The sequence below is a fragment of the Acidovorax sp. sic0104 genome (assembly GCF_019219095.1).
Classification (GTDB): Bacteria; Pseudomonadota; Gammaproteobacteria; order Burkholderiales; family Burkholderiaceae_C; genus Acidovorax.
The window spans coordinates 341,523-397,669 of sequence record NZ_JAHUWH010000002.1 but is presented as its reverse complement, the minus strand read 5'-3'; the positions used below and the strand labels follow the sequence as shown (position 1 = coordinate 397,669).

Genomic DNA, 56,147 nt, shown 5'->3' with positions numbered 1-56,147 from the left:
CGGCGGCGAGTGGATCAGCTCCATCGACATCGAGAACATCGCGATGGCGCACCCTGCGATCGCCATGGCTGCGTGCGTGGGCATGCCGCACCCCAAGTGGGACGAGCGCCCCATTGTTGCCGTGGTCAAGCGCCCCGGCACCGAGGTCACTCGCGAGGAGCTGCTGGCTTTCTACGAAGGCAAGACCGCCAAGTGGCAGATCCCCGATGACGTCGTGTTCGTCGATGCCATTCCGCTGGGCGCCACCGGCAAGATGCTCAAGACCAGATTGCGCGAGCAATTGAAGGATTACAAGCTTCCGGGTTTGTGATGAAGACGGGCCCCGCGCTCGGGGGAGCGCGGGGCCAGTCGCGTGTGCGACGCTGGTAGGGGCAATCCCTGAGCATCGCTTTGTTGCAACGCGGTACGCTGCGATTTACTAATTTACAAGGAGACAAGACCATGAAGTTCGCTATTAAGGCTGTAGCAGCCTCGGTAATCCTGGCAAGTGCTGGCGGGGCGTTCGCTCAAAAAGGCGAGACCGTCAAGATTGCGTGGCTCGACCCGCTGTCCGGCCTGATGGCGGCCGTGGGAACCAACCAGCTCAAGAGCTTCCAGTTCATTGCTGAAGAGTTCAACAAGAAGAACGCCGCAGGGGTCAAATACGAGATCATCGGCATTGACAACAAGCTCAGCCCGCAAGAGACCACCAGCGCGCTGCGCTCGGCCATGGACCAGGGCGCGCGCTACGTGGTGCAAGGCAACGGCTCGGGCCCGGCCCTGGCCATCATGGACGCGCTGGAAAAGCACAACGCCCGCAACCCCGGCAAGGAAGTGCTCTTCCTGAACTACGCGGCCGTGGACCCTGACCTCACCAACAGCAAGTGCAGCTACTGGCACTTCCGCCTGGACGCGGACACCTCCATGAAAATGGAAGCCCTGACCACGTACATGAAGGACATGCCCGAGGTCAAGAAGGTCTACCTGATCAACCAGAACTACGCGCACGGCCACCAGGTCGCGAAGTACGCCAAGGAAATGATGGGCCGCAAGCGTCCTGACGTGCAGTTCGTGGGCGACGACCTGCACCCGCTGGCCCAGGTGCGTGACTTCGCGCCCTATATCGCCAAGATCAAGCAGTCGGGCGCCGACAGCGTGATCACCGGCAACTGGGGCTCCGACCTGGCGCTGCTGATCAAGGCGGCCAACGATGCAGGCCTGAACAACGTCAATTTCTATACCTACTACGGCTCGGTCACCGGCAGCCCCACGGCCATGGGCTCGGCCGCCGCCGGCCGCGTGTACATGGTGGCCTACGCCCACATGAACCTGCCGGGCGAGATCAACAAGATCGTGGTGGACTACAAGAAGAAGTTCAACGACGACATGTACACCGGCGCGGTCTATCACGCCTTCACGATGCTCTCCGAAGGCTTTGCCAAGGCCAAGTCGACCGACCCCGTCAAGGTGGCGGCGGTGTTCGAAGGCATGAAGTTCAAGAGCTTCAACGGCGAGGTCGAGATGCGCAAGACGGACCATCAGCTGCAGCAAGGCCTGTTCATCTCCAAGTGGGAGAAGGCTGGCGGCAAGTACCCGCTCGATTCGGAAAACACCGGCTACACCTTCGTGCCTGTGAAGTACTACGAGCCCTATGTGGCCAGCACACCCTCATCGTGCCAGATGAAGCGTCCATAAACCCTGCGCAACCGCTTCGAGGCCCGAGCCACTCGGGCCTTTTTTTTACCCCTGCAGTGAAAAATTCCAATGAATACTGAGTTTTTCGTGATCTCGCTGCTGAACGGCGTGAGCTACGGGCTCCTGCTGTTCATGCTCAGCTCGGGCCTCACGCTGATCTTCAGCATGATGGGTGTGCTCAACTTTGCGCACACCAGCTTTTACATGCTGGGAGCCTATTTCGCTTTCACCATCTCCGGACTGGTGGGCTTTTGGCCGGCGCTCGTGATTGCGCCGCTGGTGGTGTTTGCACTGGGTGCCGCGTTCGAGCGCTATTGCCTGCGCCGCGTGCACAAGTTCGGCCATGTGCCGGAGCTGCTCGTCACGTTCGGGCTCTCGTACCTCATTCTGGAAGTGGTGCAGCTCGTGTGGGGCCGCTCCACCGTGCCTTATGGGCTGCCCGAGCAACTGCAGGGCCCGCTGTTCTCGCTGTACGGCACGCAGTTTCCAAAGTCGCGCTCGTTCGTGATGCTGGTCGCGCTGCTGATGTTGGTGTCGGTGTGGCTGCTGCTCACGCGCACCCGCATTGGACTGGTGATCCAGGCCGCTCTCAAGTACCCCCACATGGTCGAGGCGCTGGGTCACAACGTGCCGCGCGTGTTCATGCTGGTGTTCGGCGGCGGCGCGGCCCTGGCCGGCCTGGCTGGCGTGATCGGCGGCAACACCTACGTCACCGAGCCCGCCATGGCGGCCTCGGTGGGCTCCATCATCTTCGTGGTGGTGGTGGTGGGTGGCATGGGCTCGCTGGCGGGGGCATTCCTCGCATCGCTGCTGATCGGCCTGGTGCAGACCTTTGCCGTGGCGCTCGACTACTCGCTCATCCATGTGTTCAAGGCCGTGGGGGTCGCCGTGACCGACCAGACCTTCGGCTACCCGCTGCTCAAGCTCACGATCTCGCAGGTGGCACCCATCCTGCCCTACCTGTTCCTCGTGCTGATCCTGATCTTCCGCCCCAAGGGCCTGCTGGGTACGCGGGAGGACTGATGCCATGAATTCGACCACCACCACCATCACCCCCCCCAACGCTACCGCTGGCGGCAGCGCTGCGGCCAGCTCGTACTACCGGTTCAAGCCCTGGAATGTGGGCCGCTTCGTCGTCTGGACGCTGTTTGCCGTTGCGCTCATCGTCGCGCCCATGCTGTTTCGCAGCAGCCTGGCGCTGACCATGCTCTCCCAGATCGGCTACCTGATCATCATCTGCCTGTCATACAACATCCTGCTGGGGCAGGGCGGCATGCTGAGCTTTGGGCATGCGGTGTACACGGGCCTGGGTTCGTTCATCGCCATCCATGCGATGAACATGGCGACCAAGGGCTCGGTCAACATCCCGCTGGTGCTCATACCGCTGGTGGGGGGGCTGGCCGGGGCGTTCTTCGCGATCATCCTGGGCTTCGTCACCACCAAGAAGTCGGGCACCACTTTCGCCATGATCACGCTCGGTATCGGCGAACTGGTGGCGTCCATGGCGCTGATGTTCCCCGAGTTCTTCGGCGGCGAAGGCGGCATCACCACCGATCGTACCTACGGCAAAGCCTTCTTCGGCTTGAATTTCGGCTCGGGCATGCAGGTGTACTACCTGATCGCGGCGTACTGCTTCGTGTGCACTGCGGCGATGTTCGCCTTCACCGGCACGCCGCTCGGCCGCATCCTGAACGCCGTGCGCGACAACCCCGAGCGCGTGGAGTTCATCGGCTACAACACGCAGCGCGTGCGCTACTTTGCCTTCATCATCGCCGGCTTCTTTGCCGGCATCGGCGGGGGACTGGCCACCATCAACTTCGAGATCATCACGGGCGCCGACAGCCTGAGCGTGATCCGTTCGGGCGGCTACCTGCTGTTCACCTTCCTGGGCGGAGCCACGTTCTTCTTCGGCCCCATCATCGGCGCGGTGCTGCTGGTGCTGGCCTCGGTGCTGCTGTCCGAGCTGTCCAAGGCCTGGCTGCTGTACCTGGGCCTGGTGTTCCTGTTCATGGTGATGTATGCACCTGGCGGCATCGCCAGCCTGATCATGATGAACCTGCGCCTGGCCAAGTACGGCAAGCTGCGCCAGCTCGGCAGTTCTTACCTGGGCCTGGCCGGCACCGCCCTGGTGGGCGTGATGGGGGCGGCCTGCATGATCGAGATGACCTACCACCTGCAACTCAATGCCGCACTCGGGCCGGAGCTGACCTTCCTGGGCGCCACGCTCAACGCCAAGGGGTTTGCCAGCTGGTTCGGCGCCGTCTTCGTGATGGTCACGGGCTTCGGGCTGTTCGAGCTGTGCCGACGCCAGTTCCTGCGCCAGTGGGGCACGATCCAGGAGGAAATCGAACATGAAATCAAGCGTACGGAGGCGCTGTGAACATGGCTGCTGACAACGCTACCCCCACGACCCACGCCCTGGAGTTGCGCGACCTGCGCAAGAGCTTTGGCAAGACCGAGATCATCCGCGGCGCCAACCTGGCCGTGGCACCCGGCGAGCGCGTGGCCATCATCGGTCCCAACGGCGCAGGCAAGTCCACGCTGTTCAACTTGATCAGCGGGCGCTTCGCGCCCACCAGCGGCGACGTGATCCTGAACGGCCAGCGCATCAACGGCCTGGCTCCGTACGAGATCAACCGCAAGGGCCTGTCGCGCAGCTTTCAGATCACCAATATCTTCCCCAAGCTGTCGGTGTTCGAGAACCTGCGATGCGGCGTGCTGTGGAGCATGGGCTACAAGTACACCTTCCTGCGCTTCCTGTCGAACCTGCACGACGCCAACCAGCGCGCCAAGGAGCTCATGGAGATGATCAAGCTCGACAAGAAGCGCGACACGCTGGCCATGAACCTCACCTATGCCGAGCAGCGGGCGCTGGAGATCGGCATCACCATCGCGGGCGGCGCCAACGTGATCCTGCTGGACGAGCCCACGGCCGGCATGAGCAAGAGCGAAACCACGCGTTTCATTCACCTCATCAAGGAAGTGACCGAAGGCCGCACCCTGCTGACCGTGGAGCACGACATGGGGGTGGTTTTCGGCCTGGCCGACAAGATCGCCGTGGTGGTCTATGGCGAGGTGATCGCTTTCGACACGCCCGACAAGGTGCGCGCCAACGCGCGCGTTCAGGAGGCGTACCTCGGCTCCGTCGTGGCCGATGAGCAAGGCGCGGGACACTGATCATTGACTATGCTGAAAATTGACAACCTCCACGCCTATTACGGCAAGAGCCATGTGCTGCATGGCGTGAGCTTCGAAGTCCAGCCCGGCGAGATCGTGGCGCTGCTCGGGCGCAACGGCTCGGGCCGCTCCACCACCGCCAAGGCCATCATGGGCCTGGTGGACTGGGAGGGCACGCTCGAATGGAAGGGCCAGGCCTTGAACGGCAAGAAGGCCTACGAGATCGCCCATCTGGGTTTGGGCTACGTCCCCGAGAGCCGCGACGTGTTCCCCAACCTCACCGTGCACCAAAACCTGCTGCTGGGCCAGAAGGGCAGCGGCAAGGGCAGCCGCTGGTCGTTCGACGACATGTACGAGATGTTCCCGCGCCTCAAGGAGCGCCAGCACACCGAGGCAGGCGTCATGTCGGGTGGCGAGCAGCAAATGCTCACGCTGTGCCGCACGCTGATGGGTGACCCGGACCTCATCATCATCGACGAGCCCACCGAAGGCCTGGCGCCCAAGATCGTCGAGCTGGTGGGGCAGTACCTGCAGACCATCAAGGCGCGGGGGATTTCGGTGCTGCTCATCGAGCAGAAGCTCACCATCGCGATGAAGATCTCGGACCGCGCGCTGGTGATGGGGCACGGCTCCATCGTGTTCCAGGGCACGCCGGACAGCCTGAGGGCAGACAACTACATCCGCAAAGAGTGGCTTGAAGTCTGAGGGTGACGGCCAACGCATTCTCAAGAGGCGCGTGACAACTCATGGCGCCTCTCTTTTGCCAAAGTACAGGTATTCGATTAAAGGCTCGTTTCAAGCGACACGAGATACGCCATGTGGCCATATGGGTTCTTCCCCCCAGAACCGTTCGGGCTGAGCTTGTCGAAGCCATGCGCAGCGCTTCGACAAGCTCAGCGTGAACGGATGGGGGTTTTCAAGTTCATCGACATGTAGCGCTTTGTGGTCGCATCGGTTCGCGTGCTACCACCAGATACCGTTCGGGCTGAGCCCTTCGACAGGCTCAGTACAGGCTCGTCGAAGCCTCGCGCAACGCTTCGACGAGCTCAGCGTGAACGGTTTCGGGGGTTTCAAGGTCACCGCCTCGAAAACGACCTCGCAGTCAACCCCTTGTCCCGCCCGGGACAAATTGACACGCCAAACTGGTTTGAAGCCCCTACAATAAAAACGCACGATCGTTCTTTTTCACTCTCCAAGGAACAACAGCACCATGACCGCTGAATACAAAGTCCACGGCTCCGTTGCCGTGATCACGCTGGCCAACCCTCCCGTCAACGGGCTGGGCCTGGCCACCCGCCAAGGTATCGTGGACGGCCTGGCCCGCGCCAATGCCGATGCAGCGGTCAAGTCCATCGTCATCACCGGGGCGGGCGGCGCCTTCTCCGGCGGTGCGGACATCAAGGAATTCGGCACCGACAAATCGCTGCAGGAGCCCAACCTGCTGTCGGTGATCCTCGCCGTCGAAAACTCGGCCAAGCCGGTCGTAGCCGCCATGCACACCGTCGCCATGGGCGGCGGCCTGGAGCTGGCGCTGGGTTGCCACTACCGCATTGCGGCGCCTGGCTGCTCGATCGCGCTGCCCGAGGTCAAGCTGGGCCTGATCCCTGGCGCGGGCGGCACGCAGCGCCTGCCGCGCGTGATCGGCGTCGAAGCCGCGCTCAACCTGATCGTGAGCGGCGAGCCCGTCAAGAGCGAACTGATCGCCGGCGTGCCCGGCCAGAAGCTGTTCGACAAGCTGGCTGCATCGCCCGAATCGCTGGCCGAAGAAGCGCTGGCGTTCGCCCAGAGCGTGGCCGATGCGCGTCCGCTGCCCCTGGTGCGCAACTTCCCCTGCAAGCACCCCGAAGGCGACGCGTACTTCCAGTTCGCACGCAACATGGTCAAGGGCATGGCCAAGAACTTCCCCGCTCCCGCCAAGTGCGTGGACGCGGTCGAAGCGGCCACCAAGAAGAAGTTCGCCGAAGGCATGCTGGTCGAGCGCGAGATCTTCATCAACCTGATGTGGACCCCCGAGTCCCGCGCGCTGCGCCATCTGTTCATGGCAGAGCGTGCCGCGAGCAAGATCCCCGACGTTCCGTCGGACACCCCCAAGCGCGACATCAAGCTGGTGGGCGTTATCGGTGCGGGCACCATGGGTGGCGGCATCGCCATGAACTTCCTGAACGCCGGCATTCCCGTCAAGATGCTGGAGATGAAGCAAGAGGCCCTGGACCGCGGCATCGGCACCATCAAAAAGAACTACGAAGCGCAGGTCAAGAAGGGCAAGCTCAAGGAAGACAAGTACGCCCAGCGCATGGCGCTGCTGTCCACCACGCTCAGCTATGACGACCTCAAGGACTGCGACCTGATCATCGAGGCCGTGTTCGAAGAGATGGGTGTGAAGGAAGCCGTGTTCAAGCAGCTGGATGCCGTGGCCAAGCCCGGTGCCATCCTGGCCTCCAACACTTCCACGCTGGACGTGGACCAGATCGCCAGCTTCACCCAGCGTCCGCAGGACGTGGTGGGCATGCACTTCTTCAGCCCCGCCAACGTGATGAAGCTGCTGGAAGTGGTGCGCGGCAAGGCCACTGCCAAGGACGTGCTGGCCACCGTGATGGCCGTGGCCAAGAAGATCAAGAAGACCGCCGTGGTCTCGGGCGTGTGCGACGGCTTCATCGGCAACCGCATGATCGAGCGCTACAGCCAGCAAGCCGGCTTCCTGCTGGACGAAGGCGCCACGCCCCAGCAGGTGGACAAGGCCATCGAGAAGTTCGGTTTTGCCATGGGCCCGTTCCGCATGGGTGATCTGGCCGGCAATGACATCGGCTGGGCGATCCGCAAGCGCCGCTACAGCGAAAAGCCCGACATGAAGTACAGCAAGACCGCAGACCTGCTGTGCGAGCTGGGCCGCTTTGGCCAGAAGACCGGCGCAGGCTGGTACGACTACCAGGCAGGCAAGCGCGACGCGATCCCGAGCGATGTCGTCAACAAGATGATCGAAGAGCACCGCAAGACGCTGGGCACGGCGCCCCGCAAGATCTCCGACGAGGAAATCGTGCAGCGACTGGTGTTCGCCCTGGTGAACGAAGGCGCGCACATCCTGGAAGAGGGCATTGCCAGCAAGTCCGGCGACATCGACATGGTGTACCTGACCGGCTACGGCTTCCCCATCCACCGCGGCGGCCCCATGCACTACGCCAGCGAAGTGGGCCTGTTCAACGTGGTGCAGGCCATGAACCGCTTTGCCCAGAACCCCATGGACGACGCCAACGCCTGGAAGCCCGCTCCGCTGCTGGCCAAGCTGGCCGCCGAAGGCAAGGCCTTCCAATAAGCCCGCGCCACCGTTCATCGATTAAAGGATTTCCCATGACCTCCGCAGTGATTGTCTCCACCGCCCGCACGCCGCTCGCCAAGAGCTGGAAGGGCTCCTTCAACATGACCCACGGCGCGACGCTGGGCGGCCATGCCGTGCAGCACGCCGTGCAGCGCGCCGGCATCGACGGCGCCGATGTCGACGACGTCATCATGGGCTGCGCCACGCCGGAAGGCGCCACGGGCAGCAACATCGCGCGCCAGATCGCGCTCAAGGCCGGCCTGCCCATCACGGCGTCCGGCATGACGATCAACCGCTTTTGCTCCTCGGGCCTGCAGACCATCGCCACCGCGGCCCAGCGCATCATCGCCGGCGAGGCCGACGTGTACGTGGCGGGCGGTGTGGAAAGCATCTCCTGCGTGCAGCAGGAGATGAACCTGCACATGATCCAGGACCTGGCCCTGGCCAAGCAAAAGCCCGAGATCTACTGGAGCATGCTGCAGACCGCCGAGCAGGTGGCCAAGCGCTACAACATCAGCCGCGACGCTATGGACGAGTACGGCGCCGCCAGCCAGCAAAAGGCCTGCGCGGCCCAGGCCGCCGGCCTGTTCGATGCCGAGATCGCCCCCATCACCGTCACCGCCGGCATCGCCGACAAGACACTGGGCCTGATCACCAGGCAGGTCACCGTGAGCAAGGACGAAGGCACGCGCGAAGGCACGACCAAGGAAGGCATCAGCGGCATCCGCCCCGCGCTGCCCGGCGGCGTGATCTCGGCGGGCAATGCCAGCCAGTTCTCCGACGGCGCAGGCGCCTGCGTGGTGACCAGTGAAGAGTACGCCAGCAAGAAGGGCCTCAAGCCCCTGGGCCGCTTCCTCGGCTTTGCCGTGGCCGGTTGCGAACCCGATGAAATGGGCATCGGTCCCGTGTTCGCGGTGCCCAAGGTGCTCAAGAAGTTGGGCCTCAAGGTCGAGGATATCGACCTGTGGGAGCTGAACGAAGCCTTCGCCGTGCAGGTGCTGTACTGCCGTGACAAGCTGGGCATCCCGGCAGACCGCCTGAACGTGAACGGCGGCGCCATCGCCGTGGGCCACCCCTACGGTGTGTCCGGCCAGCGCCTCACGGGCCACGCGCTCATCGAAGGCAAGCGCCGTGGTGCCAAGAAGGTGTGCGTGACCATGTGCATCGGCGGCGGCATGGGTGCTGCCGGCATTTTCGAGGTGTTCTGACCCATGGCCTCTGGGCGCCCCACCGACATGCGAAGTGAAGGCACGGTCTCGCCTGAGGCCTTTCTGGAACTCGGCCGGCAGGTGCTGGCCAACCAGCCCTTCAGCGTGCTGCTGGGGGCCGAGCTGCTGTCGCTGTCGCCGGGGCGTTGCGAGCTGGGCCTGGCGCTCACGCCGCAGTTGCGCCAGCAGCATGGGTTTGCGCACGGCGGGGTGGTGAGCTACCTGGCCGACAACGCGCTCACCTATGCCGGTGGCACGGCCATGCAGGTGCCGGTGGTCACGTCCGAGTTCAAGGTCAACTACCTGCGCCCGGCTGTGGGTGAGCGGCTGGTGGCCCGTGCCGAGGCCGTGCACCATGGCAAGAGCCAAGCGGTGTGCCGCTGTGACGTGTACGCGGTGCAGGCAGACGGACAGGAAAAGCTCTGCGCCGTGGCGCAGGGCACGATCGCCGCGCTGCCTGCCAGTACATCGCAGGCCGGCTGAGCATCTTGCGCAGACACCAACACCGTGAATGATGCAGCGACAGGAGGGTGAAGGAAGGGCTACAAATTGTTGCCTTGTGGAAGCGGGTGGCGCGAGCCGGCGGCGGCTTGGCGGGCAGAATCCGCGCGGCACCCAGGCCAGCCTGGTGCCGTGGCACTCCTTTTTCCTACCTTTCCCTTCACCGGACCATTCCATGCGCCGCATTTCATTCCTCCGCTTTTTCACCGCACTCTCGGCGCTGGCCGTGGCCTGCGGAGCCCATGCACAGAGCTTCAAGCTGCTGCAGCCGCTGGAGACGGATGCCGACGTGGTGCTGCAGGAGATCGTGCTCGATGCCCAGCAGACCCGTGTCACGCTGCTCCTGAAGAACACCACCAGCGAAACCTTTGAAGCCTGCGCCCAGCCCACGGGTTCGACCGAGGCCTTCACGCTCAAGGACCTGGACAGCGGCACCGTGCTGCCCCAGCGCACCATCGGCGGCCTTTCGCTGTGCGGCGGCAAGATGGACATCATCAAGCCCGGCCGCACCAAGTTTCTGAAGATCACTTTCCCGCCACTCCCTGCCGGTGCCAAGCGCCTGCAGCTCGGAGAGGCCAGCTGCCAGCCCCGGCCCGATTCGGACCTGGACTACTGGTGTTTCAAGAACATCGCGCTGCCCGCACGCTGACCTGCGCCTGGCGCAGGAGGCCGGGGCAGGCCGCACTCAAGGAGACCTCATGACCCTGCGTTCCACCCTCGACTTCCTGCTCTACGACTGGCTCTCCGCAGAGAGCCTCTCGGCCCGCGAGCGCTTCGCCGACCATTCGCGCGAGACCTTCGACGCGGTGCTGGACACCTGCGAGCGCATCGCGCGCGAGAAGTACGCGCCGTTCAACCGCACGGTCGATACCGAAGAGCCGCACTTCGATGGCGAGAAGGTCATCTTGCCCCAGGCCACCTACGAGGCCCGCAAGGCCTACGCGGAATCGGGCCTGCTGTCGGCCGCGCAGGACTATGAGATCGGCGGCATGCAGCTGCCCTATGCCGTGGAGGCCGCGGCCAACAGCTTCTTCGCGGTGGCGTCGATCAGCATCGGCTCCAACCTGCTCACCTCGGGCAATGCAAACCTGCTGATGGCGCACGGCACGGCGCTGCAGAAAGAGGTGTTCGCGCTCAATGAATTCAACGGCCGCTGGTCGGGCACCATGTGTTTGTCCGAGCCGCAGGCGGGCTCGTCCCTGTCGGACGTGGCCACGCGCGCCGTGCCCGATGGTGCCGACTTCGAATCCGACCCGCTGGGCCCGCGCTACCGCCTGACGGGCAACAAGATGTGGATCAGCTCGGGCGACCATGAGCTGACCGAGAATATCGTGCACCTGGTGCTGGCCAAGATCCCGGGGCCGGACGGCAAGCTGGTGCCGGGCACGCGCGGCATCTCGCTGTTCATCGTGCCCAAGAAAATGGTCGATGCACAGGGCCAACTGACCGGCGAGCGCAACGACGTGGCGCTGGCGGGCCTGAACCACAAGCTCGGCTGGCGCGGCACCACGAACACGCTGCTCAATTTTGGCGAAGGCAAGTTCCCGGTGGGCGGGCAGGCCGGTGCCGTGGGCTACCTGGTGGGCCAGCCGGGCAAGGGCCTGGCCTGCATGTTCCACATGATGAACGAGGCCCGCATCGGCATTGGCATGGCCGCCACCATGCTCGGCCTGGCGGGTTACTACGCCAGCCTGGACTACGCGAAGAACCGGCCTCAGGGCCGCCCGGTGCAAGGCCCGAAGGATGGCGCCGCAGCGGTGGTCAAGGATGCAGCCCAGCCTCAGGTGCGCATCATCGAGCACGCCGACGTCAAGCGCATGCTGCTGGCCCAGAAGTCGTACGGAGAAGGGGCGCTGGCGCTCAACCTGTTCTGCGCGAAGCTGGTGGACGAGCAGCACACCGGTGACACGGCCTCGGCCGACGAAGCGCGGTTGCTGCTCGAAGTGCTCACGCCCATCGCCAAGAGCTGGCCCAGCGAGTTCTGCCTGGAAGCCAACTCGCTGGCCATCCAGATCCACGGCGGCTACGGCTACACGCGCGACTTTCCGGTGGAGCAGTACTGGCGCGACAACCGCCTGAACATGATCCATGAAGGCACCCACGGCATCCAGGCCATGGACCTGCTGGGCCGCAAGGTGCTGATGGAAGGCGGGCGTGGCCTCACACTGCTGGCCGGGCGCATCAACGCCACCATCGAGCGCGCGATCCAGGTGCCCGCGCTGGCCGCGCATGCCAATGCGCTGGGTGCCGCCCTGCAGCAGGTGGGCGCCGCCACCAAGGCTGCCTGGGCCACGGGCCAGCCGGCCGACGCGCTGGCCAATGCCGTGCCCTACATGCAGGCCTTTGGCCACACGGTGCTGGCCTGGATGTGGCTGGACCTGGCCCTGGCCACGCTGGCCCAGGATGCCGACCTCACGCGCCCCGCGAGCGTGGGCCGCATGGGCGCCATGCGCTACTTCTTCCATTACGAGCTGCCGAAAATCGGCGCCTGGCTGCAGGTGGTGAGCACGCGCGATGCGACCTGCGCGAGCTTTCCGGAAGACGCGTTCTGACCATGGCCGCGCCACGCACTCTGCAGCGCCTGCACCAACTCATCTGGGCGCTGATCTATGGCGGCCTGCTCACGCTCACCGTGGGCATTGCGACGGCCCGCACCGACGACGCGCTGGGCTGGAGCCTCGCTGCCGTGGGTGGGCTGGCAGCGGTGGCGGGGCTGGTGCTGATCGGCGTGCGCTCGCGTTTGCGGGCGGACTCCGCGCCGTGAACGCCCTGCCGGGCGCGCGACACCAGCGCGACACCCTGTGGTACGCAATAGTCGCGTTGCGTCGCACAATCATCGCGTTGCCCCTGTTCGCTGCCGACGGTTGCGCGCCCTGCGCGGCAGCCTCTACGGCCCCTCACCGCTGATCACTGATCGATAACCCAAGGAGACACAACCCATGACCCGCACCATCCAGCAACTGTTTGACCTGACCGGCAAGACGGCCCTCGTGACTGGCGGCTCGCGCGGCCTGGGCCTGCAACTGGCCCACTCGCTGGGCGAGGCGGGCGCCAAGATCGTGCTCAGCTCGCGCAAGGCGTCCGACCTGGAAGAAGCCGCCGCCGACCTGCAGGCCGCCGGCATCGACGCCCGCTGGATCGCCGCCGACTGCGCCAACGAGGCCGACATCCGCCGCCTGGCCGATGAAACCCTGGAGCGCCTGGGCCACGTGGACATCCTGGTGAACAACGCTGGCGCCGCCTGGGGCGCCCCCGCCGAAGACCACCCCGTGGACGCGTGGGACAAGGTGATGAACCTGAACGTGCGCGGCTATTTCATCCTGAGCCAGCACATCGCCAAGCACAGCATGATCGCGCGCCGCAGCGGCAGCATCATCAACGTGGCGTCCATCGCGGGCCTGGGCGGCAACCCCAAGGGCATGAACACCATCGCCTACAACACATCCAAGGGCGCGGTGATCAACTTCACCCGCGCGTTGGCCGCTGAATGGGGCAAGTACAACATCCGCGTCAATGCCATCTGCCCGGGCTTCTTCCCGAGCAAGATGACGGTGGGTACCCTGAAGGCCATGGGCGAGGAAGCCCTGGCCGCGCACGCGCCGCTGGGCCGCCTGGGCGACGACGAGGACCTGAAAGGCCTTTGCGCGCTGTATGCGTCGGACGCGGGCAAGCACATCACCGGCCAGTGGCTGGCGGTGGACGGCGGCGTGAGCATCGTCACCGGGGGCTGATGGCCCCCGGCTGCACGCCTGCGCGGCGTGCAGGCTGGTGCTGGCGGTGGACTTGATGTCCTCGCCATGCCCGGGGTTGTGCCGCTGTGGCAGGCGAAGGCGTATGCTTTTGCCTCCCTACAAAACCTGGAGTTGCCCGTGCTGAAATTTGGTGTCGAGATCCCCTTTGTCAGCCACCTTGGCTTTACCCTGCACCGCATGGAGAAGGGTGAATCCGAGTTGCGCTACGAAGCCAGGCCCGAGCACCTGAATTCGTTCGACGTGACCCACGGCGGCGCGTCGATGACGCTGCTGGATGTGACCATGGCCACGGCCGCGCGCAGCGAGACGCCTGACATGGGTGTTGTCACCATCGAGATGAAGACCAGCTTCATGCAGCCCGCCCGTGGCCCGCTGGTGGCCAAGGGGCGGCTCATCCACCGCACCGCCACCATGGCCTTCACCGAAGGCACGGTGTACGACGCGCAAGGCAAGGTCTGCAGCCATGCCACCGGCACCTTCAAGTACGTCAAGCGCCTGCCGGTGGACGGCCGCAGCACCCACGGGCTCAAGGTGATCTCCACCGATTGAGATTGCCGGAAATTTGAATAAAAATGGCTGCTATCGCTTGATGGGTAAGCGATGAAAGCTATGAATAATGTAGCAAATAGTTCAAGGAGTTTTCCATGCCACGCAATCAGCAAATCGTTCTCGACAACCGTCCCCAGGGCGAGGCCGTGGCCAGCAACTTCAAGCTGGTCGCCACCGATACGCCTGCGCTGCAGGACGGCCAGGTGCTGGTGCGCCACCACTACCTGAGCCTGGACCCGTACATGCGTGGCCGCATGAACGAGAGCAAGAGCTACGCGGCGTCGCAAGGCCTGGGCGAGGTCATGATCGGCGGCACCGTGGGTGAGGTGGCCGAGAGCCGCCACCCCAAGTACGCCGTGGGCGACAAGGTGGTGGGCATGGGCGGCTGGCAGGAGTACAGCGTGGTCGACGCCAATGCCCCCGGCGCGCTGCGCAAGGTGGACACGGCCCATGTGCCGCTGTCGCACTACCTGGGCGCTGTCGGCATGCCCGGTGTGACGGCCTGGTACGGCCTGGTGAAGATCATTGCGCCGAAGGAGGGCGACACCGTGGTGGTGAGCGCCGCCACCGGCGCCGTGGGCAGCGCGTTTGCCGCGCTGGCCAAGGCGCGCGGCTGCCGCACGGTGGGCATTGCCGGTGGTGCTGAAAAATGCAAGTACGCCATGGAGGAACTGGGCTTTGACGCCTGCATCGACTACAAGCAGCACGGCGACGTCAAGGCCATGTCCAAGGCGCTGAAGGAAGCCTGCCCGAACGGCATCGATGGCTACTTCGAGAACGTGGGCGGCTGGATCATGGACGCCGTGATGCTGCGCATGAACGCCTTCAGCCGCATCGCCCTGTGCGGAATGATCGCCGGCTACGACGGTGCACCGCTGCCCATGGCCAACCCCGCGCTCATGCTCATCAACCGTATGAAGGTCGAAGGCTTCATCGTGAGCGAGCACATGGAAGTCTGGCCCGAGGCCCTCAAAGAGCTGGGCACGCTGGTCGGCACCGGCAAGCTGCGCCCGCGTGAGACCGTGGCGGATGGCATTGCCGCCGCACCCGAAGCGTTCCTCGGCCTGCTCAAGGGCAAGAACTTCGGCAAGCAACTGGTCAAGCTGGTCTGATGTCGCTCCGTTGGGTCTGGGCCCGCTTCGACGACCTGGGCGTGCACGCGCTGCATGACGCCCTGGCCCTGCGCTGCAAGGTGTTCATCCTGGAGCAGGGCCCCTATCAGGACCCGGATGGCGCTGACAAGAAGTCGCACCACCTGCTGGGCTACGACGACGCTGGCGTGCTGCAAGCCTGCCTGCGCGTGGCAGACCCGGGCGTGAACTACGCCGAGCCGTCCATTGGCCGCGTGGTCACCGCCAAGGAGGCGCGCGGCAATGGCACGGGCCGCGTGCTCATGCAGGAGGGCATCGCGCGCTGCACCGAGGCGTGGCCCGGCCACGCGATTCGCATCAGCGCGCAGGCGCATCTGCAGCGCTTCTACGGCAGCCTGGGTTTTGTCACGGTGTCGGACGAATATCTCGAAGACGACATCCCCCACGTCCAAATGCTGCGGAGCCCGTCATGACGACTGCACCTGTTGCGAGCCTGGCCCGCACCCACGACGTGTTCAACCAGAGCACGCCCTGGGCGGATGTGAACCTGTTCACCACCAACCAGCCGCTGCAGGATGCGCTGCGGCTGCACAGCCCCGCGCTGCCCTTGGCCCGCCTCACGGCCCTGGGCGCGGAGATGGGCTCGGCCGAGATGCAGACCCACGCGCGCCTGGCCAACACCCACAAGCCGCAGCTGCGCACGCACGACCGTTTCGGCCACCGCACCGACGTGGTGGAGTTCCACCCCAGCTACCACGCGCTCATCGGCGCCGCGCTGCGCCATGGGCTGCATGCCACGCCCTGGTCGCGTACCGGCGACGCCGCGGCGCACGCCCACACCGAGCGCGCAGCCGGTTTCATGCTCTTCACCGAGGCCGAGCCGTCGGTGCTGTGCCCGGTCTCCATGAGCTATGCGGTCACGCCAGCACTGCGCGGCAACACCGCCGTGTGGGCCGACTGGAGCGCGGGCCTGGCCAGCACGCAATACGACCCGCGCCTGGCGTTGTTCTCGCAGAAATCCGCGCTCACCATGGGCATGGGCATGACCGAAAAGCAGGGCGGCTCCGACGTGCGTGCCAACACCACGCAGGCCGTGCCTGACGGCGAGGACGCCTGGGGCCCGCGCTACCGCCTGACGGGCCACAAGTGGTTCTTCTCGGCGCCCATGTGCGATGCCTTCCTGGTTCTGGCGCAGGCCCCGGGCGGGCTGACCTGCTTCTTCCTGCCGCGCGTGCTGCCCGGCGGGAAGGAGGGCACGCTCAACACCATCCGCATCCAGCGCCTGAAGGACAAGCTGGGCAACCACGCCAACGCGAGCTCCGAGGTGGAGTTCATCGACGCGACCGCCTGGCGCGTGGGCGACGAAGGCCGGGGCGTGGCGCAGATCCTGGAGATGGGCACCATGACGCGGCTGGACTGTGCCCTGGGCACCAGCGGCCTCATGCGCCAGGCGCTGACCATCGCGCTGCACCACACGCGCCAGCGGTCGGCCTTTGGCAAGAAGCTGATCGAGCAACCCCTCATGCGCAATGTGCTGGCCGACCTGGCGCTGGAAAGCGAAGCGGCCACCGCGCTGTCCATCCGCCTGGCCAGTGCCTTCGACAAGAAGGCCCATAGCGAGCACGACGCCGTCATGGCACGCCTGCTCACGCCCGTGGCCAAGTTCTGGGTGTGCAAGCGCGGCAGCGTGTTCGCGCAGGAGGCCATGGAATGCCTGGGCGGCAACGGCTATGTGGAAGAGGGCGGTGAAGGCGCCATGGCCCGCATCTACCGCGAGATGCCGCTCAACTCCATCTGGGAAGGCGCCGGCAACATCATGGCGCTGGACCTGCTGCGCGCCGTGCGCCGCGCCGACACCGCCGCAGCCCTGGCCGACGAACTCGCGCCCGCACGCGGCGCCCACCCGGCGCTCGACCGCCTGGCCAGCGCGCTGCCCCTGCGTGTGGACGCCATGACCACCGAGGCCGAGGCCCGACGCCTGGCGCAGGACGTGGCCCTGGCCGTGCAGGCCGCGCTGCTGTACCAGAGCGCACCCGCCGGCGTGTTCGCGGCGTTCTGCGATTCGCGCCTTGCCGGCGACTGGGGCTACAGCTTCGGCACCCTGGGTGCGAACGTCGACTTCGATTTGCTGTTGAGCCGGGCACTGCCTGCCTGACCCCCCTTTTTTGCGGAGATCCCGATGTCCCATCTCATCCTGCACCACTACCCCTCTTCGCCGTTTTCCGAAAAGATCCGCCTGGTGCTGGGCTTCAAGAAGCTGGCCTGGAAGTCCGTGATCATCCCCAGCATCGCGCCCAAGCCCGATGTGGTCGCGCTCACGGGCGGCTACCGCAAGACGCCGTTCCTGCAGATCGGTGCCGACATCTACTGCGACTCCGCCCTGATCTGCGACGTGCTGGAGCACGAGCAGCCCGAGCCCGTTCTGTACCCGCCGCACCTGAAGGGTGTGGCCCGGGTGTTCGCGCAGTGGGCCGACAGCAGCCTGTTCTGGGCGGCCATGGCCTACAACCTGCAGCCCAAGGGGGCATCGGCGATGTTTGCCAACCTGCCGCCCGCCGTGGCCCAGGCCTTCAGCGAAGACAGGCGCGAAATGAGCGCCGGCATGCAGCGCCTGCGCCCCGCAGACGCCACTGCCGCCTACCGCTCGTACCTGCGCCGCATCGCACACATGGCCGAGGAGCACGACTTCCTGTTCGGCGCCGAGCCGTGCCTCGCGGACTTCGCCGCCTACCACCCTCTGTGGTTCACGCGCCAGTGCGTGCCGGTGATGGCCGACATCTTCGCAGCCACGCCCGCGGTGCCCGAATGGATGGACCGCATCGCAGCCCTGGGCCATGGGCGCATGGAGAAGTTCGCTGCTGAGGACGCCATTACCGTGGCGGCGGGCGCTGAGCCGCTGCCGCTGATGGACGACATGTTCCAGGACGAGCACGGCATTCCGCTGGGGTCGCAGGTCGCCATCGCCGCCGAGAGCTTTGGCACCGAGCCGACCGAGGGCGAGCTGATCGCTGCCACCCGCACCCGCTACACCCTGCGCCGCACCGACCCGCGCGCAGGCACGGTGCATGTGCACTTTCCGCGCATCGGGTATGTGCTGCGGGCCGTGAATGCCTGACGGCGGCGCCGCGCCGCCTCATAACCACACCTACACCCGTTCGGGCTGAGCCTGTCGAAGCCAGGGCAACCCTCGCGGACACCCTTCGACAAGCTCAGGGCGAACGGGTGGGGTGATGGATGACCCGGTGACCGCACAGATGCATCGGCCCATGCCCTGTCACCGACCCACCACAAAACCACACACCACTTCAAGGAGACACCACCATGATCGACAACTTTGCCGGCAAGACCGCCGTCCTCACTGGCGCAGGCTCGGGCTTCGGCCTCGAATGCGCGCGCATCGGCGCCCGCCTGGGCATGAACCTGGTGCTGGCGGATGTTCAGCAGGACGCGCTCGACGCAGCCACTGCGGAGATGCAGGCTGCGGGTGCGCAGGTGCTGGCGCGCAAGGTCGACGTCTCCAACGCCGCGCAGATGGAGCAACTGGCGGCCGACGTGCAGCAGCGCTTCGGCGCGCCGCACCTGGTGTTCAACAACGCCGGCGTGGGCGCGGGCGGCCTGGTGTGGGAGAACTCGGTCAAGGACTGGGAATGGGTACTGGGCGTCAACCTCTGGGGCGTGGTGCACGGCGTGCGCCTGTTCACGCCGATGATGCTGGCCGCCGCCAAGGCAGACCCCGCCTGGCGCGGCCACATCGTCAACACCGCCAGCATGGCAGGCCTGGTGGACGCGCCCAACATGGGCATCTACAACGTGAGCAAGCACGCGGTGGTCAGCCTGTCGGAGACGCTGTACCAGGATCTGTCGCTGGTGACGGACCAGATCAAGGCCAGCGTGCTGTGCCCCTTCTTCGTGCCTACCGGTATCGCCCAGAGCCATCGCAACCGGCCTGGCGACATGCCCGCCGACAAGCCCACCAGGAGCCAGCTCATCGGCCAGGCCATGAGCGACAAGGCCGTGGGCAGCGGCAAGGTGACCGCGGCCGAAGTGGCGCAGAAAGTGTTCGACGCAGCGGCCCAGGGCCAGTTCTACATCTACAGCCACCCCAAGGCCATCGCCTCGGTGCAGACCCGCATGGAAGACATCATGCTGGGCCGCAACCCCACCGACCCGTTTGCCGGCAAGCCCGAAGTGGGTGAGCAGTTGCGCGCGGCGCTCAGGGCAGAGGGCTGAAGTTCAAGCGCTGAAAGGCATTTTTCGCTTGCTGTATAAGCGCTGATAGCTATTGAATTTATAGCAATGACAGCAGAGCACAACGCCACTGCCGCACCGCAGGGCGGCGCTTGCAGCGCCTGCGGCTATGCGCTGTTTGCCACCACCATCGGCCACTGCGGCATCGCATGGCAGGGCGCGCTGCTGGTGGGTGTGCAACTGCCCGAGGATGCGGGCGAAGCCGCGACACGCGCCCGCATGCAGCGCCGGTTTCCGCAATTGTCCGAATGCGCCATGCCGTCCGCCGTGGGCGGCTGGGCCGCGCGCGTGGCGGCCACGCTGGAAGGCGTGCACGACGATCTGCTGGATGTACCGTTGGCCACCGAAGGCGTGCCGCCGTTCAACGCCCGCGTGTACGCACTGGCCCGTCGCATCCCTCCGGGCAAGACCATGACCTATGGCGAAATGGCCGCCGCGCTGGGCGAGCCCGGCGCGGCCCGGGCCGTGGGCCAGGCGCTGGGCCACAACCCGTTTGCGCCGGTGGTGCCGTGCCACCGCATCCTGGCCGCGAATGGGCGCACGGGCGGCTTCTCGGCCGGGGGCGGGGCCGCCACGAAGATGCGCATGCTCGACATCGAGGGTGCTTTCGCGCACCACACGCTGGCGCTGTTCGCGCCACGCTCTTGAGCGGCCCAGGCTCTTGCTGACACCCAAACACTTTCCGAAATTTCGAACCGTTCACGCTGAGCCCCTCGAAGCGCCGCGCGAGGCTTCGACGGGCCTGTCCTGAGCTTGTCGAAGGGCGCAGCCCGGACGGCCTTGCGCATTGAATGCCTGAGCGCGAACCCCGCGTGAGGCCCGCTGCAACCGCCGGGGCCTCACCCGTGCCTACCCGCGTTTTCTGAGCATCGCCGATCCGCTGCTGGCCATCGCCAGCTCTTCGGTGGTGGCCAGCAGGGCGGGGCCCAGCGCCAGCATGCGCTCCTCGGTCAGGCGCACCAGCGGCCCTGCGATGGTGACCACGCCGATCACCGCACCGTCGTGGCTGCTGCGGATGGGGGCGGCCATGGCTGTCATGGCGGGCGCGAACACCTCCACGATCATGCTGAAGCCGCGCTCGCGCGCTGCCTTCAGGTAGGCCAGCAGGGCCTTCACGGTGGTGGGCGCGTTCGGGCCGTAGTCCTCGGGCTTGCCGAAACCCTGCTGGGACACCAGCGCCAGCGCTTCCTCATCGCTCAGGGTGGACAGCCACGCATGGCCGGCCGAGCTGCACGACAGGTTCACCGACAAACCCATGTCCGGGTCGTAGCGCAGACCGCGCACGGCCCCTTGCGCCTTGGCGACGAAGGTCAGTTCGCTGCCGTCCACCACGGCCAGGCGCACCAGCTCGCCTGACTCGGCGGCCAGCCGGTCCAGCAGCGGCTGGGCGATGTCCACGATGCCGCTGGCACTCAGGAACCCCAGGCCCAGCGACACCAGCTTGATCGTCAGCATGTAGTTGCCCTGGCTGTGGTCCTGGCGCACATAGCCGCAGCGGACCAGCTCGGCCAGCAGCCGGTGCGTGGCGCTCAGCGGCATGTCCAGCTCGGACGCGAGGCTGGACAGCGCCTTGCCTTCGGGATGGGGCGCGAGGTGCTCCAGGACTTTGAAGCTGCGCTCGAGGATGCTGCTCATGACAAGGACTTTCGAGGGTGGTGCAGGCGCCTGCAAGCGCTGCATCGGTTCGGCAGCAATGTACCAAAAATTGTTAAAGGGTTTCTACCATGGAAACACTTTCCACTTTTTTCTACGATTCGCTCCCAAGAGCTGCGGATACCGGTCTGGTGATTCGCGGCGAGCCCTGCCTCTTTTTTTGATGGAGATGCCTTGTGAGAAACACTGCCCGCCTTCTGGCAACCGCCGGCCTGTCCTTGTTGCTCGTCCTGCCTGCCGCAGCCCAGCAGGAGCGCGTGATCCGCTTCGGCCACCTGAACAACGCGGACCACCCCGTGAGCTTCGGCGTCAAGCGCTTCGCCGAACTGCTGGCGGCCAAGAGTGGCGGCAAGCTCAAGGTGCAGGAATACCCGGCCTCGCAACTGGGCAACGAGCTGCAGCAGCAGTCGGCCCTGCAGGGCGGCGTGCAGCAGATGTCGGCCCCGGCCACCACCTCGCTGGCAGGCATCGTCAAGGAGTTCGGGCTGGTGGACTTCCCGTTCGCGGTGACCAGCTTCGAGCAGGCTGATGCGCTGCTGGACGGCCCGCTGGGCCAGGCGCTCATCGCCCGGCTCCCCGAGAAGGGCCTGGTGGCCCTGGGCTACTGGGATCTGGGCTTTCGCAACGTGACCAACAGCAAGCGTCCCATCGCCAAACCGGAGGATTTCGACGGCCTGAAGCTGCGCGTGATCCCGAACCCGGTGTTCCTGGACACCTTCAAGGCCTTCAAGGCCAACCCGGTGCCGATGCCGTTTGCCGAACTGTATGGCGCGCTGGAGGCCAAGGCCGTGGACGGGCAGGAGAACCCCTTCGCGGTGATCCTGTCCAACAAGATGTTCGAGGTGCAGAAATACGTGAGCGCGACCAACCACGTGTACGCCGCCAACATCGTGCTGGTGAGCAAGAAGTTCTGGGACCAGCTGACCCCCGCCGAGCAAAAGATGATGCACGACGCCGCCAACGAGGCACGCGGCTACCAGCGGCAGGTAAGCCGCGCCGCCGCCCAAAGGTCCGTGGGCGACCTGCAGGCCAAGGGCATGGCCTACAACGAGATCGCGCCGGCCGAGCTGGCCCGCATGCAGCAGATCGCCAAGCCCGTGATCGAGAAGTTCGCCGCCACCTACGACCCGGCCATCGTCAAGCTCTACAACAGCGAACTCGCCCGCATCCGCAAGTAATCGAGCAGCCCCGAACCCCATGAAAATCCTCGTCCTCCACGGCCCGAACCTCAACCTGTTCGGGCGCCGCGAACCCCACATCTACGGCACCACCACGCTGGCGCAGATCAACGAGCGGCTTCAAAAGCTCGCAGCCGAACTGCAGGTAGAACTCGCCATCGTGCAGTCCAACCACGAAGGCGCGCTCATCGACTTCCTGCACGACCACATCGACGCCGCGCAGGGCGCGCTGGTAAACCCGGCGGGCCTTACGCAGCACGGCGTGCCGCTGCACGACGCGATCAAGGCCATGCCATTCCCGGTGATCGAAGTGCACATGTCCAACATCGCCGCCCGCGAGGCCTGGCGTGCGCACTCCATCATCTCGCCGGCCGTCAAGGCCACGGTGCAGGGCTTCGGGCCGCATTCCTACCTGGCGGCGCTGCGCTCGCTGGTGGAGAGCCTGCGCGAGGCTGCGCAGCCCGCCTGAGCGCTGTTCCGCCAGCACTTACTGTGCTGTGCCTTGCGCGCAACGTACAAAACTGACGCAGCCCAAGCCAGTGCCCCCGTGCAAGGGCCGCCCCGCCGCACTGGGGGCGTCCCCCTCCCGACTCGCGCAGCGAGACGAGAGAGGGGGAAGGCGCGAAGCGCCTCAGGGGGTGTTTTTTAGGACATACAACATGAATCGGTGGATGGACCGCGCCTGTCGCGGCCTGGAGGCGGTGATCGCCGCCATGCTTGCGTTGATGGTGGTGCTGGTGTTCGGCAACGTGGTGCTGCGCTATGGCTTCAACTCGGGCATCACCGTGTCGGAAGAAGTGTCGCGCTGGCTCTTCATCTGGATGACCTTCCTCGGGGCCATCGTCGCGCTGCGCGAGCATGGACACCTGGGGGTGGATATGGTGGTGCAGCGCCTGCCGGCCATGGGCAAGAAGATCTGCCTGGCCCTGGGCCATGTCGTGATGCTCTACATCGTGTGGCTGCTGTTCCAAGGCAGCCTGGCGCAGGCGCGCATCAACTGGGACGTGACCGCGCCGACCACGGGCGCGTCCATGGCCATCGTCTATGCGGCGGGCCTGGTGTTCGCCGTGTGCGCGGCGCTGATCCTGGCCATCGACCTGGTCCGGCTGCTGCGCGGCCAGATCGCCGATGAGGACCTGGTGATGGTGCAGGAGTCCGAAGAGGCCGTGCAGCTGCAGCAGATCCTGGGCTCGGCAGGCACCACCCATGCGTCCCCCGGCAAGGAGGGCGCGCGATGACCATCTTCGTCTTTGTCGGCGCGCTGCTGCTCGCCATGGCCATGGGTATCCCGATCGCGTTCTCGCTGCTGGCCAGCGGCGTGGCGCTGATGTGGCATCTGGATCTGTTCGACGCGCAGATCCTGGCGCAGAACCTGATCAGCGGGGCCGACAGCTTTCCGCTGCTGGCGGTGCCGTTCTTCATGCTCGCTGGCGAGATCATGAACGTGGGCGGCCTGTCGCGCCGCATCGTGAACTTTGCGCTGGCCCTGGTGGGCCATGTGAAGGGCGGCCTGGGCTATGTGACCATCATGGCCGGCTGCCTGCTGTCGGCGCTGTCGGGCTCGGCCGTGGCCGATGCGGCGGCGCTCACCGCGCTGCTGCTGCCCATGATGGTGAAGGCCGGGCACGACAAGTCGCGGGCGGGCGGGCTGATCGCGGCCACCGGCGTCATCGGCCCGGTGATTCCGCCGAGCATCGGCCTCGTGATCTTCGGGGTGGCTGCCAATGTGTCGATCTCCAAGCTGTTTCTCGCGGCCATCGTGCCGGGCATCCTGATCGGGGCAGCGCTGTGGCTGACCTGGGCCGTGCTGGTGCGCAGCGAAAAAATCGAGCCCCCGCCGCGCAAGTCCGCGGGCGAGATCCTCACGGCCCTGCGCAAGGCGCTGTGGGCGCTGATGCTGCCGGTGATCATCCTCGTGGGCCTGCGCATGGGCGTGTTCACGCCCACCGAGGCGGCCGTGGTGGCGGCGGTGTACGCGCTGTTTGTGTCGGCCGTCATCTACCGCGAGATCACCTGGCGCGACCTGTACGGCATCTTCGTCGCGGCGGCCAAGACCAGCGCCATCGTGATGTTCCTCATCGCCGCCGCCATGGTGAGCGCCTGGCTCATCACCGTGGCCGATCTGCCGTCCAAGGTGGTGGGCCTGCTGCAGCCCTTCATGGACAACAAGATCCTGCTGATGGCGGCCATCATGGTGCTGGTGATGCTGGTGGGCACCGCCATGGACATGACGCCAACCATCCTGATCCTCACGCCTGTGCTGATGCCGGTGATCACTGCGGCGGGGATCGATCCGGTCTACTTCGGCGTGATGTTCATCATCAACAACTCCATCGGCCTGGTCACGCCGCCCGTGGGCACGGTGCTCAACGTCGTGGCCGGGGTGGGCAGAATGTCGATGGACGACGTGACCCGGGGTGTGGTGCCTTTCATGGCTGCGGAGTTCGCCATCATGTTCCTGATGGTGGTCTTCCCCTGGCTGGTGACGGGGCCCGCGAAGTGGTTCCATGGCTGAAGGCCCGGATGGGCGCGCGGTGCTGACGGGGGGCGCAATAGTGCGGCTGGCAGGGTAAGCCGGGGGTAGTTGTGAGGGCAAGGCGGGTGTTACATTCAAAAGCACCTTGCAACGCACCTCTTGCCGATGCCAGTGCACTGCGGCCACTGGCGCGGTGCCCCTTCACCCCCAGACAAGGACCCGCTGCATGCCACCAGACCGCGAGCGCCTAGCCCGCATGCTCTTCGAGGAATACATCGAGATGTATGCCGCGCGCGATGGGCGGTTGCTGGCGCGCTTCAGCGACAACTTCAGCGGCTTTTCGGGCAGCAGCGACAAGCTGCTCAAGACCCGGGCGGAATGGATCGAGGTGACCCAGCAGGACTTCGCGCAGGTGCCCACGCGCATCGGCATCGACATGGTGGACCTGTTCGTGCAGGACCTGGGCCCCGACCTGCTGGCAGCCAACGCCTTCTTTCACATCCACCTGCCCATCCCTGACGCGCTGTTCGCCCGCGAGACGGCCCGCAAGGTGGTTCTGTTTCGGCGCGAGCCCGCAACCGAAGGGCTGGGCGCAGACAGGGGCGAGGGCGACTGGAAGATCGCCCACGTGAGCGTCTCCATCCCCTTCGGCAAAGCCCACGGCAGCGAGGTGTACCCCATCGAAGACCTGCGCCAGCGCAACCGCGAGCTGCAGGCGCTGGTGGATGAGCGCACCGAGGCCCTGGCGCAGGCCAACCGCCGCCTGGAGCTGTTGAGCAATACCGACGGCCTCACCGGCATTGCCAACCGCCGCCACTTTGACGAGGCCCTGGCGCGCGAGTGGGCGCGTGCGCAGCGGGCCCGCGCGCCGCTGGCGCTCATCATGCTGGACGTGGACGTGTTCAAGCATTTCAACGACCACTACGGCCACCTGGCGGGCGACGCCTGCCTGCAGGCCCTTGCCCTCACGCTGGCGCAGACGGGTGCGCGGCGCGAGGGCGACGTGGCCGCGCGTTTCGGCGGCGAGGAGTTCGTGGTGCTGCTGCCGGGATCGGACCTCGAGGCCGCTGCCGACGTAGCGCGCCACATCCAGCAGGCCATCGTCCAGCTGGCGTTGCCGCATGAAGGCTCGCCGCACGGCATCGTCACCGTGAGCTTCGGCGTGGCCAGCCTGCATCCGCAGCGCGACCAGCTGCCCGAAGAGCTGGTGCGCCAGGCCGACCGCGCCATGTACCGCGCCAAACAGGGTGGGCGCCACAGGATCGAACTGGCACAGGTGCAGGGCGAGGGGCGGGGGAGTGGCGGCATTGAACCGTAGGCGATGCCGTCAGTCGTTGCACTGGCGCGTTTGGGTGCGACTATGAATTTTCGCTACGTGCGCAGGGTAGATTTGTCTGCGGGAATTGTGCTCATCGCGCTCATTGCGCTTTTGAGGGAGCGTGAGTCTTGAGTTAATGGAAACGCCAGCGCTGGAACGATGACTGAAATCGACCAGAGCGGACAAAGGAGGCCTGGAACAGAGGCAACTCAAAGTCCCGTCAGGTGGTAAACGAGGCTTGCAAGAAGCTGCTTACTCAACTCTAGATCTTCTCCCATATTTCTTGATCGACATATGAGAAAGTTACGCCTGCGCGACCGCTTTTTGGTGAAGGTATGAATTGGTATTTCACAACCCTACCTGATGACCAGAAGGTCGAAAAGCTCAATCGATCCTGCTCCTGATTCCAGCGCATGTCAGACACTTCTGGAATCTCTCCGTCAAACTTGTCTGATACAGAAACATGCGGTTTTCCGTCAAGGAAATCGATCCGGATCTCGATATCCGAGAAGCCGTCACAGCACTTCCAAGTTCCGACCAACGGGTGCCGGGAGTTGATGTCAACAATTTTGGTCATGGTCTGTAGAAATGCTGTGCTGAATATGAAACTAGGCCTGCTTTCTGCTGTCGGCCAACAGCAGTTGGTGGCGTGGAGCCGAAGGCCGTCAGCCTGATGGATGGGTTACGCCACGCGGCAGCCTGATTGAAGGATTAGGTTTCACTAAGGTAGCCCCCCTCCACCTGCTGCTGCTGATTCTTAAAGATGGCCATAGCCGTTTTCATTCGCATGAAGCCGAACTTTCTGTAGAACGGCTCTTTGCCAGGGACCGCATACAAGATGATTTTCTTGTGGCCGGATGACATTTCCACCAAGTCACTGACAACCTGTTTGCCGAGGCCTGTGCCTTGATGGCTGGGCAGTACGGCAACGTCGCATATGTACGAGCAATCTCCGCCATCAGCGAGCGCGCGCCCCGCCGCCACAAGCTTCGCATTCTGGTAGACGAAGCACGTGAACATGCTGTTGGAGAAGACTCTCTGCAGATGAAGCGGCGGCTTCTCGCCTAGTGGGGCTGCCCGATAGAGGGCAGAAAGCTCTTCCCAATCGACTCCCTCGGTGGAGTGTTTCCATTCGAGTGGCATTTGTGACTCCAATGTCCGCTTGTAGCCGGATTCAGCCCGATGCCCTTGGAGCGCTGGGGACCGTCCGGGAAGTGCAGTGCGTGCCTCATGCGAGGCGCCCTGAGTCTAGTAGATGATCTACGAAGCTCTCGTGCAGTCCTTCTCCAATGCTCTTGCCGTCCCCATCAACGACGTAAAGGCGCCCATGCTCAGCATGGCGTGTACCTCCGTCGAGCGCTACAAAACTGGTATGGGCAAAGCCACGCAACCCCTCGTGAAGGACCGCACGGCTTGAAGATCGACGTTGGCAGCGGTGAGGGCCTTCGAGATCACGCGATAGGGTCCCGCATCGTCTACCCATTCGAGCGGCGCCTCTGTGTTCGACAGCGAATCCGTCATGCCGGACACCCAGCCGGTTTGAATTTGCGCAACGTTCGCTTCTGGCCGACAACTGAAGTGCAGCCGCGTGCTGCGACCAACCGCCTGGCAATCAATGTCCGCAATGTCGCCGGCCAAGGCCATTCCGGGTTTTCCCGCAGCCGCGCACCAAACTGGTGACAATGGCCGACTATGCAGACTACCCGTTTCTTCAAGATGGCCCTGATCCTGGGCCTGCTCTCGGCCATCGGCCCTTTCGCCATCGACATGTACCTGCCGGCACTGCCGGAAATCGGCGCCAGCCTGGGGGCCGATGTGTCTGCCGTGCAGTGGAGCCTCACGGCCTTCTTCGTCTCGCTGGGCGTGGGCCAGCTGTTCTACGGTCCTATCTCCGACATGGTGGGGCGCAAGCCGCCGCTGTATGCCGGGCTGCTGCTCTTCACCCTGGCCAGCGTGGGCTGTGCATTGGCCACCGACATCGAAACCCTGGTGGCCCTGCGCTTCGTGCAGGGGCTGGGCGCAGCGGCGGGCATGGCGATCCCGCGCGCCGTGGTGCGCGACCTGCACACCGGCACTGAAGCCGCGCGCCTGATGTCGCTGCTGATGCTGGTGTTCAGCATTTCGCCCCTGCTGGCGCCGCTGGCCGGCAGTGGCGTGATCGCCGTGACGGGGTGGCGCGGCGTGTTCTGGGCAGTGGCTGTGGCGGCAGTGGCAGGGCTGGTGCTGGTGTCCCAGGGCCTGCAGGAAACGCGGCCCGCGGCCGACCGGCTGGACAGCAGCCTGGGCAGTGCGCTGTCGGGCTATGCGCTGCTGCTGCGCGATTGGCACTACCTGGGCCTGGTGTTCATCGGCGGGTGTTCGATGGCGGGCTTCTTCGTGTACCTGGCGGGCTCGCCCTTCGTGCTGATCAACCACTACGGCCTCACGCCCGTTCAGTACAGCCTGGCGTTCTCGGTCAACGCGGCGGCCTTTTTTGCGGCGGCGCAGTTCAACGCGCAGCTGGGCCGCAGATTCGGCCTGGTGCCCACGGTGAAGGCGGCGGTCACTGGGGCGGGCGCGGTCATGGTGGCCATGCTGTCGTATTACCTGGCTGGCGGCGACCAGCTGGCCGTGCTGCTGGGCCTGTACTTCATCGCCAGCGCGCTGATGGGGCTGGTGATTCCGACCACGTCGGTGCTGGCGCTGGAAGAGCATGGCGCCATTGCCGGTACCGCGTCGGCCTTGCTGGGCACGCTGCAGATGCTGATCGGTGCCGTGGCCATGGGCGTGGTGGGCCTGTTCGCCACGGGCAAGCCACTGCCGATGGTGGTGGGCATGGCCAGTGGCGCGCTGATGGGCCTGCTGCTCACCTGGCTCACGCTGGGCCGCCCTCGGGCCCCTCGCTCCGAAGCGCAAGGCCAGGCCTTGTAGCCCGTGGTCCATGGGCGTGCTATTGATAAGATAGCTGACAACGCTTTTCCAACAAGCGTTGGAGCACGCTAGAAGCAGATTTTCGGGCGTTTGAGCGACGGGAGATGCGATCTTGCCGGTGCTCCGCGCCCTACGCCGGGGTTTCGGCAACCGCTCCGCCTGTGCCGGCGCTGGCGCTGCCCGTGGCTGCTGCCACGGCACGCGCCAACCACAAGACCGTGTGCGGTGCCGATCCTTCGGCATGGTTGCTGATGCTCACGAAGGCGTTCTGCCCGCGCCCGGTCATCCCGGCGATCACGGCGGCCAGCTCGTTGCGGGTTTCTTCGTCGGGGTGGTGCAGGCGGTCGTAGGGCTCATAGAGCTTCTGGGCTTCTTCGTAGCCGTAGGGGCCGTGGATGGGGTGCAGATTCCAGCGGCAGACAAGCGGGCCGGGCCACAGCGCGCGCAGCACCGGCAGCTGGTCTTTGAGGGGCGGCATCTTGGGGTGCAGGCCCAGGCAGTAGGTGGCGCCTGCCTCGCGCAGCACGGCGGCGAACGCGGGCGTCAGCCATTCGGGGTCACGCACTTCCACCGCGATCACGCCATCGGGCGCCAGGGGCGCCAGCGCGGGCTGTGCCAGCAGCATGGCGCGCAGGCGCTCGAGCAACTGCGGCATGCGGTCCAGCTGCGACAGCGGCAGCGGGCTGAGCTGGAACACCAGCGCGCCGAGCTTGTGCGCGAGGCCCTGCAGCGCCGGCTCCACGAACTCGCTGCGCGCCAGCTCGGGGTTCAGGAACGCGGGGTTGGGCTCGCGGCCCCGGCCGTCTTCGGCGCGCACCAGCGCGTCGGTCACCAGGCTCGGGGCCTTGACCACGAAGCGGAAGTCGTCGGGCACCTGCGAGGCATAGCGCTCGTACTGGCTCACCGTGAGTGGCCGGTAGAAGCTGCGGTCGATGCTCACGGTGCGCAGCAGCGGGTGCTGGGCGTAAACGGCCAGGCCCTGCTTTGACAGCATGGATTCGGAATGTTCGCCCTCCCACACCAGGCCCTTCCAGCCCGGGTATGTCCAGGACGAGGTCCCCAGGCGCAGGCGCTGCGGCAGCGCGGCTGCCAGGGCGCGCAGTGCGTCGTGCCCCGGGGCGGGGTGCACGCCCGTACGGCGTGGCGCGGGGGCGGCTTCAGGCTTCAGCGTCCTGGTGGGTGAGGGCGAGGGCGGCGGCGCCGGCGGGCCGCCGAACAGGTCGTCTTGCATTCAGGCGGGGCGAAAGGGGCTTTCGAGCACGGGGCACAGAATCACAAGCTGCCGAACAACCCGCTTTCGTCAAGCAGCTCGTAGGTGATTTCAGGGCGCTGGTCCAGGCTTTTCTTGATGGCCGCAGGGATGGCCTGGCGTGTCTTGCGACACAGCCCGGGCTGCTCCAGCACCAGGATGGCAATGCCGCGCAGGGTGCGCACCTCGTTCGGCCCCGGGGTGATGGACAGTCGCACGCCCAGCTGCTGCTCCATGCGGTCCTGCATGCGGCGCAGGTCTTCCAGGCTGGTCAGGTTTTCCAGGCGCTCCATGAGCTTTTTCTCTTCGGCCCGCGTGAGGCGCAGGATGCGCACGTCGCCGCCGGGTGCCGCCATCAGCTCGTCCCGGCCGCAGACGCAGGTGCCTGGTGGGCATTCGGTGCGGATGGGGAAGGGCAAGGGAGTCGTCATGGCCAGCACCGGCATTCTAGGGATGTCCGGCCCACCCTGCGGTGCAGCAGGGCTCGGCGCGGGTGTGTCGGCTTTCGTCGGGGGCGCTGCCCTGGGGGCGGGGGAAGGCCCGGGCGCCTGTGGCAAACTCCCGCGCTTCGCGTTTTGTTTGGGAGTCCGGCCCGCGGCCGGCTCCTGTCAGTCAGAGAGAGTTTGCCCACACATGCAGCAGATCATCCGGCAGTTGGCCGCAGAAATCAGGGTCAGTGAACAACAGGTACGCGCAGCGGTGGAGCTGCTGGACGGCGGTGCCACGGTGCCGTTCATCGCGCGCTACCGCAAGGAAGTGACCGGTGGACTGGACGACATCCAACTGCGCGAGATCGAGGCGCGCCTGTCTTACCTGCGCGAGCTGGAAGAGCGCCGCGCGGCTGTGCTCAAGGCCATCGACGAGCAGGGCAAGCTGACGGACGCGCTGCGCGCTGCCATTGCCGCTGCGCCCACCAAGCAGGAGCTGGAAGACATCTACCTGCCTTTCAAGCAAAAGCGCCGCACCAAGGGCCAGATCGCCCGCGAGTTCGGCATCGAGCCGCTGGCCGACAAGCTGTTTGCCGACCCCACGCTCGACCCCGCCACAGAAGCGGCTGCCTTCACCAAGCCCCCTGAGGTGCTGGACGACGGCAAGCCGGGCGCGGATTTCTCGACCGTGCCGGCCGTGCTCGACGGCGTGCGCGACATCCTGTCCGAGCGCTGGGCCGAAGACGCCGTGCTGGTGCAGAACCTGCGCGAATGGCTGTGGGCCGAAGGTCTGCTGCGCAGCAAGAAGGTGGAGTCCAAGAACGAGAACGACCCCGAGGTCTCCAAGTTCCGCGACTACTTTGACTACGACGAGCCCATCGGCCGCGTGCCCTCGCACCGTGCGCTGGCCGTGTTCCGTGGCAGGGGGCTGGAGATCCTGGAAGCCAAGCTCGTGCTCCCAGTGGAGCCCGAGCCTGGCAAGCCCAGCCTGGCCGAAGGCAAGATCGCCCTGCACCTGGGCTGGAGCCACGCGGGCCGCCCGGCCGATGATTTGGTGCGCAGGTGCGTGGCCTGGACCTGGCGTGTGAAGCTGTCGCTCTCCACCGAGCGCGACCTGTTCGCCCGCCTGCGCGACGACGCCGAGAAGGTCGCCATCAAGGTGTTTGCCGACAACCTGCGCGACCTGCTGCTGGCCGCGCCGGCCGGCCCGCGCGTGGTGATGGGCCTGGACCCGGGCATCCGCACCGGCGTGAAGGTGGCCGTGGTCGACGCCACCGGCAAGCTGGTGGAGACGGCCACGGTGTACCCGCACGAGCCCAAGCGCGACTGGGACGGTTCGCTGTTCACCCTGGCCAAGCTGGCGGAAAAGCACGGCGTGAACCTGATTGCGATCGGCAACGGCACGGCCAGCCGCGAGACCGACAAGCTGGCCGCCGACCTCATCAAGATGGCCGCCAAGGCCGAGCGCGCCATCGAGAAGGTGGTGGTGAGCGAGGCCGGCGCCTCGGTCTATTCCGCCAGCGAGTACGCCAGCCAGGAGATGCCCGACGTGGACGTGAGCCTGCGCGGCGCCGCCAGCATTGCGCGCCGCCTGCAGGACCCGTTGGCCGAGCTGGTTAAGATCGACCCCAAGAGCATCGGCGTGGGCCAGTACCAGCACGACGTGAACCAGAGCGAACTGGCGCGCACGCTGGGCACGGTGGTGGAGGACTGCGTGAACTCGGTGGGCGTGGACCTGAACACGGCCAGCGTGCCGCTGCTCTCCCGCGTGTCGGGCCTCTCGGGCAGCGTCGCCAAGGCCGTGGTGCGCTGGCGCGAAGCCAATGGCGCCTTCAAGAGCCGCAGGCAGCTGATGGATGTGGCCGGCCTGGGCGCCAAGACCTTCGAGCAGAGCGCGGGCTTTTTGCGCATCCGGGGCGGTGAGAACCCGCTCGATATGACCGGCGTGCACCCCGAGACCTACCCCGTGGTCGAGCAGATCATGGAGAGGACGGGCAAGCCCGTGGCCGAGATCATGGGCCGCGCCGACATGCTCAAGACCCTCAAGCCCGAGCTGTTTGCCAACGACAAGTTCGGTGTGATCACCGTCAAGGACATTTTGGCGGAGCTGGAAAAGCCCGGCAGGGACCCACGCCCCGACTTCAAGGTGGCGCGCTTCAACGACGGCGTGGAAGACATCAAGGACCTCAAGGAAGGCATGATCCTGGAGGGCACGGTGAGCAACGTGGCCCAGTTCGGCGCGTTCATCGACCTTGGGGTGCACCAGGATGGCCTGGTGCATGTGAGCCAGCTGGCGCACAAGTTCGTGAACGATGCGCGCGAAGTGGTCAAGACCGGTGACATCGTCAAGGTCAAGGTCATGGAGGTGGACGTGGAGCGCAAGCGCATCGGCCTGTCGATGAAGCTCGATGCCGCGCCGCCGCGCCAGGGCGGCGAACGTGGCGCGCCGCAGGGCAACCGCTTCGAGGGCGCGGGCCGGGGCTATGCCCAGCCGCAGCGCCGGGCCAGCGAGCCCGCGCAGCAGTCGGCCATGGCGTCGGCATTCGCCAAGTTGCAACAGGCCAAGAATCGTTAGGTGCCAGGCGGGGAGGGCGGGCCATAATCGGCCTACCCAAACCCCCCGGTGCCCTACCCATGGAGTTGAACGCACTGCTGGCCCAACCAGTGGCATTGCCCAGTCTTCCGCGCGCCGTGGCGCTGCTGATGAACGAGCTGGCCCACGAGGAACCGAGCCTGCGGCGCCTGAACCAGCTTTTCGGCACGGACCCCGCGCTGGCCGCCCGGTTGCTGGAGCTGGCGAATTCGGCCACCTTCCAGCTGCCGCGCCAGATCGCGGGCATTCCCGAAGCGCTGGCGCTGCTGGGTACCGTGCAACTGCGCTCGCTGGTGTCGTCCGCCACGTTGGGCACCACGTCGCGCTCGGTGCCGGGCGTGAACATGCAGCAGTTCTGGCGCTACAGCCTGAACACCGCCAAGCTGGCGCGGTCGCTGGCGGGCATCGTGCACCAAAGCCAGATCGCCGCGTTCACGGCCGGCCTGCTGCATGCGCTGGGCGAGCTGGTGATCCACCTGGCCGACCCGGAAAAGGCGCACTCCGTCAACACGCTGGTCGCGCCATTCGACCTGCGGCGCGGCAAGATCGAGCACCGCATCTTCGGCTACAGCTACGGCCATGTCACGGCCGCGCTGGCGCGTCGGTGGCAATTGCCCGAAGCGGTGGTGGACGCTCTTCAGCACCAGGGTGCGCCGTTCGACAACAACGTCTACGAACCGCTGGCGGGCGTCATCCACCTGGCCTCCTGGCGTGCCCGCGCCCGCGAAGTAGAGCTTACCGACAAGGAGCTGGCGGTGTCGTTCCCCGGCGAGGTGGGCCTGACGCTGGGCCTCGACATCGACATGGTCCTGCAGCAGGACCCGATCGACTGGACGGTCAAGCCAGAGGCTGCCGACTACGTCGTCTGAGGGCGCGCTCCAATGCCGGGCACCGCCACGGCGCGACAGGCGCAGCCGCCGCCCTTTGCGACAATCCTCGTCCATGAAAGCCCTGCGCATCTATGCCGGCCCCCGCGCCCGCGAGCACCTTGAACAGCACGGGCTGCAGCCCTCCGACGTCGGCGTGATCCCCGGTGCGGCGGGCGGGCCCAAAGGCCTCATCCTGGGGCCGCTGGACCGCTTCATCTTCGGGCAGTGGCTGCCGCAGTCCGAGCAGCCGGTGCACCTGGTCGGTGCCTCCATTGGCGCGTGGCGCATGGCCACGGCTTGCCTGCACGACCCGGTGGCGGCGTTCGAGCGGCTGGAGCGTGACTACATCCACCAGAACTACGACCTGCCGCCCGGCAAGAAGCGGCCCTCTGCCGCGCACGTCAGCGAGCGTTTCGGGCAGAGCCTCGATGCCTTCTATGGCGGCAGGGTGGACGAAGTGCTGAATCATCCGCGCTTTCGGCTGCACATCGTCACCTCGCGCGGTCGCCACATGCTGCGGCGCGAGCATGGCGTGGCCACGCCCCTGGGCTACCTGGGCGCCTTCCTGTCCAACACCGTGCACCGCAAGGCGATGGGCGCGTGGCTGGAGCGGGTGGTCTTTTCATCGCCCGAGAACGCGCCCGCTGGCGCGGCGGCAGGCGCCTGCGCGGCCTTGCCGTTCGCCACGTCGGACTACCGTACTCGGCAAGTGGCGTTGAATGCAGGCAACTTCATGCCCGCGTTGCAGGCCAGCTGCTCCATCCCCTTCGTGCTGCAGGCCGTGCACAACATTCCGGGCGCGCCGCCCGGGGCGTACTGGGATGGGGGGATCACCGACTACCACCTGCACCTGGCCTATGGCCGGCAGATCATGTCGAATGCTATTGATTTGGTAGCTGGTGGCGCAATGCCAGCGGACGATAGCGGCCAGAATCATTCAAATTCTGGATTGCTTCGCTCGCCTGGGCTGGTCTTGTACCCGCACTTCCAGCACCGCGTGGTACCCGGCTGGCTGGACAAGGGGCTCAAGTGGCGCCACCGTTCCACGTCCGCGCTGGACACCATGGTGGTGCTCTCGCCCAGCCCGGAATGGGTGCGCTCGTTGCCCAACGCCAAGCTGCCGGACCGCAATGACTTCACGCACTACGGCACGGATGGCGCTGCCCGTGCCAAGGCCTGGCTCGCGGCCACGCGCGCGAGCCAGCAACTGGTGGACGAATGGGCCGCGTGGCTCGAACGCCCTGACCTGGGGGCGGTTCAGCGCCTGTAGCCGGCAGGCGCAGCCGCGGGGCGGCGCGCAGCCTCCTGCACCGCCCTGGCGGCGTGGCGCGTGGCGTGGTCCCGTGCCCAGCTGAGCACCTCGTGCGCGGGCATGGGCCGAGCGATGCCGAAACCTTGGGCGCGCTCGCAGCCCAGCTCCAGCAGCTTGGCGCATTGCTCCGCAGTCTCCACGCCTTCCGCCACCGCATGCCGCTGGAAGGCCGCCGCCAGAGCGACGATGGCGCTGACCAGCGTGAGGTCTTCTTCGTCTTCGAGGATGCCGCGCACGAAGGACTGGTCGATCTTGATGGTCTCGGCCGGCAGCCGCTTGAGGTAGGACAGCGACGAAAAGCCCGTGCCGAAGTCGTCCAGCGCAAAGCGCACGCCCAGCGCCTGGCAGCTTTGCATCATGTGGCGCATGTACTGCATGTCTTCCAGCGCAGCCGATTCCAGGATCTCGAGCTCCAGCCGGGTGGGCGAGACTTCGGGGCAGGTGTGCAGGATGTCCTTCAAGCGCTCGACGAAGTTGGGCCGGTGGAAATGCCGCGCGGAGATGTTCACGCTGACTTCCCAGTGCATGCCGGCATCGGTCCAGTAGCGCATCTGGGTGAGCGCCTGGCGCAGCACCCATTCGCCCAGTTCCACCTCCAGCTCCGCGTCTTCGATGAGCGGCAGCACGTGCTGCGGGCCCAGCAGGCCCTGCTCGGGGTGCTGCCAGCGCAGCAGCGCCTCCAGGCCGATGATCTCGCCGGTGCGCAGGTGGACCTTGGGCTGGTAGTGCAGCACCAGCTCGCCCGCATGCAGCGCCCGCGCGACGCGCGTCTGGCGGGTGTGCTGGGTCTGCACGGCGTGGTCGAGCTGCACGTCGAACACGTGCATCTGGTTGCGCCCGAAACTCTTGGCCTGGCACATGGCCTGGTCGGCATGGCGCAGCAGGGTGTCGGGGTTGGTGTCGTCCTGCGGGAACACGGCCACCCCCACGCTCACGGTGGTGGTGATCACCCGGTCGTCGATGGCATAGGGCGCCGCCAGCTGCTGCATCAGCACGCCCACGCGGGATTCGATGGCGGGAACGTCGGCTTGCTCGCCCAGCAGCAGCACGAACTCGTCGCCGCCCATGCGCGCCACCGCGTCCTGCGGCGTGATGAAGGCACCCAGCCGCCGCGCGGTTTCCTTGAGCAGCCGGTCGCCCACGCGATTGCCGTGCGCGTCGTTCACGGCCTGGAAGTGGTCCAGGTCCAGCATGCACACGGCCAGCAGCAGACCTTTTTGCCGGGCCACGAAGATCGCGTGGGTCAGCCGCTCGGCCAGCGCGGCGCGGTTGTACAGGCCCGTGAGGGCGTCGTGCCGCGCGTGCCAGGAGATCTGGTGGCGCAGGTTGCGCGTCTCGGTCACGTCGCGGAACACCAGCACGCAGCCCACGGCCATGCCGTCGCCCTTGCGAATGGCCGACGCCGTGTATTCGATGGCGTAGCGCTCGCCGGAGCGGTGGATCAGCAACTCCTGCGTGGCCTGCTGCAGCGCGCCGGGCTGGGTGTCGCGCTCCGCGGCCGTTTGGGCGGTGCGGCTGGCCGGGTCTTCGTACAGGCGGAACACGGTGTCCAGCTGGTGGCCGATCGCCTGGTCGGCATTGAAGCCCGTCATGAGCTGCGCGGCCTCGTTGATGGTCTCGATGCAGCCTGACAAATCGGTCGTGATGACGCCGTCGCCGATGGACGCGAGGGTGACCTCGGCGCGTTCCTTCTCGGCCCGCAGGGCCTCTTGCGCGCGCTTGCGCTCGGTCACGTCCACCAGGGTGCCGATGGTGCCGGCCAGCTCGCCGCTGGTGGTAGTGAAAGCTGCCTCGTAGTAGGCCATGTCCCGCGGGGGGTGGTGGTTGGCGGGGCGGATGCGGATCTCGTTGTCCTGCGCCATTGCGATCTGCGCAGAGCGCTCGGGCGAAAGCTCCGGCGGATAGAAGGTGCTGGGCGGCGCGGGGTGCGCCAGGTCTGCCCGGGGCTGGAAGAGCCGCTGCCAGGCGCGGTTCACGTCCAGGTAGGTGCCTTTGGGGTCGCGCACGAACACGGGCAGGGGCAAGGCGTCGATGAGCTGGCGCGTGAAGTGCAACTGCTCGCTCTGCAGGCGCTGGGTTTCGCGCAGCGACAGCACCAGCGACTGCACCTTGCCCGCCATGTCGTTGAAGGTGGCGGCCATGGCGCGCGACTCCAGGGTGCCGGTGACCTCCATGCGCGTATCAAGCCGCCCCTGGCGGAAGGCGTCGGTGGCCTCTGCCAGACGGCGCAGCATGCGTGCGTTGGCGCGCAGCAGCAGCGTGAGCAGGAAGAAGATGGTGAAGATGTTGAGCGCCGTGATGCGCAACTGAACGACCACGCTACTCCAGATCTGGCCCGCGAGCGGCACTGCGTGCAATGTGACAGTGAGGCGCCCTGGCGGCCCCGCCAGCGTGTTCTGCCCGAACTGTTGCACCAGCGGCCCTGGGTTGATCCAGTCGATGAACCAGGCGGGCGCTTTGGAGGCAGGAGTGGGGCTGGCAGCTGCCACGGCGGGCTGGGTGCCGACGGTCCATAGGAGAGTCTTCACGGCGGGCGCGTTCGCCAGCGCTTCACGCAGCACAATGGCGGCGCCTTCGGCGTCGCCGGCGGGCAGGGCGGACAGCGCGGGCAACAGGGCATCCCCCGCGCGGCGCAGCTCGGTGGTGGCCAGGCGGTGCGCCTCGGCTGTTTCGGTGGCCAGCAGGTAGTGGTAGCGCACTGCGCTCACCGCAAGGATGATCAGCACAATGGGCACGTACAGGCGCGGGTACGTTCCCCGCCAGAGCCAGTTGCTGAGTTTTCCGGTGCGCATCGTGAGTGGCCTTCCCTGACCCCGGGGTAAGAAATTGTTAATTAATTAATTGTTTGTCGCCCGGAGTCTAGCGCTTCGTGCCAGCGAGGTCGCGCAGGGACAGTGTGGCCTGCCGCTTTTCATTCGGAGGGAGGGTGGCACGGGGGGCTGCACCGTGCCGACGTGCCGCCGGGCCGTAGGGCGCGTTCATGCGTGCGCCCGCAGTCCAGGCAGTTGAGGTAAGCCCCGGGACATCTGGCCGGGGCCGGGACGCGCTCGTTCAGAGCGACTGGGCCAGGATCTCGCGGTATTCCTGCGGCGTGGCCACGCGCGGGTTGGTCTTGTGGCAGTGGTCGGCCATCGCGCCCTTGATGATGTCGTCGAACAGCGCCTCCGACACGCCCATGGCGGCCAGGCCCGTGGGCAGGCCCAGGCGTGCATTCATGTCGCGGATGGCGTCGGGGATATCGCCCGCCGACGCCAGGCCCATGGCGTGCGCCATGCGCGCGAGGCGCCTGTCCTTGCGCACCGACTCGGCCCCCGCGTTGAAGCGCACCACGGCCGGCAGGAACATGGCGTTGAGCGTGCCATGGTGCAGGCGCGGGTTCACGCCGCCCAGGCTGTGGCTGAGTGAGTGCACCGCGCCCAGGCCTTTCTGGAACGCCATGGCGCCCTGCATGCTGGCGCTCATCATGTGAAGGCGCGCATCGCGGTCGCTGCCGTTCCTGGTCGCGGGCTCGATGTGGGCCCAGCCGCGGGCGAGTCCGTCCAGCGCGATGCCGTCGGCCGGCGGGTTGAACGCGGCGGACATGAAGGTTTCCATGCAGTGCGCAATCGCATCCATGCCAGTGGCGGCGGTCAGGGCGGGCGGCAGTCCCAGGGTCAGTTCGGGGTCGCAGATGGCGGTCTTGGGCACGAGGTTCCACGAATGGAAGCCGAGCTTGCGGTGGTCGTCCACGATGATGATCGCGCCGCGCGCGACTTCGCTGCCCGTGCCGCTGGTGGTGGGCACTGCGATCAGCGGCGCGGCGCGGTCGGTGATCCGCGGCGAGCCGCCCTCGATGGTGGCGTAGTGGGTCAGGGGCCCTTCGTGCGTGGCCGCTATCGCGATGCCCTTGGCGCAGTCGATGGCCGAGCCGCCGCCCACGGCGATGAGGCCATCGCAGCCCTGGGCCTTGTACACCTCGACGGCCGCGCGCACGGCGGCCTCGGTGGGGTTGGCGGGGGTCTGGTCGAACACCGCCACGGGCAGGCCCGTCAGCGCATCGAGCGCCTTCTGCAGCACGCCGGCGGCCTTCACGCCGGGGTCCGTCACCACCAGCGGGCGGGTGATGCCCACGCGTTCGCACTCCTGCTTGAGCAGCTGGACGGCGCCGAACTCGAACTGGATCTGTGTGACGTAGTAGATGAAAGCCATGGTGGTTGCAGAAGTTACGTTTACGATGGGCCGCTGGAGTCGTCCGTTGCCGTGCCTGCGAAGCGAGACGGGGTCGGCCACTGCGCTGTGCGCGGGGCCGCTCTGCGAGGAGCGCGGGGTGCAGGCAACGGGCAGGTTCCAGGCACTCTACAACCCGGAGACACCGATGACCACTCAGCAAACCCTCATTTCGCTCGCTCTGGCGGGCGCGTCCGTCGCTTTTGCGACAGTCGCCCAGGCCGAATGCCTGACCGATGCGCAGGCCTCCGAACTCGTCGCCAACTACGTGGCCAGGACGCCCGCTGCGAACCTGGAAAACCTGTCCGACGCCGATGGCGCGTGCACGCGCGGCAAGGTCAACCAGTTGCTGGCGCAGCGCCTGGGCAAGGTGGTGGGGTACAAGGCGGGCCTCACCAACCCGGCTGTACAAAAGCGCTTCAACACCGACAAGCCTGTATGGGGGAAGCTGTACGAAGGCATGATCCTTCCGAACGGCGCGGCGGTGGATGCCGCCTTCGGCGCCCGCCCACTGTATGAGGCCGACATGCTGGTGCGCGTGAAAAGCGCTGCCATCAACCATGCGAAGACGCCCATGGAAGTGCTCGACGCCGTGGATCAGGTCATCCCCTTCATCGAACTGCCCGACCTGCTGGTGCAGGCACCGCCCAAGCTCAACGGCGCAGGCGTGAGCGCCATCAATGTGGGCGCGCGGCTGGGCGTGGCTGGCGCGCCGCTGCCCGTGCCGGCTTACCGGGGCGAGCGCTTTGCGCTGCTCAAGGCGCTGGCCGACATGAATGTGTCCCTCACCGATGCCAGCGGCGCGCGCCTGGGTGGCGGCAAGGGCAGCGACATCCTGGAACACCCGCTCAATGCCGTGGTGTGGCTGGCCGGCGCCCTCCAGCAGGAAGGCCTGACCATGCAACCCGGTGACCTGATCAGCCTGGGCTCGTTCTCGCCGCTGCTGCCGCCCAAGGCGGGGCTGACCGTCACGGCCACCTACGACGGCCTGCCGGGCGCCGCGCCCGTGCGCCTGAGCTTCAAGTAAAACCTGCACCCGCGCCCGTCCCCTCCTTCCTTTGACGGGCGCGGCTTTTGCCAGAGACCGACCATTGACCACCGACCTGAACATCCACCACACCCGCCTCACCCCCCAGATGCGCAGCGTGCTCGAGCGCATGGCCCGCGCCGGTCACCCGCCGCTGCACACGCGCTCGCCCCAGGATGCCCGCGTGGCCTACCAGGCCGGGGCGGACGTGCTGGAAGTGCCCAAGGCCGCGCTCGCACGCGTCGAGGACCTGACCATCCCGGCCCGTGACGGGCATGCGCTGCCCGCACGCCTGTACGCACCCAGCGCCGACACCGGCCTGCCTCTCCTGCTGTACACGCACGGCGGCGGTTTCACCATCGGCAACATTGCCACGCACGACATCCTGTGCCGCGAGCTGGCACGCCTGGCCGGGTGCATGGTGGTGTCGCTGGACTACCGCCTCGCGCCCGAGCATCGCTTTCCGACCGCCAGCAACGACGCCTGGGACGCGCTGGCCTGGCTTTCAGCGCATGCGGCCGAGCTGGGTGCCGACCCCGCACGCCTGGCCGTGGGCGGCGACAGCGCGGGCGGCACCCTGGCTGCCGTGAACGCCATCCTGGCGCGCGACGCGGGCCTGCCGCTGGCCCTGCAGCTGCTGATCTACCCCGGGTGCGCCGCACACCAGGACACGCCGTCGCACACGACCTTCTCGCACGGCCTGGTGCTGGAGGAGCCCGCCATCAGCTGGTTCTTCGGCAACTATGTGCGAAGCCGCCAGGAGCGTGAGGACTGGCGTTTTGCTCCGTTGCTCGCGCCCGACGTGGATGGCGTGGCACCGGCCTGGATCGGCCTGGCCGAGTGCGACCCGCTGGTGGACGAGGGCGTGGACTATGCCGACAAGCTCCGGCTCGCTGGCGTGCCGGTGGACCTTGACATCTACCGCGGCGTGACGCACGAATTCATCAAGATGGGCCGCGCCATTCCCGAGGCGCGCCAGGCCCACGCCGACGCGGCACGTGCATTGCGTGCTGCGTTCGGCCTTTCATGACCCGCCAGAAAATGGAGAGCCCAGACACCATGCAACGCCGTGATTTCCGACTGTTCCACCGCCTGCGCGTGCGCTGGGCCGAGGTGGACATGCAGAAGATCGTGTTCAACGCCCACTATCTGATGTACATCGACACAGCCATGTCCGACTACTGGCGGGCGCTGGGGCTGCCTTACGAGAGCAGCATGCACGCCCTGGGCGGCGAGATGTACGTGAAGAAAGCCACCGTGGAGTACCACGCGTCGGCGCGGCTCGATGACACGCTGGACGTGGCACTCAAATGCGCGCGCATCGGCAACTCGTCGTGCGTGTTCCAGGCGGGCATTTTCAGCGGCGACCGGCTGCTGATCTCGGCCGAGCTGGTCTACGTGTTCGCCGACCCGGCCACGCAGACCTCGCGCCCGGTGCCGCCCGCGCTGCGCGCCATCTTCGACGGCTTCGAGGCTGGCCACGACATGGCCGAGGCGAAGACCGGCGACTGGAACACACTGGGCCGCGACGCGGGTCGCGTGCGCACCGATGTGTTCGTGCGCGAGCAGGGCATTCCCGCAGAGATCGAAGCCGATGCGAATGACATCTCGGCGCGCCACGCCGTGCTCTACAACCGCCTGGGCATGCCGATCGCTGCGGGCCGCCTGCTGCAGCCCGAGCCGGGCATCGGGCGCATCGGACGCATGGCAGTGGACCGCTCCGTGCGTGGCGGGCGCTGGGGGCGGCAGCTGCTCGACGCGCTGGTGACGGCCGCCCGCGCCCGGGGCGACCGTGAGGTGCAATTGCACGCGCAGCGCAGCGCCGAGGGCTTCTACCGCCGCGCGGGCTTCAGCGTGGTGGGCGAGCCGTACGAAGAAGCCGGCATTGCGCACATCGCGATGGCGCAGCGCCTGTAACGCCCGCCATCGAAACCTTTTTTGCTATGAAAATGGTAGCATCTACCGCTTGCCAGTAGTGCGGTAGAGCCGGTTTTTGATCAGATATCTTCGAGCAGCGCGTAGGGCAGAGGCTGCACGGCCAGCGCCACGCCGTCTGGCGCGCCCACCTGCAGGCTGTCTTGCGCGGCTGCGATCTGCAGCGACACGATGGCGTCGAAACCCCCTGCAGGTGCTGCCGCGACCTGCACGACGGTGCCGCAAGGCTGCTCCAGCTCATTGGTGCTGAACACTTCTGCGCCCACAGCCAGCGGAGCATCCGCATGCACCACGTACGCTCGCCGCTTCAGCGTACCGCGGAACTGGCTGCGCGCCACCACTTCCTGGCCGGGGTAGCAGCCCTTCTTGAAATTCACGCCGCCCACGGATTCGTAGTTCAGCATCTGCGGCACGAAGGCTTCGACCACCGGGGTGGTCAGCGTTGCGACGCCGCTTCGGACCTCGCCCCAGGCCCACAGGTTCGGCTCCAGCGCAGCGCCGGCCGGCGCGGGTTCGGCCACGGGCGCCACCCACAGCGCGCGGGGCTGGCCGTCTGCGGGGTAGAGATGCACCACGGACGCCGCACCCACGTCCGCCTTGGTCCAGGCGGGCTGGGCGCCCTGGGGCAGGGCAGCGACCGCATCGCCCGCCAGGCCGTACAGCGCAAAGTCGGCGGTGGCATCGGTGAGCCTGGCCTTCGCGCGCAGCACGAACATCGACAGGCGCTTGAGCGTGGGCGGCAGCAGGTCGGGGCTGCACAGCAGCAGGATCTCCGTGGCGCTGCGCTTGAAGCCGATGAAGGTGGCCTGCATGCGGCCCTTGGCCGACAGGAAGGCCGCCAGGCGCGCCTGGTCCGTGCCCAGGAGCGCGAAATCCTGGGTGAGCTGGCCGTGCAGGAACTTGGCGGCGTCTTCGCCTTCCACGCGAATCACGCCGAGATGGGACAGGGGGGCAATGCCATTCAGAGGGTGGGTCATCGCTGAATTATGATGCCCGGTTCTACACATACATTCATCAGGGTTGTGCGACGTCTACTGGCTTTGATCTTGGTGGTTCTCATCGGTGCCGGCGGCGCCGCCTTCTGGTGGCTGCACCAGCCGCTGGTCACCGGCGGCGAGCCGCTGGAGCTGGCCATCGAGCCCGGCACCACCCCTCGGGGCATTGCCCGCGACGTGGTGGCCGCCGGCGCGCAGACCGATGCCCGGCTGCTGTATGCCTGGTTCCGCTTCTCCGGCCAGGACCGTGCCATGAAGGCCGGCAATTACGAGATCCCGCCCGGCACCACGCCGCGCGATCTGCTCAACAAGCTGGTGCGGGGCGAAGAGTCCCTGCGCGCGCTGACCCTGGTCGAAGGCTGGAACTGGCGCCAGGTGCGCCAGGCGCTCGCCAAGGAAGAGCAGCTCAAGCACGATGCCGCCTCCCTGACGGACGAGGCCCTGATGGCACAGCTGGGCCGCCCCGGCGTGGCGCCGGAAGGAAGGTTCTTCCCCGATACGTACGCCTACGCCAAGGGTTCGAGCGAAGTCGCCCTGCTGCGCCGCGCCATGCACGCGATGGACCGCAAGCTCGAGGCGGCCTGGGCGCAGCGCGCGGCCGACACTCCGCTGAAGTCGGCCGATGAAGCCCTCATCCTCGCGAGCATTGTCGAGAAGGAAACCGGCCGCGCCAGCGACCGTGCGCAGATCGCCGGCGTGTTCGCGAACCGGCTGCGTGTGGGCATGCTGCTGCAGACCGACCCGACCGTGATCTACGGCCTGGGCGAGAAGTTCGACGGCAACCTGCGCAAGCGCGACCTGCAGGCGGACACTCCCTGGAACACCTACACCCGCGCGGGCCTGCCGCCCACGCCGATCGCCATGCCGGGCAAGGCCGCGCTGCTGGCCGCCGTGCAGCCCGAGGCGACGCGCGCCCTGTACTTCGTGGCCAAGGGCGACGGAACCAGCCACTTCAGCGCGTCGCTGGAAGAGCACAACCGTGCCGTCAACCGGTACCAGAAGGGTGGGCAATGAGCCAGGGACTGTTCATCAGCTTCGAAGGCATCGACGGCGCGGGCAAGTCCTCGCACATCGAAGGCCTGGCCACGGCGTTCCGCGCGCAGGGCCGTACCGTCACCGTCAGCCGCGAGCCCGGCGGAACGCCGCTGGCCGAGAAGCTGCGCGAAATGGTGCTGGCCGACCCCATGGACGCGCTCACTGAGTCCCTGCTCATCTTTGCCGCGCGCCGCGACCATCTGCTGAACGTGATCGAGCCGGCGCTCGCGCGCGGCGAGGTGGTGCTGTGCGACCGTTTCACCGACGCCACGTTCGCCTACCAGGGCGCGGGGCGCGGGTTCGACCTGGGCGTGCTATCGACTTTGGAGCGCCTGGCGCAGACTGGACTTGCTCCAGATGCCACTTTGATGCGCGAACCCGACCTGACGGTGTGGTTCGACCTCGCCCCCGAGGTGGCGGCCGAGCGCCTGGCTGGCGCGCGCGTGCCCGACCGTTTCGAATCCCAACCGGTCGAGTTCTTCCGCCGCGTGGCACAGGGCTATGCCGACCGCGCAACCGCAGCACCAGAGCGCTTTGCCCGGCTGGACGCCGCGCAGGACCGCCACCGCGTCTGGCAGCAGCTCACCAGCGTTTTCGTGCGCAAGGGGTGGCTGGCGATCATGGTGGCTTCGCAGGGAGGCCCCCGATGAGCGACGGCGGGGCCACCGCGATGGCACCCTGGATCGCCGCGCAGCGCACCAGCCTGCTGGCGCAGCGCGGCCATGCTTGGCTGCTGCAGGGGCCGTCAGGCCTGGGGCAGTACGCGCTCGGTCTGGAGCTGGTGCGCGCATGGCTGTGCGACACACCGGGCCCGCAGGGCGCCTGCGGCCAGTGCGGCAGCTGCCACGCCATCGAGGTGCGCACCCATGCCGACCTGTGCGTTTTGATGCCCGAGGTTCAGATGATGGCGCTGGGCTGGCCCCTGTCCGAGAAGGCGCAGGCCGACATCGACGACAAGAAGCGCAAGCCCAGCCGCGAGATCCGCGTGGAGGCCATGCGCGACGCGGTGGAGTTCTCGCAGCGCACCTCGGCCCGGGGCCGCGGCAAGGCCGTGCTGGTGTACCCGGCCGAGCAGATGAACCACATCACGGCCAACGCGTTGCTCAAGACGCTGGAGGAGCCGCCCGGCGATGTGCGCTTCGTGCTGGCCAGCGAGGCCGCGCACCAGTTGCTGCCCACCATCCGCAGCCGCTGTCTGGGCCATGCGATGGCCTGGCCTGCCGAGACAGACATGCTGCAGTGGCTGCGTGCGCAGGGCGTGGCCGACGATGCAGCCAAGGCCTTTCTGCGCGCTGCAGGGGGCAGGCCGGACGACGCGCTGGCGCTGGCGCAATCGGGCCGCAGCCCGCAGGCGTGGTCTGCCTTGCCCCAGGCCATGGCCAAGGGCGACGTCACTGCCTTCGGCGACTGGGCGCCAGCCCAGGCCATCGATGCGCTACAGAAGCTCTGCCACGACCTGCTGTCCGCCAGCGTAGGCGCCGCGCCGCGGTACTTTGCGCCCGCTGACCTGCCCAAGGCCGTGCCGCCGCTGGGCGCGCTCACGCGCTGGTCGCGCGCGCTGGCCAAGGAGGCGCGCACGGCAGAGCATCCGTTCAATGCAGGGCTCATGCTGGAGGCGCTTGTGGCGCAGGCGCGAAACACCCTACACTCAAGGCAACCAGCCCCAGGCACCCACCCATGAGCAGTCCATCCACAGCCCCCCGCCCCAGCGTCATGCAGCTGGCCATCAAGGAAAAGGCGGCCTTGTACGCGGCCTACATTCCTTTTTTTGGCGAAGGGGGCATTTTTGTCCCTACCCAGCGCGACTACAAGCTGGGTGACGATGTCTATGTGCTGCTGACCCTGCCCGACGACACGCAGCGCTATCCCGTGGCAGGCCGTGTGGCCTGGGTGACCCCGGCCCGTGCGGCGGGCAACCGCACCCAGGGCGTGGGCATCCAGTTTCCCAAGGACGAGAAATCGCGCCAGCTCAAGGTCAAGATCGAGGAAATCCTGGGCACGGCCCTGGGCTCCGACCGTCCTACCCAGACCATCTGACACGGCCTGCGTGCCCGGTGCCGACCCGCGCAGGCGTGTCGGCATTTTTATTGGGGGCAGAACTTACGCGCGCCAGGGTGGTCGCACTAGCTTCGCTGCCCGGCAACTCACCGGTCCGCCCCGTTTGTTACCGCTTCGTTTTCCTGATACCGCATGTTCATCGACTCCCACTGCCATCTCAATTTTCCGGAACTGGTGAGCCAGTTGCCCGCCATCCGCCAGGCCATGGCCGAGGCGCAGGTGGACAGGGCACTGTGCATCTGCACCACGCTCGAAGAGTTCGAGGGTGTCCACGCCCTGGCCATGGCCCATGACAACTTCTGGAGCACGGTGGGCGTGCACCCCGACAACGAGGGCGTGCAGGAGCCCACGGTGCAGGACCTTCTCACCCGCGCCGCCATGCCGCGCGTGGTGGCCATCGGCGAGACGGGCCTGGACTACTACGGCATGGAAGACCGCAAGGGCGGGCGCAGCATTGCCGACCTGGAATGGCAGCGCGATCGCTTTCGCAACCATATCCGCGCAGCGCGCACCTGCGCCAAGCCGCTGGTGATCCACACCCGCAGTGCCTCGGACGACACGCTGGCCATCCTGCGCGAAGAGGGCGAGGACGGGGCCGGCAACCTGGCCGGTGGGGTGTTCCACTGCTTCACCGAATCGATGCAGGTAGCCCGCGCCGCGCTGGACCTGGGCTACTACATCTCGTTCTCGGGCATCGTCACCTTCAAGAGCGCGCAGGAACTGCGGGACGTGGTGGCCTATGTGCCGTTGGAGCGCACGCTCATCGAGACCGACAGCCCGTACCTCGCGCCTGTGCCTTACCGGGGCAAGACCAACAGTCCGGCCTATGTTCCGTATGTGGCCAGGCAGGTGGCGCAAACCAAGGGCGTGACCGTGCAAGAGGTGGCACAGGCCACGAGCCGCAATTTCGAAACCCTGTTCAAGGGAGTGATGGCATGAGCGCTGCGTCTTCCCGCCTTCGCACCCATCGGTCGCTTGCAGTGTCGGGCCGACCGCAGCAAGAGGAACCAGCCACGCACACGGCCCTGCACCGGCGCATGGCGCTTGTCGGCATCGCCGCGGGGCTGCTGGCACCACGGGTCTGGGCAGGCGCTTACGAAGATTTCTTCTCCGCCATTCAGCGTGACGATGGCAATGCCATCACGGCCTTGCTGCGCCGCGGATTCGACCCGAACACACGGGATGCCAAGGGGCAGGCGGGCCTGCTGATCGCGCTGCAGAACGATTCGCTCAAGGCGGTGGCAGCGCTGCTGGCGGCGCGCAACATCAAGGTCGAGGTGCGCAACGCGCAGGACGAAAGCCCGTTGATGCTCGCCGCCATCAAGGGCCAGGTGGATATCGCGCGCACCCTGATTGCCCGTGATGCCGACGTGAACAAGACTGGCTGGGCTCCTTTGCACTACGCCGCTTCGGCCGGCACACCCCAGCACACGCAGATCATTGCGCTGCTGCTGGAGAACCACGCGTACATCGACGCTGCCTCGCCCAACGGCACCACACCGCTGATGATGGCCGCACACTATGGGTCGCTGGAGTCCGTGCAACTGCTGCTGGACGAGGGGGCGGACCCCACACTGCGAAATCAGCTGCGACTGAGCGCCACCGATTTTGCGATGCGCGCCAGCCGCACGGACTCGGCAGCGAAGATCGCCGAGGCCATCCGGCGCCGCCAGCCCAACCGCGGCAAGTGGTAGGGAGCAGGTGGTCACGGGCTCTGGCACGCTGCGGCTGCCGGGCCCGCAGCCACCCGCGCCATGAAAAGTGGTCTCAATGGCCTATAACGCTTTACTGGAAAGCGTCGCTAGCTATTGTTTTTGATGATGTCAGGCGCTTTCGGCGGGGCGTGATTGCAGGCGCGCATACAGCCCGCCCGCCGCCATCAACTGGGCGTGCGTGCCCTGCTCGGCGATGCGCCCGCGCTCCATCACCACCACGCGGTCGGCATGCTCGATGGTGGACAGCCGGTGCGCAATCACCAGCGTGGTCCGGCCCCGCATCAGGCGCTGCAGAGCGTCCTGCACCAGCCGCTCGGACTCCGTGTCCAGCGCCGACGTGGCCTCGTCCAGGATGAGGATGGGCGCGTCCTTGTAGAGCGCCCGCGCAATGGCCAGTCGCTGGCGCTGTCCGCCCGACAACTGTGTGGCGTTGTGGCCCACCATGGTGTGGATGCCCTGCGGCAGCGCGGCCACGTGTGCCGCCAGGTTGGCGGCTTCCAGGCAGTCGAGCACGCGCTTCTCGTCCACGGTGCGGCCCAGCGCCACGTTGGCGGCGATGGTGTCGTTGAACATGACCACGTCCTGGCTGACCATCGCGAACTGCGAGCGCAGAGAGCCCAGGTCCCAGTCGGGCAGCGGGTGTCCGTCAACCAGGATGCTGCCGGATGTCGGCATCACAAACCGGGGCAGCAGGTTGACCAGGGTCGTCTTGCCCGCCCCGGACGGACCGACCAGGGCGACGATTTCTCCGGGCTTGACGCGCAGGCTCACGCCATCAAGGGCCGGTGCGTGGTCGGGTCCGAAAGACACCGTGACCTGCTCCAGCGCCAACTCGCCTCGAACCCGGCCAGCGCAGTACCGCCCGCCGCTCTCGGCCCCGGTATCGCCCAGAAGGGCCAGGCCGCGCTCCAGCGCCGCCACGCCACGCGTGACCGGGCTGGCCACGTCGGCCAGCCGGCGGATCGGTGCGATCAGCATCAGCATCGCCGTGATGAAAGACACGAATCCACCGACCGTGACATCCTTGGCGTCCACTGCGCCACGGCTTTGCCACAGCGCGATGCAGATCACCACCGACAGGGCGGCAGCGGCCAGCAACTGTGTGAGCGGCGTCATCGCCGCCGAGGCGATCGTGGACTTGATGGCCAAGCGCCGCAGGCTGCCGCTGAGCCCGGCAAACCGGTCCGCCTGGCCTGCCTGCGCACCATGCAGCCGCACCATGCGGTGCGCCAGCACGTTTTCTTCGACCACGTAGGCGAGTTCGTCCGTGGCCTGCTGACTGCTCTTGGTCAGGTGGTACAGGCGCTTGGACAGCGTCTTCATGATCCAGGCGACGCCCGGCACCACCACCGCCACGATCAGCGTGAGCTGCCAGTTCAGGTAGAGCAGGTAGAACAGCAGCGCCAGCAGCGTGAAACCATCGCGCGACAGCCCCATCAAGGCCTGTACCAGCAGCGTGGCACCGGTCTGCACCTCGTACACCACGGTGTTGGACAGGGCGCTCGCCGACTGGCGGGTGAACAGGCCCATTTCGGCCGCCAGGACGCGGTCGAACAAGGATTTGCGCAGTATCAGCATGCCTTCGTTGGCGATGCGTGCCAGCGCGTACTGCCCAACGAACTGCGCCAACCCCCGTACGAAGAAGATGCCCAGAATGGCCAGCGGAACCATCCAAAGCTGCAGCGTGCCCTGGGTGAAGCCCCGGTCCAGCAGCGGCTGCAGCAGGGCGGGGATCAGTGGTTCGGTGATGGCCCCCACCAGCGTGGCCACGATGGCCAGGCTCCAGGCCAGCCGCTGGTTTCCAAAGTAGACCGACAACCGTTGGAGGCGTGCGGTCAGGCTGGCGGTGGGAACTGGGGGCGCTGGGGGCGGGGAGGGGGGCGAGGAGCCCGTGTCGGTGGCTTGCATGAGGGTCCAATTCTACGGTTGCGCCCAGGGCGACCTAGGAGCGCGCCGGGACCGCATGTCAAAAAAATGAGCACCCGGCGCAGGCCTGGCGCACAGTTTGTCACAGGGGTTTTCCTGCAGTGTGTAACATTCGCGGTTAGGCTAGCGCCTGTTCAATGTCCTGTTCGGCCACTGCTGGATGCCAATGACCACAGATCGAATCACATCTCACCACACTCTCTCGGCCTTGCCGCAACCCCTGCGCCGCCATGTGCTGGCAGCGTTGATCGCCACACCCGCCGTTCCGGCCCTTGCGCAGTTCCGCGTCGAGGTCACGGGAGTGGGCCTCACCCAGTTGCCGATAGCTATCGCGCCGTTCAGGGGCGAGCAGCAGGCACCCCAGAAGATCGCCTCCATCGTGCAGGCCGATCTGGAGCGCAGCGGCCAGTTTCGCGCCGTCGATGCCACGGGCGCGGCGCTGGATGAAACCGCCCGTCCCGATGTCGCCCTGTGGCGGCAAAAGAGCGCTGATTCGCTGGCCACGGGCAGCATCACGCGCTTGGCCGACGGCCGCTTCGACATCCGCTTTCGCCTGTGGGATGTCGTCAAGGGCCAGGACCTGGGCGGCCAGAGCTTCGTCGTCACGCAGGGTGACCTGCGCCTGGTGGCTCACCGCATCGCCGACTTCATCTACGAAAAGCTCACCGGCGAGCGCGGCATTTTCTCCACGCGCATCGCCTACGTCACCAAGACGGGCTCCCGCTATAGCCTGTGGGTGGCCGATGCCGATGGCGAAAACGCCCAGTCGGCACTGTCCAGCCCCGAGCCGATCATTTCGCCCGCATGGTCCCCCAATGGTGGCCAGCTGGCGTATGTGTCGTTCGAATCGCGCAAGCCGGTGGTGTACGTGCACGACGTCGCATCGGGCCGCCGCCGCCTGATCGCCAACTTCCGAGGCTCCAACAGCGCCCCCGCGTGGGCCCCGGACGGGCGATCGCTGGCCGTGACGCTCAGCCGCGATGGCGGCTCTCAGCTGTACACCATCGACGCCAACGGTGGCGAGCCGCGCCGCCTCATGCAAAGCTCCGGCATCGATACCGAGCCCGTGTACGCAGGCGACGGTCGCAGCATCTACTTCGTGAGCGACCGGGGCGGTGCGCCGCAGATCTACAAGGTGTCAGCGTCCGGCGGAAACGCCGAACGTGTCACCTTCACCGGGTCCTACAACATCTCGCCCAGCGTAAGCCCGGATGGCAAGTGGTTGGCCTACATTTCCCGCGTGGGCGGTGCCTTCAAGCTCCACGTGATGGATTTGTCCACCGGCACCGTGAACGCCGTGACCGACTCAACCGCCGACGAGAACCCCAGCTTTGCGCCCAACAGCCGCCTCATCGTGTACGCCACCCAGCAGCAAGGCCGCGAAGCTCTCATGACCACCACGCTGGACGGCAAGATCAAGGCGCGTCTGGCAGGTCAGGCCGGCGACATCCGCGAGCCGGACTGGGGCCCGTTTCAAAAGCAGTGAACCAATTTCCAGTTTCAATTTCAGTTATCAAGCTTTCAGGAGAATTTTGGATGATCAAACGTTTTACCCTTGCCCTTTCCATCGTCGCCCTCATGGCAGGCTGCAGTTCCGGTGTGAAGCTGGACGACGTGCCCGTGGAAGACAAGAACGCCACCTCGACCATGGGCGGCAACGCCGGAGCCAATTCCGGCAACACCGCGCAAAGTGGCGTGGCGGGTGTGGACCTGGGGCAGTCTGCCCGTGACGCAGCCGGCCCGCAGGGCGTGGCCCGCATCGTGTACTTCGACTACGACAGCTACGTCATCAAGCCCGAGTTCCAGTCGCTGATCGAGGCGCACTCCCGCTTCATCAAGGCGGCCCCCGCCCGCAAGGTCATGATCGAAGGCCACACCGATGACCGCGGCGGCCGCGAATACAACCTGGCCCTGGGCCAGAAGCGTGCCGAGGCCGTTCGCCGCTCGCTGGGCCTGCTGGGCGTGCCGGACAACCAGATCGAAGCCGTGAGCTTCGGCAAGGAAAAGCCTGCAGTCCCAGGCAACTCGGAAGATGCGCACGCTCAAAACCGCCGCGCTGAACTGTCCTATCGTTGATGCGCGCTGTGTCTTTTTCCTTCCCTCGCAAGGCGCTGGCCGCAGCGGCATTGATGGCGGCATTCGTGCCTGCCAGCCACGCTGCACTGTTCGAGGACGACGAGGCCCGCCGCGCCATCCTGGAAATGCGCCAGCGGGTCGATGGCATGCAGGCCGCCCAGCAGCGCTCCTCCGAGGAAGTGCGCAGGCTGGTCGAAGACAACAGCCAGCTGCGCCGCAGCCTGCTGGACCTGCAGACGCAGATCGAGACGCTGCGCGTGGAGCAATCCAAGCTGCGCGGCCAGAACGAGCAATTGCTGCGCGATGCAGCCGACCTGCAGAAGCGGCAAAAGGACATCGCCCAGGGCGTGGATGAACGTCTGCGGCAGTTCGAGCCCGTGAAGGTGACGCTGGACGGCCAGGAGTTCCAGGCCGACCCGGCAGAGAAACGGGACTTCGAAGCCGCGCTTGCGGTCTTCAGATCCGGCAAGTTCGCGGACGCAGGTGCAGCCTTTGCAACGTTCGTGCGCCAGTATCCGCGTAGCGGGTTCGTGCCGTCGGCCCGCTTCTGGCTTGGCAATGCGCAATACGCCACGCGCGACTACAAGGAGTCCATCGGCAACTTCAAGCTGATGCTTGTCGATGCGCCCGCGCACGCCCGTGCCCCGGAAGCAGCCCTGTCCATCGCCAACTGCCAGATCGAGTTGAAGGACACGCGCGCTGCTCGAAAGACCCTTGAGGACCTGGTTCGCGCGTATCCGCAATCTGAGGCCGCCATGGCGGCCAAAGAACGTCTCTCGCGTCTGAAGTAAGCCATGGCCCCCGAGGTCTTTTCGGCGGACGCTGAGCCTGCTGTCGACGTGGACCGGCGCTTCGGTGGACTCGAGCGGCTCTATGGCGTTGCGGGGGCGTCCCGCATCCGCCAGGCCCATGTCGCCATCATTGGCATCGGCGGTGTGGGCTCCTGGGCCGCCGAGGCCCTTGCGCGCAGCGGGGTAGGGCAGATCACCCTGGTCGACATGGACCATGTCGCCGAGTCGAACATCAACCGCCAGATCCACGCCTTGACCGACACGGTAGGCCAGGCCAAGGTGGTGGCCATGCAGCACCGGATTACCCAGATCAACCCCGACTGCATGGTGCATTGCGTCGACGATTTCGCCTCACCCGAGAACTGGCCAGGCATCTTGCCGATCGAAGTCGACGCCGTCATTGACGCCTGCGACCAGGTCAAGGCCAAGACCGCCATGGCCGCCTGGGCGCGCAGCCGGGGCGTGCTGCATATCGCTGTCGGCGCTGCAGGCGGCAAGCGATATGCACACAAAGTCGACATTGAAGACCTGGCCCATACTACGCACGACCCCTTGCTTGCCCAGGTGCGCTACCGCCTTCGCAAAGAGCACCGCGCGCCGCGTGACGGCAAGAAAATTGGCGTTGCCTGCGTCTTCAGCCGAGAGGCAGTCTCTGCACCGGATGCCTCTTGCAATATCGATGGAGACGGCTCATTGAACTGCCACGGCTACGGCTCCGTCGTCGCCGTGACTGCCACTTTCGGCCAGTGCGCTGCAGGCTGGGTTCTTGATCAGCTTGCGGTCAAGACTCAAAAATCGCAAAAAAAGACGCTATAATCCGAGGCTTTGCAGCAGTTGGTCAGCCAATTGATGCAACAGGTCGGGACGTTAGCTCAGTTGGTAGAGCAGCGGACTTTTAATCCGTTGGTCACTGGTTCGAATCCAGTACGTCCTACCAAGATACATAAGCCGCTACAGCTATTAAAGTTGTAGCGGCTTTCTTGTTTTAACTGAACTGAGGGGCTGGCCGAACCTTGCACGCGTGATGGAGAGAGCGGTCGTCCGCAAGGGTCACTTTGGGGGTATCAGTACGCTGGTAGGCATCCCCCGTGTTGCGCGTCGTGCAGGCGGTTGTGCTTCTCTGCCGCTGCCGGCTTGCCCAAGTTTCACGGGCGATCAGTCGTTTGCACATCGATGGGCCACCCGCAGGCTCAATTTTTTCGCAGCCAATCGGCCATCGACCCGCCCAACGGCCCGTGTTGCGCGCCCAAAACTCGCTTGGCCAGTCGCTCAAGTGCCTGTGTGCTTTGGACTTCGCCGCTCATCAGCGCCCGCGCGTACTGTCCTGCCAGGCTGGTCTTGTCGAGTCCATGGGCGTAGTCGGCGTGTCTCGCAGCGCCCGCCCTGTCGCCACCAAAGAACATCGCCACTGCCAAGGCCCCGTGGCTTTCAGCAAAATTGCGGTCCAGTGCCAATGCTTGCTGGAATGTTGTCAATGCCTGCGCGTGCGATCCAGCAATCAGTTGCGCCCATCCCAGGCCGTGCCATGTCCCTACGTGTCTGGGAATCGATTCGAGAGACTTGGCAAAAAGCGCCTGGGATTCGGACACTGCGCCGGCAAGCAATTGGGCAAAGCCTTTTATCGACCAAGCCCGTCCCTCGTTGGGATTGAGGGCCAGCACGCGGTCGGCAATCTCATGGGTCCGGATAATCTCCCGGTTGGCCAGACACAGTGATGCCCAGGTGACCAAGGCTTCGGAGCGCTCGGATTCCCGGATGTCGTGTTCAAGTGCGGCGAGAGCCCATTTCTGGGCGAGGGTGGTGTCGGATGAGTCGAGGGCCACCAGGCTTGCGATGCCGGCGACCCGGGGGGAGAGTGAGCCTCGCCCGTCCATGGCTTTCGCCCACTCCCACGCCCGCTTGATATCTGGTTTGTGGTGCAGCGCTCGCAGCCACAGCTTGTGCAAGCCGATTTGAGTCTCACGGAGCTGCGCCGCTGAGCACTCATGCTCCGGTGCCTGCACCAGCTGCGGGGCAAGCGCATCGATACAGGCTTCAATGTTCTGGTCGGCGAAATGCGCATAGGCGATGTTGTGCAGGATGACATCCCGAACATTTGCGTCCAACGCGTCCGCATTGATTGCTTGCAGCACCGCGCGCGCCTGAGAAAACTCTCTGCGTGCCAGAAAGTAGTCGCCTTCACGGACCTTCCAAAGCACAGTATCAACGGACTTCTGCAAATTTTGATCGATCAAGCTTTTTGCCTTGCCCCAATCGCCACAACGCAGCGCTGCTTCATAGACCGCCGTCTTCAAAGACGGGTTGTCCGGGTCTTTGGCAAGGAGTGTTTCAAGGCGGAAAAGACCATCGCGCGCGTCTTGTTTGCTTTCACCCGAGTCCATTTTCACGCCCTGATCTTTGTTGTGAATCGCGCCATCTTACGGCATGGTCGTCGCCATCGCGGGTGTTCCGCAAGGCTGTCGAAACCGCCTTTGCGCAGGTGGTTTGCGCAGTGCTTTTTTCTGTCATGACCATGCGAGTTTGTCGGATTGGTGTGCACGCAAGTGATTGATTCGATTGATATGCGGGCCAAGGAATTCCGCCGTATCGTGCTGATTCGACAAGGGTTTTTGCATCTGCCTAAACAACTTCCATTTCCTTTGGATTGACTGACCAGAAGAGGGGCCCGGAGAGGGGGAGGCCAAAGGCCGCCATGTCTTCATCCCGTCTTTGCTGTCATTCAAGAGATCAAAGGAACAGTCATGGTTGGCATTGTTGCGGGCAATAGCTTGGGTTTGTCGTCTACGTCGCTGGGTGTTCTCAATGGGGGTGTGCACGACCTTCAAGCTGCAGTTGGCCGGGGCAGGGATTTTGCGTACGTCAATGCGACGACAGGCAACCTGGT

The 56,147-nt window shown here is 66.1% G+C and carries 55 protein-coding genes and 1 tRNA gene (2 of these 56 cut by a window edge); 46 read left to right on the top strand and 10 right to left on the bottom strand.

Annotated elements, in window-relative coordinates:
* The 20 genes from KW835_RS05990 to KW835_RS05895 form a co-directional block, all read left to right on the top strand.
* Positions 1 to 310 carry the final stretch of a 3-(methylthio)propionyl-CoA ligase gene (locus tag KW835_RS05990; RefSeq protein WP_218381391.1) on the top strand. It extends 1,334 nt beyond the left edge of the window, so only the last 310 of its 1,644 coding nucleotides appear in the window; the start codon falls outside the window, past its left edge; it ends in the stop codon at positions 308 to 310.
* A gap of 131 nt (positions 311 to 441) precedes the next feature.
* Entirely contained in the window at positions 442 to 1,674 is a 1,233-nt protein-coding gene (locus KW835_RS05985; RefSeq protein ID WP_056165409.1) for a branched-chain amino acid ABC transporter substrate-binding protein, read from the top strand.
* Between the two features lie 69 nt (positions 1,675 to 1,743).
* Positions 1,744 to 2,697, top strand: a complete 954-nt coding sequence (locus tag KW835_RS05980; protein WP_218381389.1) for a branched-chain amino acid ABC transporter permease — start codon at positions 1,744 to 1,746, stop codon at positions 2,695 to 2,697.
* A gap of 4 nt (positions 2,698 to 2,701) precedes the next feature.
* A complete protein-coding gene (locus tag KW835_RS05975; RefSeq protein WP_218381388.1) occupies positions 2,702 to 4,054 on the top strand; it encodes a branched-chain amino acid ABC transporter permease in 1,353 nt (450 codons plus the stop codon).
* A gap of 2 nt (positions 4,055 to 4,056) precedes the next feature.
* A complete protein-coding gene (locus KW835_RS05970) occupies positions 4,057 to 4,851 on the top strand; it encodes an ABC transporter ATP-binding protein (protein ID WP_218381386.1) in 795 nt (264 codons plus the stop codon).
* A 9-nt stretch (positions 4,852 to 4,860) separates the two neighbouring features.
* Positions 4,861 to 5,556, top strand: a complete 696-nt coding sequence (locus KW835_RS05965; protein ID WP_218381385.1) for an ABC transporter ATP-binding protein — start codon at positions 4,861 to 4,863, stop codon at positions 5,554 to 5,556.
* A gap of 505 nt (positions 5,557 to 6,061) precedes the next feature.
* Positions 6,062 to 8,161 carry a 3-hydroxyacyl-CoA dehydrogenase NAD-binding domain-containing protein gene (locus KW835_RS05960; RefSeq protein ID WP_218381384.1) on the top strand — a complete coding sequence of 700 codons (2,100 nt, stop codon included), beginning with the start codon at positions 6,062 to 6,064 and terminating at the stop codon, positions 8,159 to 8,161.
* 35 nt (positions 8,162 to 8,196) lie between these two features.
* On the top strand, positions 8,197 to 9,372 hold the full coding sequence (locus KW835_RS05955) for an acetyl-CoA C-acyltransferase (RefSeq protein WP_218381382.1): 1,176 nt from the start codon (positions 8,197 to 8,199) through the stop codon (positions 9,370 to 9,372).
* 3 nt (positions 9,373 to 9,375) lie between these two features.
* Positions 9,376 to 9,855, top strand: coding sequence for a PaaI family thioesterase (locus KW835_RS05950; RefSeq protein ID WP_370633588.1), 480 nt, complete (start codon positions 9,376 to 9,378; stop codon positions 9,853 to 9,855).
* 193 nt (positions 9,856 to 10,048) lie between these two features.
* Entirely contained in the window at positions 10,049 to 10,522 is a 474-nt protein-coding gene (locus KW835_RS05945; RefSeq protein WP_218381381.1) for a hypothetical protein, read from the top strand.
* A 49-nt stretch (positions 10,523 to 10,571) separates the two neighbouring features.
* A complete protein-coding gene (locus KW835_RS05940; RefSeq protein ID WP_218381379.1) occupies positions 10,572 to 12,425 on the top strand; it encodes an acyl-CoA dehydrogenase in 1,854 nt (617 codons plus the stop codon).
* A gap of 2 nt (positions 12,426 to 12,427) precedes the next feature.
* Positions 12,428 to 12,637 (top strand): hypothetical protein, encoded by a 210-nt coding sequence (locus tag KW835_RS05935; RefSeq protein ID WP_218381378.1) that lies wholly within the window; start codon positions 12,428 to 12,430, stop codon positions 12,635 to 12,637.
* Between the two features lie 175 nt (positions 12,638 to 12,812).
* On the top strand, positions 12,813 to 13,604 hold the full coding sequence (locus tag KW835_RS05930) for an SDR family oxidoreductase (RefSeq protein ID WP_218381377.1): 792 nt from the start codon (positions 12,813 to 12,815) through the stop codon (positions 13,602 to 13,604).
* Positions 13,605 to 13,742: 138 nt separating this feature from the next.
* Positions 13,743 to 14,174, top strand: coding sequence for a PaaI family thioesterase (locus tag KW835_RS05925; protein ID WP_218381376.1), 432 nt, complete (start codon positions 13,743 to 13,745; stop codon positions 14,172 to 14,174).
* A 95-nt stretch (positions 14,175 to 14,269) separates the two neighbouring features.
* Positions 14,270 to 15,286, top strand: a complete 1,017-nt coding sequence (locus KW835_RS05920; RefSeq protein ID WP_218381375.1) for an NADP-dependent oxidoreductase — start codon at positions 14,270 to 14,272, stop codon at positions 15,284 to 15,286.
* Positions 15,286 to 15,738, top strand: a complete 453-nt coding sequence (locus tag KW835_RS05915; protein ID WP_218381373.1) for a GNAT family N-acetyltransferase — start codon at positions 15,286 to 15,288, stop codon at positions 15,736 to 15,738. The genes KW835_RS05920 and KW835_RS05915 overlap by 1 nt, the downstream gene beginning before the upstream one ends.
* Positions 15,735 to 17,420, top strand: coding sequence for an acyl-CoA dehydrogenase family protein (locus KW835_RS05910; RefSeq protein WP_218381372.1), 1,686 nt, complete (start codon positions 15,735 to 15,737; stop codon positions 17,418 to 17,420). The genes KW835_RS05915 and KW835_RS05910 overlap by 4 nt, the downstream gene beginning before the upstream one ends.
* 24 nt (positions 17,421 to 17,444) lie before the next feature.
* Positions 17,445 to 18,380 carry a glutathione S-transferase family protein gene (locus KW835_RS05905; protein ID WP_218381370.1) on the top strand — a complete coding sequence of 312 codons (936 nt, stop codon included), beginning with the start codon at positions 17,445 to 17,447 and terminating at the stop codon, positions 18,378 to 18,380.
* A 206-nt stretch (positions 18,381 to 18,586) separates the two neighbouring features.
* A complete protein-coding gene (locus KW835_RS05900; protein ID WP_218381369.1) occupies positions 18,587 to 19,495 on the top strand; it encodes an SDR family oxidoreductase in 909 nt (302 codons plus the stop codon).
* Positions 19,496 to 19,561: 66 nt separating this feature from the next.
* On the top strand, positions 19,562 to 20,161 hold the full coding sequence (locus KW835_RS05895) for a methylated-DNA--[protein]-cysteine S-methyltransferase (RefSeq protein ID WP_218381367.1): 600 nt from the start codon (positions 19,562 to 19,564) through the stop codon (positions 20,159 to 20,161).
* 201 nt (positions 20,162 to 20,362) lie between these two features.
* On the opposite strand, the gene KW835_RS05890 is transcribed toward KW835_RS05895, so the two are convergent.
* Positions 20,363 to 21,148, bottom strand: a complete 786-nt coding sequence (locus tag KW835_RS05890; protein ID WP_218381366.1) for an IclR family transcriptional regulator — start codon at positions 21,146 to 21,148, stop codon at positions 20,363 to 20,365.
* Positions 21,149 to 21,342: 194 nt separating this feature from the next.
* On the opposite strand from KW835_RS05890, the gene KW835_RS05885 reads away from it, so the two are divergent.
* From KW835_RS05885 to KW835_RS05865, 5 genes are all read left to right on the top strand, one after another.
* Positions 21,343 to 22,344, top strand: a complete 1,002-nt coding sequence (locus tag KW835_RS05885) for a TRAP transporter substrate-binding protein (protein WP_218381365.1) — start codon at positions 21,343 to 21,345, stop codon at positions 22,342 to 22,344.
* Positions 22,345 to 22,363: 19 nt separating this feature from the next.
* Complete coding sequence (locus KW835_RS05880; RefSeq protein WP_218381364.1) at positions 22,364 to 22,813, top strand: type II 3-dehydroquinate dehydratase; 450 nt, start codon at positions 22,364 to 22,366, stop codon at positions 22,811 to 22,813.
* A gap of 190 nt (positions 22,814 to 23,003) precedes the next feature.
* Positions 23,004 to 23,582, top strand: coding sequence for a TRAP transporter small permease (locus tag KW835_RS05875; RefSeq protein WP_218381362.1), 579 nt, complete (start codon positions 23,004 to 23,006; stop codon positions 23,580 to 23,582).
* The gene (locus tag KW835_RS05870; RefSeq protein WP_218381361.1) at positions 23,579 to 24,859 is read left to right on the top strand and encodes a TRAP transporter large permease; all 1,281 of its coding nucleotides are present in this window, start codon (positions 23,579 to 23,581) and stop codon (positions 24,857 to 24,859) included. Before KW835_RS05875 ends, KW835_RS05870 begins: the two co-directional genes overlap by 4 nt.
* Positions 24,860 to 25,046: 187 nt before the next feature.
* Entirely contained in the window at positions 25,047 to 26,138 is a 1,092-nt protein-coding gene (locus tag KW835_RS05865; protein ID WP_218381360.1) for a diguanylate cyclase, read from the top strand.
* 262 nt (positions 26,139 to 26,400) lie between these two features.
* Here the strand turns inward: KW835_RS05865 and KW835_RS05860 are convergent, their stop codons facing one another.
* Positions 26,401 to 26,715, bottom strand: coding sequence for a hypothetical protein (locus KW835_RS05860; protein ID WP_218381359.1), 315 nt, complete (start codon positions 26,713 to 26,715; stop codon positions 26,401 to 26,403).
* A gap of 134 nt (positions 26,716 to 26,849) precedes the next feature.
* Positions 26,850 to 27,281, bottom strand: coding sequence for a GNAT family N-acetyltransferase (locus tag KW835_RS05855; RefSeq protein WP_218381358.1), 432 nt, complete (start codon positions 27,279 to 27,281; stop codon positions 26,850 to 26,852).
* A 112-nt stretch (positions 27,282 to 27,393) separates the two neighbouring features.
* Between KW835_RS05855 and KW835_RS05850 the strand changes: the two genes are divergently transcribed.
* Genes KW835_RS05850 through KW835_RS05840 form a run of 3 tightly spaced genes read left to right on the top strand, consistent with a single transcriptional unit; the run spans position 27,394 to position 29,048 of the window.
* The gene (locus tag KW835_RS05850) at positions 27,394 to 27,555 is read left to right on the top strand and encodes a hypothetical protein (protein WP_218381357.1); all 162 of its coding nucleotides are present in this window, start codon (positions 27,394 to 27,396) and stop codon (positions 27,553 to 27,555) included.
* Complete coding sequence (locus KW835_RS05845) at positions 27,552 to 27,818, top strand: hypothetical protein (protein ID WP_218381356.1); 267 nt, start codon at positions 27,552 to 27,554, stop codon at positions 27,816 to 27,818. The genes KW835_RS05850 and KW835_RS05845 overlap by 4 nt, the downstream gene beginning before the upstream one ends.
* Before the next feature lie 12 nt (positions 27,819 to 27,830).
* Positions 27,831 to 29,048 carry a multidrug effflux MFS transporter gene (locus KW835_RS05840; RefSeq protein WP_218381355.1) on the top strand — a complete coding sequence of 406 codons (1,218 nt, stop codon included), beginning with the start codon at positions 27,831 to 27,833 and terminating at the stop codon, positions 29,046 to 29,048.
* Positions 29,049 to 29,178: 130 nt separating this feature from the next.
* On the opposite strand, the gene KW835_RS05835 is transcribed toward KW835_RS05840, so the two are convergent.
* Both KW835_RS05835 and KW835_RS05830 read right to left on the bottom strand, forming a co-directional pair.
* Positions 29,179 to 30,279: a DUF72 domain-containing protein gene (locus tag KW835_RS05835; RefSeq protein WP_218381353.1), complete on the bottom strand. Its 1,101-nt coding sequence runs from the start codon at positions 30,277 to 30,279 to the stop codon at positions 29,179 to 29,181.
* A 41-nt stretch (positions 30,280 to 30,320) separates the two neighbouring features.
* On the bottom strand, positions 30,321 to 30,728 hold the full coding sequence (locus KW835_RS05830; RefSeq protein ID WP_218381352.1) for a hypothetical protein: 408 nt from the start codon (positions 30,726 to 30,728) through the stop codon (positions 30,321 to 30,323).
* A gap of 202 nt (positions 30,729 to 30,930) precedes the next feature.
* On the opposite strand from KW835_RS05830, the gene KW835_RS05825 reads away from it, so the two are divergent.
* From KW835_RS05825 to KW835_RS05815, 3 genes are all read left to right on the top strand, one after another.
* Positions 30,931 to 33,300: a Tex family protein gene (locus tag KW835_RS05825; RefSeq protein WP_218381351.1), complete on the top strand. Its 2,370-nt coding sequence runs from the start codon at positions 30,931 to 30,933 to the stop codon at positions 33,298 to 33,300.
* 59 nt (positions 33,301 to 33,359) lie between these two features.
* Entirely contained in the window at positions 33,360 to 34,187 is an 828-nt protein-coding gene (locus KW835_RS05820) for an HDOD domain-containing protein (protein WP_218381350.1), read from the top strand.
* Between the two features lie 73 nt (positions 34,188 to 34,260).
* Positions 34,261 to 35,457 (top strand): patatin-like phospholipase family protein, encoded by a 1,197-nt coding sequence (locus KW835_RS05815; protein WP_218381349.1) that lies wholly within the window; start codon positions 34,261 to 34,263, stop codon positions 35,455 to 35,457.
* On the opposite strand, the gene KW835_RS05810 is transcribed toward KW835_RS05815, so the two are convergent.
* Complete coding sequence (locus KW835_RS05810) at positions 35,445 to 38,291, bottom strand: EAL domain-containing protein (RefSeq protein ID WP_218381348.1); 2,847 nt, start codon at positions 38,289 to 38,291, stop codon at positions 35,445 to 35,447. The two genes, KW835_RS05815 and KW835_RS05810, sit on opposite strands and share 13 nt — an antisense overlap.
* Positions 38,292 to 38,550: 259 nt before the next feature.
* A complete protein-coding gene (locus KW835_RS05805; protein ID WP_218381347.1) occupies positions 38,551 to 39,687 on the bottom strand; it encodes an iron-containing alcohol dehydrogenase in 1,137 nt (378 codons plus the stop codon).
* 166 nt (positions 39,688 to 39,853) lie between these two features.
* On the opposite strand from KW835_RS05805, the gene KW835_RS05800 reads away from it, so the two are divergent.
* The 3 genes from KW835_RS05800 (at position 39,854) to KW835_RS05790 (ending at position 42,649) form a co-directional block, all read left to right on the top strand.
* Positions 39,854 to 40,732, top strand: a complete 879-nt coding sequence (locus KW835_RS05800) for a 2-keto-4-pentenoate hydratase (protein WP_218381346.1) — start codon at positions 39,854 to 39,856, stop codon at positions 40,730 to 40,732.
* 109 nt (positions 40,733 to 40,841) lie between these two features.
* A complete protein-coding gene (locus tag KW835_RS05795) occupies positions 40,842 to 41,762 on the top strand; it encodes an alpha/beta hydrolase (protein ID WP_218381549.1) in 921 nt (306 codons plus the stop codon).
* A 29-nt stretch (positions 41,763 to 41,791) separates the two neighbouring features.
* On the top strand, positions 41,792 to 42,649 hold the full coding sequence (locus tag KW835_RS05790) for a YbgC/FadM family acyl-CoA thioesterase (RefSeq protein WP_218381345.1): 858 nt from the start codon (positions 41,792 to 41,794) through the stop codon (positions 42,647 to 42,649).
* Positions 42,650 to 42,729: 80 nt separating this feature from the next.
* Here the strand turns inward: KW835_RS05790 and KW835_RS05785 are convergent, their stop codons facing one another.
* Entirely contained in the window at positions 42,730 to 43,644 is a 915-nt protein-coding gene (locus KW835_RS05785) for a folate-binding protein YgfZ (RefSeq protein WP_218381344.1), read from the bottom strand.
* Positions 43,645 to 43,689: 45 nt separating this feature from the next.
* Here KW835_RS05785 and mltG point away from each other — a divergent pair, with 45 nt between their 5' ends.
* The 6 genes from mltG (at position 43,690) to KW835_RS05755 (ending at position 48,449) form a co-directional block, all read left to right on the top strand.
* The gene (gene mltG / locus KW835_RS05780; protein ID WP_370633587.1) at positions 43,690 to 44,676 is read left to right on the top strand and encodes an endolytic transglycosylase MltG; all 987 of its coding nucleotides are present in this window, start codon (positions 43,690 to 43,692) and stop codon (positions 44,674 to 44,676) included.
* Positions 44,673 to 45,347, top strand: a complete 675-nt coding sequence (gene tmk, locus KW835_RS05775; protein ID WP_218381342.1) for a dTMP kinase — start codon at positions 44,673 to 44,675, stop codon at positions 45,345 to 45,347. The genes mltG and tmk overlap by 4 nt, the downstream gene beginning before the upstream one ends.
* The gene (locus KW835_RS05770) at positions 45,344 to 46,378 is read left to right on the top strand and encodes a DNA polymerase III subunit delta' (protein ID WP_218381341.1); all 1,035 of its coding nucleotides are present in this window, start codon (positions 45,344 to 45,346) and stop codon (positions 46,376 to 46,378) included. The genes tmk and KW835_RS05770 overlap by 4 nt, the downstream gene beginning before the upstream one ends.
* The gene (locus KW835_RS05765; protein ID WP_218381340.1) at positions 46,375 to 46,734 is read left to right on the top strand and encodes a PilZ domain-containing protein; all 360 of its coding nucleotides are present in this window, start codon (positions 46,375 to 46,377) and stop codon (positions 46,732 to 46,734) included. Before KW835_RS05770 ends, KW835_RS05765 begins: the two co-directional genes overlap by 4 nt.
* A 153-nt stretch (positions 46,735 to 46,887) precedes the next feature.
* Positions 46,888 to 47,694, top strand: a complete 807-nt coding sequence (locus tag KW835_RS05760; protein WP_218381338.1) for a TatD family hydrolase — start codon at positions 46,888 to 46,890, stop codon at positions 47,692 to 47,694.
* Between the two features lie 98 nt (positions 47,695 to 47,792).
* On the top strand, positions 47,793 to 48,449 hold the full coding sequence (locus KW835_RS05755; RefSeq protein WP_218381548.1) for an ankyrin repeat domain-containing protein: 657 nt from the start codon (positions 47,793 to 47,795) through the stop codon (positions 48,447 to 48,449).
* A gap of 129 nt (positions 48,450 to 48,578) precedes the next feature.
* Here KW835_RS05755 and msbA read toward each other — a convergent pair whose 3' ends face one another.
* Positions 48,579 to 50,378: a lipid A export permease/ATP-binding protein MsbA gene (gene msbA / locus KW835_RS05750; RefSeq protein ID WP_218381337.1), complete on the bottom strand. Its 1,800-nt coding sequence runs from the start codon at positions 50,376 to 50,378 to the stop codon at positions 48,579 to 48,581.
* A gap of 184 nt (positions 50,379 to 50,562) precedes the next feature.
* On the opposite strand from msbA, the gene tolB reads away from it, so the two are divergent.
* The 5 genes from tolB (at position 50,563) to KW835_RS05725 (ending at position 54,200) form a co-directional block, all read left to right on the top strand.
* Entirely contained in the window at positions 50,563 to 51,882 is a 1,320-nt protein-coding gene (tolB, locus tag KW835_RS05745; RefSeq protein WP_218381336.1) for a Tol-Pal system beta propeller repeat protein TolB, read from the top strand.
* 50 nt (positions 51,883 to 51,932) lie between these two features.
* A complete protein-coding gene (gene pal / locus KW835_RS05740) occupies positions 51,933 to 52,472 on the top strand; it encodes a peptidoglycan-associated lipoprotein Pal (protein ID WP_218381335.1) in 540 nt (179 codons plus the stop codon).
* The gene (ybgF, locus tag KW835_RS05735) at positions 52,472 to 53,263 is read left to right on the top strand and encodes a tol-pal system protein YbgF (RefSeq protein WP_218381334.1); all 792 of its coding nucleotides are present in this window, start codon (positions 52,472 to 52,474) and stop codon (positions 53,261 to 53,263) included. Before pal ends, ybgF begins: the two co-directional genes overlap by 1 nt.
* Before the next feature lie 3 nt (positions 53,264 to 53,266).
* Positions 53,267 to 54,079, top strand: a complete 813-nt coding sequence (locus tag KW835_RS05730; protein WP_218381333.1) for a ThiF family adenylyltransferase — start codon at positions 53,267 to 53,269, stop codon at positions 54,077 to 54,079.
* Between the two features lie 45 nt (positions 54,080 to 54,124).
* Positions 54,125 to 54,200, top strand: a tRNA-Lys gene (locus KW835_RS05725).
* Between the two features lie 253 nt (positions 54,201 to 54,453).
* Here the strand turns inward: KW835_RS05725 and KW835_RS05720 are convergent.
* Positions 54,454 to 55,650, bottom strand: a complete 1,197-nt coding sequence (locus KW835_RS05720) for a hypothetical protein (RefSeq protein WP_218381331.1) — start codon at positions 55,648 to 55,650, stop codon at positions 54,454 to 54,456.
* Positions 55,651 to 56,004: 354 nt separating this feature from the next.
* On the opposite strand from KW835_RS05720, the gene KW835_RS05715 reads away from it, so the two are divergent.
* On the top strand, positions 56,005 to 56,147 hold the 5' end (the start) of the coding sequence (locus KW835_RS05715) for a hypothetical protein (protein WP_218381330.1). The gene runs 1,060 nt beyond the window's last position; only the first 143 of its 1,203 coding nucleotides appear in the window; it begins with the start codon at positions 56,005 to 56,007; its stop codon lies off the right edge, out of view.

Coding starts and splice junctions, on each gene's coding strand:
- KW835_RS05790 (WP_218381345.1), top strand. CDS start 41,792: ATGCAACGCCGTGATTTCCGACTGTTCCACCGCCTGCGCGTGCGCTGG.
- KW835_RS05850 (WP_218381357.1), top strand. CDS start 27,394: ATGATCTACGAAGCTCTCGTGCAGTCCTTCTCCAATGCTCTTGCCGTC.
- KW835_RS05890 (WP_218381366.1), bottom strand. CDS start 21,148: ATGAGCAGCATCCTCGAGCGCAGCTTCAAAGTCCTGGAGCACCTCGCG.
- KW835_RS05830 (WP_218381352.1), bottom strand. CDS start 30,728: ATGACGACTCCCTTGCCCTTCCCCATCCGCACCGAATGCCCACCAGGC.
- KW835_RS05840 (WP_218381355.1), top strand. CDS start 27,831: ATGCAGACTACCCGTTTCTTCAAGATGGCCCTGATCCTGGGCCTGCTC.
- KW835_RS05910 (WP_218381372.1), top strand. CDS start 15,735: ATGACGACTGCACCTGTTGCGAGCCTGGCCCGCACCCACGACGTGTTC.
- KW835_RS05920 (WP_218381375.1), top strand. CDS start 14,270: ATGCCACGCAATCAGCAAATCGTTCTCGACAACCGTCCCCAGGGCGAG.
- KW835_RS05905 (WP_218381370.1), top strand. CDS start 17,445: ATGTCCCATCTCATCCTGCACCACTACCCCTCTTCGCCGTTTTCCGAA.
- KW835_RS05880 (WP_218381364.1), top strand. CDS start 22,364: ATGAAAATCCTCGTCCTCCACGGCCCGAACCTCAACCTGTTCGGGCGC.
- KW835_RS05945 (WP_218381381.1), top strand. CDS start 10,049: ATGCGCCGCATTTCATTCCTCCGCTTTTTCACCGCACTCTCGGCGCTG.
- tmk (WP_218381342.1), top strand. CDS start 44,673: ATGAGCCAGGGACTGTTCATCAGCTTCGAAGGCATCGACGGCGCGGGC.
- KW835_RS05900 (WP_218381369.1), top strand. CDS start 18,587: ATGATCGACAACTTTGCCGGCAAGACCGCCGTCCTCACTGGCGCAGGC.
- KW835_RS05815 (WP_218381349.1), top strand. CDS start 34,261: ATGAAAGCCCTGCGCATCTATGCCGGCCCCCGCGCCCGCGAGCACCTT.
- KW835_RS05870 (WP_218381361.1), top strand. CDS start 23,579: ATGACCATCTTCGTCTTTGTCGGCGCGCTGCTGCTCGCCATGGCCATG.
- KW835_RS05835 (WP_218381353.1), bottom strand. CDS start 30,279: ATGCAAGACGACCTGTTCGGCGGCCCGCCGGCGCCGCCGCCCTCGCCC.
- KW835_RS05930 (WP_218381377.1), top strand. CDS start 12,813: ATGACCCGCACCATCCAGCAACTGTTTGACCTGACCGGCAAGACGGCC.
- KW835_RS05980 (WP_218381389.1), top strand. CDS start 1,744: ATGAATACTGAGTTTTTCGTGATCTCGCTGCTGAACGGCGTGAGCTAC.
- KW835_RS05755 (WP_218381548.1), top strand. CDS start 47,793: ATGGCGCTTGTCGGCATCGCCGCGGGGCTGCTGGCACCACGGGTCTGG.
- KW835_RS05760 (WP_218381338.1), top strand. CDS start 46,888: ATGTTCATCGACTCCCACTGCCATCTCAATTTTCCGGAACTGGTGAGC.
- KW835_RS05940 (WP_218381379.1), top strand. CDS start 10,572: ATGACCCTGCGTTCCACCCTCGACTTCCTGCTCTACGACTGGCTCTCC.
- KW835_RS05820 (WP_218381350.1), top strand. CDS start 33,360: ATGGAGTTGAACGCACTGCTGGCCCAACCAGTGGCATTGCCCAGTCTT.
- KW835_RS05805 (WP_218381347.1), bottom strand. CDS start 39,687: ATGGCTTTCATCTACTACGTCACACAGATCCAGTTCGAGTTCGGCGCC.
- KW835_RS05800 (WP_218381346.1), top strand. CDS start 39,854: ATGACCACTCAGCAAACCCTCATTTCGCTCGCTCTGGCGGGCGCGTCC.
- KW835_RS05915 (WP_218381373.1), top strand. CDS start 15,286: ATGTCGCTCCGTTGGGTCTGGGCCCGCTTCGACGACCTGGGCGTGCAC.
- KW835_RS05810 (WP_218381348.1), bottom strand. CDS start 38,291: ATGCGCACCGGAAAACTCAGCAACTGGCTCTGGCGGGGAACGTACCCG.
- KW835_RS05770 (WP_218381341.1), top strand. CDS start 45,344: ATGAGCGACGGCGGGGCCACCGCGATGGCACCCTGGATCGCCGCGCAG.
- KW835_RS05865 (WP_218381360.1), top strand. CDS start 25,047: ATGCCACCAGACCGCGAGCGCCTAGCCCGCATGCTCTTCGAGGAATAC.
- pal (WP_218381335.1), top strand. CDS start 51,933: ATGATCAAACGTTTTACCCTTGCCCTTTCCATCGTCGCCCTCATGGCA.
- KW835_RS05825 (WP_218381351.1), top strand. CDS start 30,931: ATGCAGCAGATCATCCGGCAGTTGGCCGCAGAAATCAGGGTCAGTGAA.
- msbA (WP_218381337.1), bottom strand. CDS start 50,378: ATGCAAGCCACCGACACGGGCTCCTCGCCCCCCTCCCCGCCCCCAGCG.
- ybgF (WP_218381334.1), top strand. CDS start 52,472: ATGCGCGCTGTGTCTTTTTCCTTCCCTCGCAAGGCGCTGGCCGCAGCG.
- KW835_RS05960 (WP_218381384.1), top strand. CDS start 6,062: ATGACCGCTGAATACAAAGTCCACGGCTCCGTTGCCGTGATCACGCTG.
- KW835_RS05860 (WP_218381359.1), bottom strand. CDS start 26,715: ATGACCAAAATTGTTGACATCAACTCCCGGCACCCGTTGGTCGGAACT.
- KW835_RS05985 (WP_056165409.1), top strand. CDS start 442: ATGAAGTTCGCTATTAAGGCTGTAGCAGCCTCGGTAATCCTGGCAAGT.
- KW835_RS05975 (WP_218381388.1), top strand. CDS start 2,702: ATGAATTCGACCACCACCACCATCACCCCCCCCAACGCTACCGCTGGC.
- tolB (WP_218381336.1), top strand. CDS start 50,563: ATGACCACAGATCGAATCACATCTCACCACACTCTCTCGGCCTTGCCG.
- KW835_RS05935 (WP_218381378.1), top strand. CDS start 12,428: ATGGCCGCGCCACGCACTCTGCAGCGCCTGCACCAACTCATCTGGGCG.
- KW835_RS05955 (WP_218381382.1), top strand. CDS start 8,197: ATGACCTCCGCAGTGATTGTCTCCACCGCCCGCACGCCGCTCGCCAAG.
- KW835_RS05730 (WP_218381333.1), top strand. CDS start 53,267: ATGGCCCCCGAGGTCTTTTCGGCGGACGCTGAGCCTGCTGTCGACGTG.
- KW835_RS05970 (WP_218381386.1), top strand. CDS start 4,057: ATGGCTGCTGACAACGCTACCCCCACGACCCACGCCCTGGAGTTGCGC.
- KW835_RS05965 (WP_218381385.1), top strand. CDS start 4,861: ATGCTGAAAATTGACAACCTCCACGCCTATTACGGCAAGAGCCATGTG.
- KW835_RS05855 (WP_218381358.1), bottom strand. CDS start 27,281: ATGCCACTCGAATGGAAACACTCCACCGAGGGAGTCGATTGGGAAGAG.
- KW835_RS05895 (WP_218381367.1), top strand. CDS start 19,562: ATGACAGCAGAGCACAACGCCACTGCCGCACCGCAGGGCGGCGCTTGC.
- KW835_RS05875 (WP_218381362.1), top strand. CDS start 23,004: ATGAATCGGTGGATGGACCGCGCCTGTCGCGGCCTGGAGGCGGTGATC.
- KW835_RS05765 (WP_218381340.1), top strand. CDS start 46,375: ATGAGCAGTCCATCCACAGCCCCCCGCCCCAGCGTCATGCAGCTGGCC.
- KW835_RS05795 (WP_218381549.1), top strand. CDS start 40,842: ATGCGCAGCGTGCTCGAGCGCATGGCCCGCGCCGGTCACCCGCCGCTG.
- KW835_RS05785 (WP_218381344.1), bottom strand. CDS start 43,644: ATGACCCACCCTCTGAATGGCATTGCCCCCCTGTCCCATCTCGGCGTG.
- KW835_RS05950 (WP_370633588.1), top strand. CDS start 9,376: ATGGCCTCTGGGCGCCCCACCGACATGCGAAGTGAAGGCACGGTCTCG.